Raw genomic sequence first — 56,695 nt, forward strand, 5'->3', positions numbered from 1 at the left:
CAACTGGAATTCCTGTTTCACTTCCTGTAATTAAATAATCCAATATATTTTTTACCAGTTCAACTAATATTCCCGCCACAGGTCCTAAAATAAGTGCTGCAACTAAAGCCGGAATATCGCTAAAATCAACTTTTAAGTAGCTAGGAAATGGTGGAATTGGAAATTTAAGCATCATTAACACATAGGCTAAGCTACTCATCATCCCAATTAAAACATACCTTCTTACATTCATTTTTTTCTTCATTTTCTTCTCTCCTTCTTTTTAGGATCCATCTACCTAAGAAGAAAGATTCAGCAATTTATTAAGAATACTGCAAATAAAAACCCTCAAGCTAAAGATACTTGAGGGAGTAGTTTAAAGGCTGCACACTTAATAAACGTTCTAAAAAGATATTTTGAACGATTGCAGAACCTCCATCTTCTCCCATCCAGACTTTACTGTCGGTTTTGGAATTTCACCAAATCAACCTACCGAAGTAGGGTCACGGACTTTGAGTACAAAACTCATCACCGTCGGTCGGGAATTTCACCCTGCCCCGAAGATAGACCAATATTAATTTGTTGTTTACAATTGTTATTATACATTAAACAAACAATATTTGTGAAGAAGTTTGCTTATAAATTCAAATATTGTTCATAAATTCACATAAGATATACTCCATTTTCATTTAAGTAAGCCTTTATTTTAATTACAAAGGGTCCGGTTGATTCCTCCTTAATAGATAAGGCACACTTTACCTATTCACTGTAACTTCTATGTATATTCCCCACTTCTATCCTCTATAAGGTACTTACTGCTTTTTAGATATATACTCGCTTTCTTATATGGTATCGTTGTATATTCTGAGTCATCTGCTTTCTCCAATTTCAACTCCATTTTCTGCATACTTCTCTTTATGTACTCTTCTTCTAACTTTTTTTCTTCCTCTTGAAGCGAGTTTAATTTAGCAGAGTGAATAGGTTCTGTTACTACATCCTCTATTTCTTCTTGCTCAGCAATTTTTACAGTCTGACCTACTTGTACATTTCCTAATACTAAAATTGGATTTATTGCATTTTCTTTTGTAACGGTCCATTCTTTATTATGTATTTCAAAATGCAAATGCACCCCGGATGAATATCCTGTATTCCCCATTTCACCTATTAATTCACCTTTTTTCACCAACTGTTCTTCCTTGACAAGCCGTTTATTTAAATGAGCATAAACCGTTTCTAAATCATTCTCGTGCTTAACAAAAATAACATTGCCATAGGATTGAGAATAATAAGACTTTGTTACAACCCCTTCATCTACCGCATACACTTTATCCCCTAGTTTTCCTGCAATATCTATTCCTTTATGTGTTCCATTTCTTGTATTGAATGTATCTGTTATTATTCCTTCACTCGGCCAAGTCCACTCTTTTGTACGTTCAGCGATGGAGAACGCTTTTGCTTGTGAATGCTTGCCCCCTAAGAACAGTAAACTAATAAATAATAGCATAATAGCGGCTATAAGTATTCTCCTAATGTAGTCTCCCATTTAGTATCCTCCTTTTCCATTTGTATCAAACTACAGTATTATATTGAATATTTGCTCGAAGAGATCAATGTGAAATTCACCTATCTCAGTTTACATTTAAATAGATTACTCCTCTTCATTTACAGATATACAAAAAATTTGATTCTTACTAAATAAGCTATATGTATGGACCTTTTATGTTTAAATGTATTAGCCATTCTTTCTTTAGACTAACTGTCCCTACTTCCATCTACTCTTTCAACTTATGAGTTCATGTTAATTGTTAGAACTATAGAATATACAGGTGTAAAATGTTTCCGTAATGTAGCTAATAAGATGTTTTTAAAAAAAGAAACAAAAATTATTTTATACGATTATTCTTTTTTTATTCTTTTTTGTTTTTATATTTGAAAAAAGGATTGTAAATGGTTTTCTATAACAGCTACATTTGGTTAATTTCTTAGGGCAGCACCATCTTTTATAAAATTATTTCGAACAAAAAAAAACATAATAAAGAAGCGTCCTATAACGACGCTTCTTCCTTATCATTCTTTTATATCTACTCTATTAGCAGCAACTGGAACAGCTAATTCTTTTGTTAGTTGAAATTCACCAACTGCTTCAACTTTCGTATTCTCAAACTTAACTGTTGAATATTTAAAATCCTTTGCAGTTAAAAGGATAGATTCAATAGCATATAATGTCTTCTGATCTTCTTCCATTTTACTTTCATTTGACAAATGGACAATCAATTGCCCTTTCTTTTCATCCTCTGAAACCTTATCAATATCAATAGTATTAGGGATCGAAGCCGTTAATCCATGAGTTTCAATATCATCTTCCATTGCATCAAAAGCATTTTCAATAGTATCATAGGGTTTTTCCCAAGGTACATATAATGGCCTTTGCATTGACTCATCATCTTCTAAAAGGAAGTAGGCACGCTTTTCCAGCGGTTTAAATTCAATGGTGGTTTCTTTTCGATTCCCTAGTTTTACTCCTAGTTTACCGTCTGTATAAAACACCATTTTCTTTGCACCAATTGTTTGCAATTGCTGCTGAACCAGTGTATTAAAGAAGCCTTCAGAATGTGAACCAAAGTTTGTCAATTCTTGTTTGGTGTCTACTTCGATATTATTATCACTTAAATGATAAGTAAACAGCTCTGGGCTAATCGGGAAATAGTTACTTAACTGTTTATTGACTCCAATCATTTTATTTACATTTTGAACATATAGGTCAAACTTAGATAAATGATTCGGATTTTCAACCAAAATGCTAACAGGAACAATTACTTGGATATTTTCATCAGGGATTGGATAGGTTAATACCTCATAATTACCTACGTCTTCTTGATATATAGCAGTTGGTGCAAGGGATGATGATGCCATTTCTGCTTGCTGATTCGCAAAATCAAAATTTTGTATGTCATTCTTTTCTGCCTCATCGGATATTTTGGCTTTCATTATGGCAGAATTATCAGCAACTTTACTTTCACTATCATATGATTCATTGTTGTCGAAAAAACTTTGACTGATAATAAATAGAAGTATCATTGTGCATACTGTCGCCAATATTGGCATGGATACTCTCGTTCTGCGAACAGATTTCTTTTTCATTTGAATAGTATGATAAATAAATTCCGGGTTTCGCTCATCTTTAATCGATGGCAATTGCTTAAGGGTTTGCTTGATTTTTTCATCATTCCACTTTCTTTTCGGCATATGAATCCTCCTTTCCCCCGTTTTCCTCTAATAAGGTCCGCAGTGCCTTTAAAGCTCGGTGTTGAGTTGTTTTCACTTTACTTTCTGTCCATCCTAATGCTTTCGCTGTTTCTGAAATGGATAGTTCTTGAATATACCGAAATACAATAACCATTCGCTGGTCTACTGTACAATATTGTAATGCACTATATACACTCTTCATTTCTTCTGTTTGTAGTGTAATTTCTTCTGGAAGAAATCCATCTGCTTTTATTTGCTGTTTGGACCAGTCAAACTTATCCATAATGCGTTCTTTCCAATTCTTTTGTTTACGAAAATGGTCGATTGCCACATTTCTAGCAATACTAAATAACCAGGTTTTCTCCGTACTTTTCCCCTCAAAGCGATGATAGGAATTTAGAACGCGAATATAAACTTCTTGCACTAAATCTTCTGCCGTCTCCTTGTGATTAACCATGTAAAATAAAAATTGAAAAACGTCATGATGATACTTAGTATAGATTTCATCAAAAACGGAGTTCATCTTTTCCCCTCCCCCGTTCAATATATTAGTCGTAATATAGCGTAATTAGTTTCAGTTATTTGTAATTAAATCTAGTTTCTTTCACTTATTCTTATAAAGTGAAACTTCCATCAGTGGGTTTTTCCTTCATCTTATATTGATGATTAGTTGAACCATTCAGACCTTTACTGACAGTCGCTCTCCCACCTATCTTTCTCGAATTTCCATAAGCAAGCGTTAAGTCTTACTGAAGTTTAATAATGGGATAAACATAATAAAAAGGGAGTCAAGAAAAGGTTGACCTCACAAGTTATACCTGTATGTAGTAGCTTTCCTACATACAAAATGGAAAAATAGCTTGTAGGGTCAAAATTCTTCCATGACACCCCATACGTTCTATTATGTTAAATTGTTTCTCGTGAATCAAGAAGAATCGGCACTTTCTCTAATTTTCTTCTTTATTTCGAGGTAAAAAGATAAAAAATGTCGTACCTCGACCATATTTACTATATACAGAGATATCGCCACCATGGGCATCAATGATATTTTTTACAATAGCTAATCCTAGGCCTGTCCCAGCATTCCCTCTAGTTCTTGCTTTATCCGCTTTATAAAAACGTTCAAAAACATATGGTAAATCTTCCTCAGGAATACCTGCACCTGTATCCTCAACCTCTATATACACTCCGTAATCATCAGAACGGGCACGTAAAGAAACCGTGCCATCAGTTAGCGTATGTCGTAAACTATTATCCATTATATTGGTTAAAACTTGCTCAATACGATCTGGATCTAGCTCATATTCTCCCATATCTTCTGAAATAGAAACTGTAAACGCTATTTCCTTCTCTTTCGCGATTGTCTTAAACTTTCTTGCAACGCGGTTTATAAATGGATTTAAATCAACTTGTTCTTTTCTTAGCTCTAAATAGCCAGTTTCCATTCGGGCTAAATCTAGAAATTCATTTACTAAACGACCCATTCTTAATGACTCATCGTAGATTATCCGTGCCATTTCTCTCTTTTCTTCCTCTGATTCTGCAATATTATCTACAATAGCCTCACTGTATCCCTGTAACATACTTATCGGAGTTCTAAGTTCATGAGATATATTCGCAATAAAATCAATCCGAAGCTTATCTAATTTCCGTTCCTCTGTCATATCGCGAATAACAACAATTGCTCCTCTGATATCTTTTTTATTATAGAGGGGACTAACAATCATAACCCAGTTTCTTCCTTGTAAAGTGATTTCATCTATCTGTTCATTACCAGTATGAACGGCTAGCTGAAATAATTTCCGCAATTCATTTGGAATTTGAGCTTGCATATCACTCAATTCGCCTTTTTCATAATACCAGTGTTGCAAAAATTTTTCGGCTGGTGGATTAGTAAGGAGCAAGCTCCCATTTCGATTAAGCGTTAGTACCCCATCTGCCATTCCACTTAAAATATTATCGAGCTGTTCTTTTTCTTGGCTTAAGGCGTTCATATTAAAATGTAATCTTCTTGCCATTTCATTGAACGCAATCGAAAGTTCACCGATTTCATCCTGTGCCATTATTGGTACCTTTGTCGCAAAATTACCTTGAGACACTTCAAAGGCAGCTTCTCTCATCATTCTTAAGGGGGCAGTAATCCTTGTTAATAAGAAAAAGGCAAAAATCGTCGTTAAAATAATCGCAATAACAGCAGCTAATACGATAAATTTAGCGGTAGACTCCTTTGATTCATTCATCGATTGTAAAGACTGATAAATAAAAACAGCCCCATCATTCCCATTAACATGAAGAGGAGATCCTACGATTGCTACCTGCTCGGGTATATTCTCCTTATTCTTCCATTTTCTCATCACAACGGTTGGCTTATTGCTTGTTACCACGTTTTGTAATGCTTCATTCTCTTCAATGAAAGAAAAAGTGAGTTCCTGCAGACGACTCTCTGGATAATAATAAACTTGGTCCGGAGAAGAAATAATTATTGCTCCTGTCGAATGATCTAGAAGCTCCCCTACAATTTCTAATCCAGTCTGATTATTATGTTCTTTCATTATTTCTGATATTTTAGTTGCCGTATTGGTTAATTCAGTTTCCGTTTGCTCTGTATAATATTGCTCAAAATACTCCAGTAACATGATTGTAAGAATCGTTAAAACAACGGAAACCAGCAATAAAAAGGTAATCCAAAGCTTAAATACTACGCTTCGCCAAAACTTCATCCATTGTTAACCTCAAACTTATAACCTACTCCCCAAACAGTTACAATCATACTAGCTGCCTCTTCTGAAACTCGATTTAGCTTTTCTCTTAATCGTTTAACATGTGTATCCACTGTTCTTAAATCACCAAAAAATTCGTAATGCCACACTTCTTTTAATAGTAATTCGCGATCAAACACTTTATCTGGCGACTTAGCTAGGAAATACAATAGTTCATATTCCTTTGGAGTTAAACTTACTTCTTTACCGCTAGCCAATACACGATGTGCATCATGATCAATAGTTAATGCTGGAAATATGATAACGTCCTTTGATGAGTTATCGCTTTGTTCAAATGTAGTGGTTGTTGAACGTCTTAAGAGAGCTTTTACTCTTAAAACTACTTCTCTAGGACTAAATGGCTTTACAATATAATCATCTGTGCCAACCTCAAATCCTTGAACTCTATTCACTTCTTCCCCTTTAGCAGTAAGCATGATGACAGGAGTAGTTTTTTTCTCTCTTAATTCCTTGCATACCTCCATACCATCTTTTCCAGGCATCATCAGATCGAGTAAGATAACATCATAATCAGTGTTTAATGCCTTAGAAAGAGCGCTCACTCCATCTTCTGCTTCCTCTACAGTAAACTCTTCTCTTTCTAAGTACATTTTTAAAAGACGTCTAATTCTTTCTTCGTCATCTACCACTAGGATTTTAATTTCCTTCTCCATCGTTCATACCTCCTAACAAAATACACGAAACTATATATAGTACTTTTATGTTTCGCATGTTGCATGTATAAATAAATGCAATTTTGCCTATTTATCTTATGGACTATTATTTATACTGCAGTTTTCCAGTTATATAGCAATTTATTTAGGTGATTTCTCTTATTTGTCACAATTATTATAGCATTATTATCATGTAGATATTGTTATCTTCCGTTGCCAGATGTGACACTTTTATGAACTTTTATAAAGTTTCCATTTTCTCTCAAAATGCGCGAAAATTTATTCCAATATTTAGTGAATGAAGAGAAACAGCAGATGAAAGTCGTTGTCGTTCATAAACTCTCTCCTGCTGAAATCAGAAAATATGGTAAATTACCCCTTCTTCTTCTGTGCTTCTGCTCTCAATAACTTCACTTCATGTGCAGTAAGTTCACGAGCGTCTCCAGGCTGTAAACCATTTAAATTTAAGAAAGAATATCTTTCCCTTTTTAATTTCATGACAGGTGTTCCAATTGCCTCAAACATTCTTCTTACTTGACGGTTTCTTCCCTCATGAATTTTCAATTCAACAATACTTGTACCTTTTTTCTTATCGACAGAAAGGATTTTTGCTCTTGCTGGAGCAGTTTTTCCATCCTCTAGCATAATTCCTCTTTCTAATTGCTTTACTTTTTCTCGAGCTGGTATACCTTTGACTTTAGCAACATAGACTTTTTCAATTTCACCTTTTGGATGCATCATTAAATTAGCAAATTCTCCATCGTTCGTTAATAAAATAATGCCTGATGTATCATAATCAAGACGTCCAATAGGATAAATTCTTGCTTCTATTTCAGAGAAATAATCTGTTACGACTTTTCTGCCTTTATCATCATTAACACTAGAGATTACTCCTCTTGGTTTATAAAGAATAAAATAAACAGGTTCTTCTCTTTCTACAGGGATGCCACTTACCTCAATTTTATCGTTTGAACCTACTTTTACACCTAATTCTTTAACTGTTTTTCCATTAACTTTTACTTTTCCTTCAAGGATTAATTCCTCTGCTTTTCTTCTTGATGCAATTCCTGCATGTGCAATTACTTTTTGTAGTCTTTCCATCTATATCACCTCATCCAATTTCTCAACAGTAAAAAATGATTGATCGTTTTTTATAAAGTATTTCTAAATGTTTATCCTATTTTATTAGTGTCAATTTATTAGAAAATAGACTAATTCAAAACGCTTGATCGTTCTTTTTTTGCCATTCCTATGAATTATGACATAAATTGATGAAATTTCAAAGAAATCTTTGAAATTAGAGGTGTTACTCATTAAATATTGATTAATTTATAAGCCTTTTTTAGAACTCTCTTAGAGAGAATCTGCCAAACTTTAAAATACAAAAAAATGCCTCAAAACAAAGTTCCTATACAACAAACTTCATCTAAGACATTTTATTATTATTTCCCAAACATTAAAGTTACAACTACAATAGCAGCGATAAATCCAACAAGATCTGCTAATAATCCGACTTTTAGGGCGTCACCCATTCTCTTTATCCCTACAGCTCCGAAGTAAACGGTTAATACATAGAGGGTTGTATCGGTGCTTCCTTGTATAACAGAAGCAAGCCTTCCGATAAATGAATCTGGTCCATAGGTAGCAATTAAATCGCTTGTCATTCCTAATGCAGCATTTCCCGATATCGGCCTAATAATTGCAAGTGGTGCTACTTCAGAAGGAACACCGATAAAGTCTAATACCGGCTTAAGAAAGCTCATAAAATACTCTAATGCCCCAGATGCCCGAAAAATAGATATGGAAACGAGCATTCCTACTAAATATGGAATAATGGAGAAAGCAATCTGAATTCCTTCTTTTCCACCTTCAACAAAGCTTTCATATGTTGGTACCTTTTTAAATGTTCCATACAGTAAAATAATCCCGATGAGGGAAGGAATCATCCACAATGAAATTAAAGATATAATCTCCATCACACATCACCCTTTTCTCATTCTCTTATGGTAAAAATAGCGATCAATCAAAATCCCACCTATACAAGAGAAAATGGTTGCGATAATGGTTGGTCCTACTATATCGGTTGGAGACGCAGAATGGTAATTCATTCTAATTGCAATAACCGTTGTCGGAATTAAGGTAATACATGATGTGTTTAGGGCAAGAAAGGTAATCATACTGTTGCTTGCTGTATTCTTGCCCCCATTTAATCTTTTCAATTCTTCCATTGCTTTAATTCCTAGTGGTGTTGCCGCATTCCCTAATCCAAATATATTTGCAATCATATTTGATAATATATACCCCATTGCAGGGTGATTTTTTGGAATCTCGGGAAAAAGCTTTGCTACTATTGGTCTAAATAGGTTTGTAAGTTTTTGGAGTAAGCCTGCCTGCTCCGCTATTTTCATCATCCCAAGCCAGAAAACAAGTACACTTATCAGTCCGATACATATTGTTACTGCTTCTTTTGCTCCGGAAAAAATTGCTTTATTGACTTCATCCATTGTGCCATTGATAGCTGCAAATACAATGCCAATAATAGCAAGAGCTGCCCAAATATAATTAACCATCCTGGCCAACCCCAGTCATTGCCATAAACATATTCTTGAAATAATCTAAAAAGCTTTTGGATTCTTTTTTCTTATCATGTTTAAAATGAATCGAGACACTATCAACGAGCTTATCATCTAAATATATTTTGGCTTCACCAACTATTTCAGGTACATCCTCCTGATTTCTTTGCCAATCTTTCTTAACCTTGGTCATTTTATACTCTACCTTAAATAAATCTTCCTCTTTCTTTGTCACAGGGAAAACAACAGCTGATTTTAGATAAACTTTATTCTTATAAAACTTATTTTTAACTGTTTTTATTGTCCCTTCCTCTAATACCTGTACCATTTTATATTGTTTAAATGCCGATTCAAACATATTGATATGATCGTCCCAGTCATCAGGATCATTTAAAGTGACTGCAATATAAGACACTCCATCCTTTTCAGCCGTACTAACTAACGTTCTTTTTGCTTTCTTCGTATAACCAGTTTTCCCCCCTGTTGAATACTCATAAAGACTAGTTAATAGTTTATTTTTATTTTTCCAGACTCGATCCCATTTATTATTGGAGCTTTCAGAACGATAGCTTTCTGTTCCAGCAATTTTTTTATATGTATCATTCTTCATTGCATAGCGGGTAAGTAAAGCCATATCATATGCCGTTGAATAGTGGTCTTCATGATCATCAAGACCATGAGGGTTGGCAAAATGCGTGTTCTTCATTCCAATTTCTTCTGCCTTTTGGTTCATTAAATAGACAAAGCCATCTAAGCTTCCACCAACTGTTTCTGCAATTGCAACTGCAGCATCATTTCCTGAACGAAGCATTAATCCATATACTAAATCCTCTAATTTAATTTTTTCCCCTTCTTGTAGATAGATAGACGATCCTTCTGCTCTAATGGCCATACTACTGACAGTCACAGTTTCATCTAATTTTCCAGACTCAATTGCAAGAATAGCTGTCATTATTTTTGTAATACTGGCAATTCTTCTTTGTGTATGTGCAGCCTTTTCAAAAATAACTCGTCCAGAATCTTGTTCCATTAAAATAGCACTTTGAGCGCTCACGTACATTTGTGCACTGCTTTTTTGTGGAATAGCAAGGAACAGAATGGAGGTAATGATAGTAAGAATAATAATTTTACGTAATTTCATTTAACACAACCTCGTCTCCTTTTATGGTTTGTACAAGTTTATGAAAAAAAAGACAGGCATATGACTAATAAATTCATGCTTTACTAGCAAATACAAAAATATGCAGCCCAGATAACTAAGCTACATACTGAAGACTGATTTTTATTTTTTCTTTATCATCAATTTTTCCAATACAGCCTGATTTACTAACTTTTCCCGTTAATAAGGTCTCCACTTTAATTCACAGGCTTTTAAAAATCTATTTTCAACATCTTTCCAATTAACGATATTCCACCAATTTTCTACATACTTTCCTCTATTGTTTTTATACTGTAAATAGTAAGCGTGTTCCCAAACATCAAGTACTAATAATGGAACGGTATCCCATTGCGTTAAAAGCATATGACGTTCGGATTGAAGAACTTCTAAATGCCTTGCTCTTGGAGACCATACTAGAAGTGCCCAGCCAACACCCTCTACCGCTTTCGCTGCTTCTGTAAAATGCTGCTTAAATGCTTTGTAACTACCGAAATAATTCTTTATCTCTTCCAATAATGCCCCTTTTGGCTCTCCGCCGCCATTCGGACTCAAATTACTCCAAAAAATCGTATGAAGATAATGCCCCGAACCATGAAAAGCAAGCTCTCTAGACCAATGTTTCACAAGTGTAAAGTCATTATCCTTTCTTGCTGTTTTCAGCTTTTCTTCGGCCTTGTTTAACCCATCAACATAGGATTGATGATGCTTCTGGTGATGTAGCTCCATTATTTCTTTTGAAATATAAGGCTCTAGTGCATCATAAGCATATGGTAATCTTGGCAATTGATGCTTCCCAGCTTCTATGGTTGGCTCTTTCATAAATATTGTTCCAAGCTGCTGTCTTTGTGCAAAGTAGCTTTCCATCTGATCATGAAGCTCCTCTGCCTCGTGCTGTATTCTAATTAATTCTTCTGTTTCAATTGGTCTTCTTTGAACTCCTTCCATTAAATGTGAAAACTTATCAAGCCTATTCCATATACTTTCTTCCTTTTGTACTTCTTCCGCCTCTAATAAGCTTTTTAATTGCTGGTTCCAAATCAACACATTTCGTACATATTCATTGTAACTACTCATCTATGTGTCAACTCCATTCCTTCCAAATTCGTTCTTATAAAAGGTATGACAAAAGGGGTAGCATCATGTCTTTAAATTGCAGTCATCGCATATCTTCTACTACAGTTAAACTTTTGAAAAAACAAAGAAGTATCTAAGCTATTGCCTAGATACTTCTTCTTAATCTTCTATTTGCTGAAAAGATTCAAAAAATAAATCTGCTTCTTCTTGATTGAACTCTTCTTCTTTTTCTGTTAACGGAGGAAGTTCTCCTAAATTCTTTAATCCAAAATGGTCTAAAAATTCTTTTGTTGTTCCATATAGGATTGCTCTGCCTGCCCCATCTGCTCTACCAACTTCTTTAATTAGCGCTTTAGCTGACAGTGTATGGAGTGGTCTTTCTGTTTTAACCCCTCTAATTTCCTCAATTTCAGCTCTTGTAATTGGCTGTTTATAGGCAATGATTGCTAACGTTTCTAAAGCAGCCTGCGATAAAGTGGAAGCATGGGGAGATTCCACTAACTTCTTTAGATAATCCGAATGTTCTTTCTTCGTAGCGAATTGATAAGTACCAGCTATTTCAATAATTGAAATTCCTCTTGTTTTATCTTTACGATAATTTTTAATTAACTCATCTACTAATTGTTCCACCTCTAATTGCTCCAAATCTAGGACGTGCATTAATTGCTTAATCGTTAATCCTTCATCCCCTGCAGCAAATAAAAGACTCTCAACTACCGCTTTCCAGTCATTCACTTTCAACCTTTTATTCAACTTCCTTTCCCATTACAAAAATATCTGCGAAGTTTCCTTCTTGTTCCACAAATATTTGTCTACGCTTTAAAAGTTCTAGTATTGCCAAAAAAGTCACTACAATATGTGATTTTGTCGCAACTGGAAAAAGTTCATCAAAAGATGTTCTCCCTTTTCTATTACGTAAGAAGCCAACAATTTCTTCCATTCGATTTTCAATCGGAATTTCTTGCCTCGTGATTTTCGTAGCAAGGGGCGCCTGCAACTTCTTTCGTTTAAGTAGTTTTTGAAAGGCAGCTAGCATATCATATAAAGAAACATCTAATTCTTGCTTTGCCATTTCTTCGGTCTTAATGCTAAAATCTGATAAATCACTTGGGGGTTTTGTAAATATAAGCCCTCTTTCTAATTCCATCTCTTTTAAATCGTCGGCAGCCTCTTTAAATTTACGATATTCTACTAACCTTTCAATTAGTTCTTCTCGTGAATCCTCTTCCGGCTCATAGATCAAATCGTCATCAAGTAAATCTTCCTCGTGCTTTGGCAGGAGCATTTTACTTTTAATCGCTAAAAGAGTTGCTGCCATTACCAAAAACTCACTTGCTACATCCAATTGTAGCACCTGCATAGCATGAACATAATCTAAATATTGTTCAGTAATTTCTGCTACGTTAATATCATAAATATCAATTTCCAATTTATTGATTAAATGAAGAAGCAAATCTAACGGTCCTTCAAAACTATCAATTTTCACATTATACTGCATCATTCTCACCAAAATCCTAATAGAATACCCTTAACTTAATAATGATAGTATTAGTATAGAGGAAACACAATAGTTATCCAACAGAAAAATCATCCAATTCACTTTTTTATCGCTTATCATTACATTTTTTTCAATTATCGATATAATAATAACCATATAAATGAAGGTTGTTTACAAAGTTTGTTTATAGCTTTACCCGCAGCCTGAATGAAAAAGGAGACGTTTTATGTATCCAAAGGAATATATGCAATTTCTTGTTCATTTTCATGGGGATCAAGATTTTTTTGAATGTCATGAAATATTAGAAGAGTTTTGGAAAAAGGTCGATAGTCGGAATAAGGAATCCATCTGGGTAGGATTGATCCTCATGGCAGTCTCTGCCTATCATCATCGAAGGGAAAATTTCAAGGGAGCACAAAAAACAATCATTAAAAGCAGGAAGCTTTTAGAAAAACACAAAGAAGCCTTAAAGAAATTAGGACTTGATGGAACAGGCTTACTCCATTTATTGTGGAAACAAGAAAAACATATTGAACAAAGCCAAGTATTTTGTCCATATCGCTTACCCATTTCTGATTTGCTCCTAGAAAAACAATGTGAAAAGTTGGCACAATCAATGAAAATAAGATGGAAAAATAAGGAAAAAATCCCCGTGGAAATTATTCATCGCCATTTAATACGTGATAGAAGCTTAGTTATCCAAGAGCGCGAAGAGGCTATTAAGAAGCGTGAAAGGGAATAGCCAGTACTTTTAGGCAAAATAAAAAGAGACTCTTTCATGCAGAAAAACCTTTACTTGGTTTTTCTACACAGAAACAGTCTCCACTACTATTTATCTACTCGAACACCATCGTTACACTTAGATAAAAAATTCACAATTAAATCATTTGATTTCATCGTACGATTAGGGTAAAGTCCTTTAACAGCCTGTACCATGGATTTTCCAACACCTTGATGTCTATGAGATGGATTAACAGATATATGATGAATCGTAATGGAAGATTCGTCTTCAAAAATAACACCGATTAAACCAATAATATCTTCTTCATCTTTCCACAAGAATAATTGCCAGTTTTCATTAGACTCATATTGTTTAATTGTTTGTTGTAATACTTTTAAATCTTTTTCTGCTGGCATAAAAGATAATAAGCCCATTGCAATCTTTTCAAATGCCTTTTTATATCGAATAATCATTAATATCCCTCATTATTTTTAAAACATAGTCATTAACAGTTTTCCCATCCAAAATAAGATTCAATCAATCTTTCCTTATCTTAAATCAAAAAAATATTCATCTGCACCGAAGTTGCCACGAATTTATTATCATCCTCATCCTTTTTTCGTAAGAATCATCCAGAACCGCCCAAAAGTACATTATATATGTTATTGGTTCTATCATACATAAATTAGCGATATTCTTCAATGAAAATCTTATAAGCATTAGGATTCATTACCACATATGCCTAAATACCCAAATTTCTAACATTTAGTCTAATTCTTACACCATTAAATCCAAATTACTTATTACAGAGAATTACTTTCATTTTATTCGTATTAAAGGGCTTTCCAGGATCTTTCGCTCGTCCCTCCCCACTTACATTAGTACAGATGTCATTTCACACAAGGATTCTCGTTTGCTTCATTAAAAAAAAGAATTTAAATGCTAAACCTAAACTTTTACGTTAAAACTCTATTTAATACTATATAAAATATGCATGCATCTTTAAAAAAGCTACAAAAATCTTTATTTTTTCAACCATTATGGAGAATAATAAAGGGAAAGAAAAACAACATGACTATAATAGGAAACTAATTGCTATTTATATACGTCTATTAGATATAGTCACTTTACATTAAGTGAAAATATGCTATTTTAAAGAGATAAGGCATATATACTACTAAAAAATATGTACATCAGAAGGAAAATCAGGAGGTAAATAAATGAAAAAAAACAAACTACTACTATTGGTACTTGCGTTCATACTAGTTTTACCAATACCAGCTTACGCAGATGTCGCAGTTGGCGATATGATTGTTACCCTCGGAGAAAATTTAACAGCAGAGCAAAAGCAGCTTTTATTAACCGAAATGAATGCTCCTGAAGATGCTGAAATTATAACGGTTTCCAATCAAGAAGAACATCAATATTTAGGAAATTATATCTCAAAATCGTTAATTGGTACTAGAGCGATATCCTCTTCTGCCATTACAATTGGGGACAAAGGTACAGGTATTCAAGTAACAACGAAAAATATAAACTGGGTTACTGATGAGATGTATATTAATGCATTGATTACTGCAGGCGTAAAGGATGCGAAAATTTATATTACCGCTCCTATTGAGGTTTCAGGCACTGCTGCCCTAACAGGTATTATTAAAGCATATGAAGTGTCTACTGATACTGTAATACCCGAAGATGTAAAACAGGCAGCAAATGAAGAGATGGTAGAAACAGCTAATTTAGGGGAAGATATCGGACAAGAAGAAGCTACTGCTTTAATGGCAAAAATTAAAGAGCAGATAGCGAAAGAAAAACCAAAGACAGTTGAAGAGGTACAAACAATCATACAGGATTCTGCTAAGGAATTAAATATCAATTTAACAGATGAGCAGTTACAAAGTCTTATTTCTTTCTTTAATAAACTTAAAGAACTTAACATAGACTGGAATCAAGTAGGAAATCAACTAAGTGAAGCGAAAGATAAACTAACTGGCTATTTAGAAAGTGAAGAAGGAAAAAGCTTTTTAGCAAAGATTAAAGAAGTTTTTGCAAGTATTGTGGATGCGATAAAATCTTTCTTTTCCTAACATTTAATACTATCCCACTCTTAACGGACAGAAAGCCCCCCCGGATGGTTAGTTTCTCGTTATCACAGCCATTGTTTAAAGAGGCTGGGACATAAGTATTCCAGTTAGATAAAAAAAGAACGATTATACAAATTCAATGTATGATCGTTCTTTTTTTTAGTCTTAAAAAAGAAAGTTTCAGTGAAGTGAACTGCCCATAGGAGTCTACGTGTAATCAGGCTGCTCCGTTTTCCAATTAATTAATTTTTTCTATTTCGATAATAGTTTTTAGAAAAACAGCCTTTAAAAACGAAGTGGAATGGAGAGGAAGACACTCGACTCCTGCGAGAAATAGAGACGCTTTAGACCCCCAGGCGTGCCGAGGAGGCTAAAGCCTTCCTCTCCGGCGCATCGAGTTGTCTGTAGCACAATGGAACGAATTAGTTTTTACACTTGACTATATTTAAAATCATAAATATTCAGGATGAAAAAGTAGCCTATATTTAAGAACTAAATTAGAGATTGTTCGTCTTTACAGATTGGCTATTTAGTTTTGTCCCAGCCTCTATTTTTTCAAAGAAGCAGCTTCTTTATACGGTAAATCTAATCGTAATAAATCTTCAAATGATTCTCTTTGAACTACTAATCTTGCTTCCCCGTTTTCCACGAATACTACTGGCGGTCTTGGAATACGATTATAATTATTTGCCATGGAATACCCATACGCACCAGTACAGAATACAGCAAGAACATCTCTGTCATCCGCTTTTGGTAAAGGCAGGTCCCAAATAAGCATATCCCCTGATTCACAGCATTTTCCAGCAATTGAAACTGTTTCATCTGGTGCCTGCAGAGGCTTATTCGCAAGAACCGCTTCATACTTCGCTTGATATAAAGCAGGGCGAATGTTATCACTCATTCCTCCATCAATTGCTAAATAATTTCTGACATTTGGGACTTCTTTTCGTGAACCAATTTGATATAGTGTAGTTCCAGCATCACCTACAAGAGATCTTCCTGGCTCAATCCATATTTCCGGCATTTTCATTTTCAGATTGCTTACTTGTTCTTTTACTTCCTTGATGATTACTTCTACATATTCAGCAGGCTTGATTGGTTGGTCTTCCGCTGTATAACGAATACCAAATCCACCACCTAAATTTAAGACTTGTGACTCAAATCTATGCTTCGCTTTCCACTCTGTTAAATGCGCCATTATTTTTTTGGCAGCAAGTACAAAACCTGTTGTATCAAAAATTTGGGAGCCAATATGACAATGAAGCCCTAAAACTTCTAAAAAAGGTGACTCTTTCGCCTTTAACAAAGCAGCTTCCGCTTGTCCATTTTGTAAGTCAAAACCAAATTTTGAATCTTCCTGTCCCGTTAATATATAATCATGCGTATGTGCTTCAATACCAGGTGTTACCCTTAAAAGAATAGACATTTTTGTCTTTTTTTCTTCACATAATTGATGTAGCATTTCAAGTTCATAAAAGTTATCAACGACGATACAGCCAATCTTATAATCGATTGCCATCAATAGCTCATCTTTACTTTTATTATTCCCATGAAAATGTATTCTTTCTACAGGGAAATCAGCAGCAATAGCTGTATATAATTCACCACCAGAAACAACATCCAAAGATAAGCCTTCCTCATTTGCTAGTTGAACCATTGCAATCGTAGAAAAAGCCTTACTTGCATAGGCAACTTGCGCTTTCACGCCTAATTGGTCAAACGTTTGCTTAAACCCTCTAGCTCTTTCTCTAATTAATTCCACATCATAAATGTAGACCGGTGTTCCAAATTTTTCGACTAATAAGAGCGTATCTACTCCACCTATTTCAAGATGACCAGCATCATTTACTTTTGAAGTTCCGTAATAGTGCATTGATTCCCCTCTATTCTTCCATAAATTATTATAAATACTCCTCTATCAAAAACAGACAGTCTAAAGGAAGCACTTGTCTGTTTGTGAAACTTATTTTTATCCCGTAAGAAGGCCGTAACACTCACCATAAAATCACGATTAAAAAAGATTCAAGAGGAATACAGCTCGTAAAAAACGATTCATTCAACTAACATTCCAAGGTAGGTAGAACCCCTCTGTTGATTGAAGTTTCACTTTATTAATAGCTCACTTTAATTATCCAAATGTACCATAATTTCAGGCAATTCTCAATAGCTGATCAACTAATTTTACCAAAGAGAACGGGCAGCTATCCACTCTCTAAAGAGCTGAAATAATCTGCCCGTTCTCCCACTACTATTCAAAAAACAACACTGTTTTTCTTCTTAAGGCTGCTTAAATCGATCTTGTGGATGTAAATGACTTGGTCTAATTCTGTTGCCTGGAACCGTACGGCGTACAAGAATTTGAGCAAAGGCTTTTGGATAAAAAGGGATAAACGGCCATAGATAGGGTACGTTTAATGTTCTTGTGCGGATTAGGAATAAAAGATAAATCGTTATTCCAATAATAAATCCTGGCGTACGGAAAATCGCTACTACAATTAACAAACCTAATCGAACAATTTTGTTGGCAATTCCCAATTCATAACTAGGTGTAGCAAAGTTACCAATTGCTGCGACAGACACATAAAGAATTACCTCTGGAACAAATAAACCTACATCAATCGCAATTTGTCCAATAAGGACTGCAGCAATTAACCCCATTGCGGTTGATAATGGTGTTGGTGTATGAATGGCGGCAATCCGCAAAAATTCTAATCCTATGTCTGCTAAAAAGATCTGAACGACAATCGGAATATTTGTCGTTTCATTCGGACCGATAAAAGCAAGCCTTTCAGGTAACAAAGATGGTTCTAATACTACCAAAAACCAAAGAGGAAGGAAAAAAATCGAAGCAATAACACCAATGAATCTAACCCATCTTATAAAGGTTCCAATCATCGGGGCTTGCCTATATTCTTCTGCATGCTGCAAATGATGGAAAAAGGTTGCGGGTGTAATAATAACACTTGGTGATGTATCTACATAGATAATCACATGTCCTTCTAATAAATGAGTCGCTGCTACGTCCGCTCTTTCGGTATATCTAACAAGAGGATACGGATTATAACCTTGCTTTAATAAAAATTCTTCAATCGTTTTATCAGCCATCGTTAATCCATCTGCTTTTATATTTTGCATTTCTTTTTTGACAATTTCAATTAAATCTGGATCTGCTACTCCATCAATATACCCAACAGCAATATCGGTTTTAGAACGCTCTCCTACTCTCATAATTTCAAAGCGTAATCGCTCATCTCTAATTCTTCTTCTTGTAATAGCTGTATTTACGATAATATTTTCGACAAAACCATCTCGAGAACCACGAACGACCTTTTCCGTGTCTGGTTCTTGCGGCATTCTTCCTGGATAGCTTCTTACATCTACAACTAGCCCGTGATTATAGCCCTCTACGACAATGGCAATTAATCCAGAAAGTACTTGATCCACCAATTCATCCATTTTTTCAATTGGCTGAACACTTTGGTGAACCAGTTGATTTTCAACAATATCAAAAATATTGCTTGCCTGTGATTTTCTATCTGTATCATTTAAGAATAATAGCTGCTCTAACAATTCAGCAATTAAAACACTGTCACATAGTCCATTCACATAGTATAAATGGACTTGTTTTCGCATTACTTTTATTTTGCGGACGCCTAAATCAAAGCTCGTTCCAAGCCCGACCCGATCCTTCATATATTTTTCTACATTATCTAAATCTTCGTATATCTGAACCTTTTTTTCAGTCTTGCTGCTCATAAAAACCACTTCTTTCTAAAATATATTCAACTGCTTTTCTCGTAATCGGCGCTCCTTTTTCGTAAGAGTCTTTTTTTCCCATTTTCCCAATGTCACCAATACCAACAACAAGAGGTAAGTTTAACTCATCCAAGACGTATACGGTATCTCCATTCACTCTTCCCAATTCCATTTCTGGAATTCCATATTTGTCAACACCATAGGGAGTTAATTCTCCATCTTGGTCAATCGAAACATCGATTTTCGTCCATTCTTCTCTTCTTGTTCTGCTGGCCACTGCAATGACTCCCAACACTTCTAAATCAGGATGAGTTGCTATGTATTTTAATGCTCTTTCACCAGTACCTTCTCCAACAAACCCACTATCATCAAACATAACTAAAACAGGATCATTTTTAGCTTGCTTAATAAGACTTAAAATTTCCTTGCCACTATGATGGCTGGGATTACCAAATGAAGTAGATATACATCTCCCACCTACTTCCTTTGCTACCATCTCAACGGCTCTCTTGGCATACTCGTCTCCATCGGTTATAAGTATTACTTTTCTCCTGTTTTCCATTCTTTATACTTCCTTTCTGTTTCTAATATTATGGAATAAAATAGATCCAATGAAACAAGGAGCCAAAGATTTTACCAAAAACAAGAGCCATCATTAAAACTAATAATCGATCGTCAATTCCAATTCTTTTAGCTAAAAGGGGGAATACATCTAACACCTCTGTTAATGCAGCCGCAATCATTCCCACATAAATTCCATCTGCCAATCCCATTAGAATAAGTAGAAAAGCCGGTAAAGAAAAAGTTGGTTCTTGTAAAAATGCAAGTGTTCCTAAAACAGCTCCTAAAACCGCAGCCCATTCATATGCATATATTTTACTGAAGGTTTTCGTCAATTGCGTCAGCCTAGGAATAATGCCAAATACCGTTAAAAAAGCAACATATCCGGCACCAACCGTAATTCCCCAAGCTAAGCCTACAAAAATGACAAATAAGATACTAATGATCATCTAATTTCTTAATACTTTCTTTATTTTCATGCATAATCATATATTGATCTAAAGACTGCTGATAATTAAACACTTCTACTTCTAACGGGCTCGGCTCTTCATTTAGCCGCTTTTTAAAAACATGGTTAAAAAATATCACCATTCCAAGTCCTAATCCGATTGAATACGGTATCTGAAAAATTAACGGTTTTTCTATTTCCTTACCGGTAATCATCTTAAAAATGCGCTGATGTACAGTCTGCATACTTACATCTTCATGGAAATTCATAATGGTCAACCCAGACCCAATAAACAGCAAAAGCCAGACTAGTATAAAAAACGGAAGCGTTACTTTCTTCTTTTCAAAAACTACCTCTATAATTGTTTGAGCAGGTCCAATCAGTTGAATTTCCAAGTCTTTATATCGCTTTTTTATCTCGCGAATAACCTGTGTACTATCTATAATAATGATGTTCTTATCCTGCTCTGTTATATGGTAAAGACATACATTTTTTAGTGACGACAGCAGTTCATCTGTTGCAATGATTTGCGCAAGGTCCTTTAGGAATATCCGTTCATCTGACTTTTTTTGAATTCGATGCTTCATCCGAATATATATCGTCTCTGCCATAATTTCCACGTCCTAACACACATTGTTTTCCTATTGAGTGTAGTATTCGATAATCTTTATAAAAATATGAAAGACTTCTAAATGGTAATTTTTTCTTAAAACTATAAAATGATAGGGATTTGAATCCAAAATGGATTTCATTCTACGTAATCAACTTTCCATCACTTCATCATCACTCATCCCCCAAAAATACCGTTTATTCAAAAAGGGGTGCGGATTACAAAAAAGTCGGCAATCCTCGTATAGAGATTTGCCGACTTTTTCCTATTTAAAGATCCATCTGTTCTTTCATTTGCAGTAATATTTTTTTTTCAAGCCTAGAAACCTGAACTTGGGAAATCCCTAGCCTTGTAGCTACTTCTGACTGGGTCTGATCTTTATAGTATCGTAAATAAACAATCAAACGTTCTCTTTCATCCAATTCGCGGATTGCTTCCTGCAGAGCTATCTTATCAAACCATTTGCCTTCATTGCCATCATCGATTTGATCCAATAAAGTAATAGGATCCCCATCATTTTCATAAACTGTTTCATGAATGGAGGATGGCGTTCTTGCTGCTTCTTGCGCGAGAACGATATCTTCTGGAGGTATATCTAAAAACTCGGAAAGTTCCCCAACTGTTGGTGTTCTGCCATATTGTTTAGATAATTCGTCCTTCGCCTTACGAATTTTATTACTTAATTCTTTTAACGATCTGCTTACCTTTACCGTCCCATCATCACGGATAAATCGTTGAATTTCTCCAATAATCATTGGGACAGCATAGGTTGAAAATTTTACATCATAGCTTAAATCAAATTTATCAACGGATTTTAATAGACCGATACATCCAATTTGAAATAAATCATCTGGATCATAGCCTCTATTTAAAAATCTTTGCACGACTGACCAAACAAGACGCATATTTTTCTGAACGATTGTATCTCTTGCTGATTGATCTCCATCTTGGCTTCGTTTTATTAAGTCTTTGACTTCATGGTCTTTTAGATACGTTTCCTTCTTATCTTTCTTTACCTCCACATCCATAGACGATTCTCCTTAATTGCTTAGCATTTTGCTATTCATCAAATGCTTACGCAGACGAATCTCTGTTCCGCTATCTGGACTTGACTGAATTTCGATTTCATCCATAAAGTTTTCCATGATGGTGAATCCCATACCAGATCGTTCAAGCTCTGGCTTTGTCGTAAATAATGGCTGTCTTGCTTCCTCTACATCGAAAATTCCTTTCCCTTCATCCCTGATGGTTAAATCAATGTATGAATCTTCTAATATGACAGAAATATAAACAATTCCATTTGGATCATTTTCATATCCGTGAATAATACAGTTTGTCACTGCTTCTGATACGACTGTTTTTATTTCTGTCAATTCATCCATTGTAGGATCAAGCTGTGCAATAAAAGCTGCCACGGTCACACGTGCAAACGACTCATTCTGGCTAAGAGCGCTAAATTGGATATGCATTTCGTTTCTCATCTTAAGCTACCCCCAATCGTTGTAGGGCAAATTCTTCATTTGTTTCTAGCTTCATAATTTTAAACATGCCTGACATATCAAATAAGCGCTGTACACTCGGTGAAATAGCACAAATCACCATTTCTCCTCCAAGCTGCTTTATTTGTTTATATCTGCCCAATATAACACCTAACCCAGAACTGTCCATGAAGGATAAGTGTTCAAGATTTAACACGATGTGACGAATATCATAGCTCTCTATGGCAGTAGTTGCTTTTGTACGCAATTCTTCTGCATAGTGATGATCCAATTCCCCAGATAGGCGTATACAAAGTACATTGTTTTTAACTTCCAACTCAATATTAAGACTCACAAGAATAGCCTCCTTATTTGGTTTAAAGAAACTATTCTAGATTCATATTTCATTTCCTTCTCCACAGACAAAACTAGTGCCAATTCGCTAAAAAAAGAAGGAATACTAATCGATTCGACAACACTAAAAATACTATTCTGTTTTCGTAAACATTCCAGCTGAGCGTTTAAATAATGTCCACCATTTTGCTTGCTTTATTTCTTTTTGGGCAACTAACGGACTTGAAACTAATGTTTTGCCATCTTGTTTATACGTAATTTTTCCAATTTCCTGCCCTTTTTCAATTGGAGCTTTCAAATTTTTATTCATGGTGATTACTTTTTCTAATTTATCTATTTGCTCCCCTTTTTTCGTAAGGATGGAAATAGGTTCGCTTGTGACTGCAGTTATTTCTTTTTCTGATCCTTTACTTACCTTCACTTTGCCAATTGCTTCTTCCCGTTTATGCAATGGATGTGTTTCATATTGACTAAATGCATAATCAAGCATTTTTGTTACTTGAGCATTTCTTTCTTTCGATGTTGGCGCACCGAAAACAACAGCAATTACCCGCATTCCATTCTTCATAGCAGTTGCTGTTAAACAATATTTCGCTTCAGCAGTAAAACCAGTTTTTAAACCATCTACTCCTGGGTAAAACTTAACAAGACGGTTTGTATTAACAAGCCAAAACTTTTTATCTGTATCTTCTCTTAAATAATCTTCATACGTGCCGGTGAATTTTGTAATATCTTCATATTTCAATAGCTCTTTAGCTATAAGCGCCATATCTTTTGCAGAACTGTAATGATCCGCTACCGGCAACCCTGTTACATTTTGAAACTGAGTACTTTCTAAACCTAATTCTTTTGCTTTTTTATTCATTAAATTAACGAATTCATCTTCAGAGCCTGCTAATCTTTCAGCAACGGCTACAGCAGCATCATTTCCTGAACCGATAGCAATTCCTTTTAACATTTCCTCTGTCGTCATTTCTTCTCCAGGTTCTAGGAAAATTTGTGAGCCACCCATAGATGCCGCATGCTCACTTGTACGTATTTTTTCATCTAGCTTTAATTTCCCTTGATCAATCGCTTCCATGATTAGTAGCATCGTCATTATTTTGGTCATACTTGCTGGGGGAAGCTTTTCCTCACTGTTTTTTTCATACATAATAGTTCCTGTATCTCGATCAATTAAAATGGCTGATTTTACATTATCGACTAATTCTTGCTTTTTCTCAGCAGCTAATGTGCTTGGTGCCAAAATTGATGTTATAAAACAGGTAATGATTAACATTGATATGATGCGTTTCATCTATTGACCCTCCATTCTATATAGCCTCCATTTTTTCCAAAAAAAACAGGTTTATACAGCTAATGAGGAATATTCATAAAATAATATGAATAGCTCTAATTTAAGATAGAAAGAGTAGTGCATTTTATATGAAAAGTTAGGCTAGTTTGATAATCTAGGTTATAATTAATAGTGGTAAAAGGAGGAAAACAATTGATGCATTTAAAAACACCTGAGCAAATTGAAAAAATGAAAAAAGCAGGAGAAATTCTTGCAGATTGTCATAAAGAAATCAAAAAATTAATCAAACCTGGCATTACTACCGAAGAAATCGATGTATTTGCCGAAAACTTTATATTACAAAGAGGGGCCACTCCTGAACAGAAAGGCTACCATGGTTATCCTTTTGCAACATGTGCATCTATCAATGATGTAATCTGTCACGGTTTCCCTTCCAAAACAACCTTAAATGAGGGAGATATTGTTACTATAGATATGGTAGTAAATTTAGACGGATGGCTTGCTGATTCTGCATGGTCTTACGCAGTAGGGAATGTCTCAGAAGATGCGAAAAACTTATTAAAAACAACAGAAGAAGCCTTATACATAGGAATAGAACAAGCGGTGACAGGAAACCGAGTGGGAGATATCTCCCATGCCATTCAAACGTTCGCTGAAGCTAAAGGGTATGGCGTAGTTCGAGATTTTGTTGGGCATGCAATTGGTAGAGAAATGCATGAGCTACCTCAAATCCCTCACTATGGCCCACCTAATGTAGGAACGCGCCTAAAAGAGGGGATGGTTATTACGATTGAACCTATGTTAAATATCGGTATGTATCACGCCAAGGTTGATTTAGATGGATGGACAGCACGTACAGTTGATGGTAGCCTGTCTGCGCAATATGAGCATACTTTAGCCATTACAGCTAATGGACCGGTTATTTTAACAAAACAATAAACACACACCCAATGGCTTCCATTTCGCCATTGGTTTTTTTTTGACAATACACGCCGCCCCCCTTTTAATTTTTTTTATAAAAAAATGAACTTTTTAAATGTAATAATACTCATATAATTGAGAGGTGAACGCATGAATGTGAAAAAACTCGTACACAAGGCAAAAAAGCAAAATAAAAAAGCTTTACTTCAGTTAGTAATGCAACAAAAAGATGATTACTATCGTTTAGCCTATTCCTATATGAAGAATCCACATGATGCAATGGACGTAATGGAAGAAATGATTATCATCTTGTATGAGAAAATTGAGCAACTAGAAAACATCGAATCCTTCTATAGCTGGAGCAAGACTATTTTAGTAAACATATGTAAGAGAAAATTAAAAAAACAGCAAAAAGAGCTACTTGTCGATGATATCGAGATACACTCTAATACAACTCAAACAACCGACCCCTATAAATATAAAGCAGAGACGATGGATATAGAACAATTGCTAACATCATTAAATCCGAATCAGGCGGAAACAATAAAATTAAAATACCTACACGATCTAGATAATGCAACGATTGCTAAAATCACTAATGTCTCTGTTGGAACGGTAAAGTCAAGAATTCACAATGGATTAAACCTATTAAAATGGAGCTATGGGAGGCAAGATAAATGAACTCAATGGAACAAAAATTAATAGAAGAAAAAAAGAAGTTAACAAACATAACTGCTCCTCCTGAATTAGAACAAAGACTAACGAAAGCACTTTATACTAAGCAAGTTAAATTTTTTCCTTTTAAGAAATGGTTCCTATTATCTGCAGCTATTATTTTATTCATTTTTATTACTTACCAATCAAGTACATTTGCTTATTACGGAAAAAAACTATTAGGATTTGATACGATTATGACCCAATCATTAAAAGATTTAAATGAAGATGGATTCGGTCAAAGTATTGAACAAGCACATATGTTACAAAACGGTACAGAGCTTACAATAAATGGGCTTGTTTCCGATGAAAATAGATTGGTTGTTTATGTTACTTTAACAAATGAAAATGGCTTATCAAATGAATTGAGCAGTATTTTTAACCCTCAAGAAATAACTGGTTTTTTTACGAATGCAAAAATCGGTGGTTCTGTTTTTGAAATAAATGATGCCAATACAAAAATGACTGGAATTTTAAATTTCGATCCAGTTAGCGCTTTTTCTAAAAAACTTAAGCTACAATACTATTACTGGAAAAATGATACCGAAATAATCGAGGGGGCGGTTACTTTTCCCTATAATCACAAAGAAGCATTGCAAACAAAAATGAAGCAATCTATTAATAAAAAAATAAAAGTCGATAAAGGAACGGTTAATTTTAAAACCATTACAGCTACCCCCACTCAAACAGTAATAGAAGGAACATTTAATGTCGAGAATTATGACCGTCTCAGTCATGGATTTGACGGAGTGGAACTAATTGTCAATGGCCAGCCCCTCCCATTAGAAGGCTACAGTAGTTCTTCATCTTTTGGTAAAAATAATGCTTTTTCCATTGAATATGGTGGGTTACCTAAAGATGTAGATTCACTCGAAATCCATATGAAAAACTTTATTGGATATAAAGAAATAAATAAATCGATTTCTCTTACAGGAAAAGAAGAAAATAGAGTGATATCATTTGAGAATGGTGAATTAACAATAAATAACATCCAATTAAATGATGAGTTGAATATACGTATCTCAACGAGTGATTCCATTTTATTGGATAAAGTAAGAATTATTAATGAGGAACAAAAAAAGATTCCGCTAAAAACGACAATTAATCAACAATTAACAAAAACCAATGATGAAACGATTCTAAATATGCGAACTTTAGTATTTAAGACAAAATCTATGCCTCTAGAACTTCATATTGGTGGATTGCATTATATGAAAGAGTATAATAAAAAAATAGATATCCCCTTAGAATAAACGAAAAGACTCACAAAGTATCAGCTATGAAACTTAAAATAGCCTCATACAATTTGTGGGTCTTTTTCTTGTCTAATAATTATTCTGTAATTACTTCATAAATTAAAGTAGGAGCCTTTACTACACTTGATGAAAGCTTAATGTTTTCATACAATTTTTTTGTTACATCGTCGATATCATTTGTATTACTATAGATCGTAACAAGAGATTCGCCTGCCTCGACTTTATCGCCGATTTTCTTGCGTAAAACTAATCCTACTGCAAGGTCAATTGCTGATTCTTTCGTTACTCGACCAGCACCTAATAGCATAGCAGCAGTACCAATGCTGTCAGCAGTTATTTCTGCGACATAGCCAGTTTCTTTTGCTGGAAGCTCGATTATATATTTAGCCTTTGGTAATAAATCTGTATGATCAACAACTGTTGCATCGCCACCTTGGGAACTTAAGAAAAGTTTAAATGTTTCAAGCGCTTTGCCATTATCAATTGCCTCTTGCAGCATTTCTCTCGCTTTATCTGTAGACTCTGCTTTACCAGCTAAGTACACCATATGGCTACCTAAAGTTAAACATAATTCTGTCAAATCTTCTGGCCCATTACCATTTAATGTATCAATTGCTTCTTTTACTTCTAAAGCATTGCCAATTGCATATCCTAAAGGCTGGCTCATATCAGAAATCACAGCCATTGTTTTTCTGCCAACATTATTCCCTATTTTAACCATTGCTTCTGCAAGCTCTCTTGAAGCATCTAATGTTTTCATAAATGCTCCAGCACCTGTTTTAACATCTAAGCAAATGGCATCTGCACCTGCTGCTATTTTCTTACTCATGATACTGCTAGCAATTAAAGGAATACTATTAACAGTAGCTGTTACATCTCTTAAAGCATATAACTTTTTATCCGCAGGAGTGAGGTTACCACTTTGTCCGATTACCGCTAATTTATTTTTATTTACTAAGTCAATAAACGCTTCTTTTTCTATTTCGACGTGAAATCCTTTTACGGATTCTAATTTATCGATTGTTCCACCAGTATGTCCTAGTCCTCTTCCACTCATTTTCGCCACTGGAACACCTACAGCAGCTACAAGTGGTCCTAATACTAATGTTGTTGTATCGCCAACTCCTCCAGTAGAGTGTTTATCTACTTTAATTCCTTCAATGGCGGATAGATCAATGACATCTCCTGAATGTACCATCGCCATCGTCAGCTCTGCACGTTCCGCTTCTGTCATATCTTGAAAAAATACTGCCATAGCAAAAGCACTCATTTGATAATCTGGTATATTGCCCTCTGTATACCCTTTGATGATAAATGCTATTTCTTCTTTTGTTAACTCTAAACCGTCTCTTTTCTTCTCGATTAAGTCGACCATTCTTAATGCCATAATTGAATCTCCTTCATAATGTATTGAAATCTTTTCTCTTTAAATTGCAAAAATTAAAGTCGCGTTACTGTATTACTCTAGGATTTGAATTATGTAAACGGTGTAAAAATTTATAACGCTAAAGAGCTACCACTTAAAACGGTATGTTTAGATGGTAACTCTCTATTTTAAACTAGTTAATTATGCACCGATTTCTTTAATCAATTCCTTTACATATTGAAGAAAGTTTACTTTAACTTTTTCCGTTGTTTCAATTACTTCTTCGTGATTAAGAGGTTGATCCAGAATACCAGCTGCCATATTCGAAATACAGGAAATACCTAACACTTTCAGACCTGCATGACGAGCTACAATTACTTCTGGTACAGTTGACATACCGACTGCATCTCCACCTAATATACGAAGCATTCTTACTTCTGCTGGTGTCTCATAAGATGGTCCCGTATTTCCAACATAGACTCCTTCTTGCACATTAAGACTAATTTTACTTGCGACATTGCGTGCTGTTTCACGAAGATTTTTACAGTATGCTTCTGACATATCAGGGAATCGTACACCTAACTTGCTGTCATTTGGACCGATCAATGGGTTTGTTCCCATATTATTAATATGATCAGAGATTAGCATTAAGTCACCTGGTGCAAAGTTTTCATTCACTCCACCAGCTGCGTTTGTTACAATTAATTTTTCCACACCTAGTTCTTTCATTACTCGAACTGGAAAAGTTACTTTATCAAAGGAATAGCCTTCATAGAAATGGAAACGCCCCTGCATAGCCACTACTTCCATCCCATTAATTGTTCCAAATACAAGCTGACCAGCATGTCCTTCCACTGTAGATACAGGAAATTCCGGTATATCTTCATATGGAATTTTCACTGGATTTTCAATTTCCTCTGCCAGAACACCTAAACCAGAGCCAAGAATCAGGCCAATTTTAGGCGTATTTGCATATTTTTGTTTTAAGAAATCAGCTGACTGTTTAATCATTGTAAAATTCATTTTTATTCCCCTTATATTAAGTCATTTAAGAAACTTGTTCCATGTTTAGGCAATTTAACGTCAAAGTTTTCTGCAACCGTAGCGCCAATATCAGCAAATGTTTGGCGAAGTGATAATTCCTTCGGTTCCTTCAGTGCTTTACAATAAACTAACAATGGCACATATTCTCTTGTATGATCAGTTCCATGATGAATCGGATCATTTCCATGGTCTGCCGTAATAATTAATAAATCATCATCCTTCAGTAATTCAAATACTTCCGGAAGTCTAGCATCATATTCTTCTAAAGCTTTTCCATAACCGATTGGATCTCTTCTATGTCCAAATAAAGCATCAAAATCTACTAAGTTCAAGAAGCTTAGACCAGTAAAATCCATTTTTAAGGTGTCTACAAGTTTGTCCATTCCATCCATATTTGAAACGGTTCGTAAGGACTTTGTAACCCCTTCTCCATCATAAATATCAGAGATTTTCCCAATTGCAATACTTTCGATACTATTATCTTTTAATTCATTCATTACTGTACGATCGAATGGTTTTAATGCATAATCATGACGATTAGCAGTCCGTTTAAAGTTTCCTGGCTCTCCAACAAATGGTCTAGCAATAATACGTCCAACCATATATTTCTCGTCCAGTGTCAATTCTCTTGCTAATTCACAAATGCGATATAACTCATCTAATGGCACAACCTCTTCATGAGCAGCAATTTGAAGCACAGAATCTGCTGAGGTATAAACGATTAAAGCACCTGTTTTCATATGCTCTTCGCCTAATTCATCCAAAATTTCTGTTCCACTTGCTGGTTTATTGCCGATTATTTTTCGTCCTGATTTTGCTTCGATTTCATTTAGTAACTCGTCTGGAAATCCGTCTGGAAATACACGGAATGGTGTTTCAATATTAAGACCCATTATTTCCCAATGACCTGTCATTGTATCTTTTCCATTCGATGCTTCCTGCATTTTTGTATAATATGCAAGCGGTTTTTCAGCTGGCTCTACACCAGCTATTTTTTCAATATTACTCAGACCTAGTTTTGCCATGTTCGGCATATGTAGTCCGTTCATTTTTTCAGCAATATGACCTAATGTATGTGCACCTAAGTCATTGAATTTTTCTGCATCAGGCGCTTCGCCAATTCCAACTGAATCCATTACAACGAGGAAAACGCGATTATATTTATATGTAGACATTTTCATCCTCCTTTTACCATTTCAATCATCCTATTTTGCCCTACTGTATGTATCTTTATTAACCATAAAAATTATAGCATAATCGTCAGAAGTCTGACATCTTTTTCAGCAATGTTTTCATTAATTTTAGGGATTATTAAATCGTTTTCCTACTCTCCTCCTTATTATACTTTTTTTAAAAAAATTAGGCTCTGTAATTATTCATTGTTGATTTTCTAGTAGTATGAGAACTCAATAGCCGAAAATTTCCGGCTATTGTACATAAAGTTAGCTTAAGAAGCGGATATAAACGGAGATATTCCGATTAACTGTTAAAAATAAGACAAAATCCAAAGATTAGGATACGATAAACGGAAAAACCTCCTTTACTTTTAAGGAAATGTGTTTATTTCTCAATTTAAACGGAAGTATTTCGTTTTATTTTTCAAACACAATAAAATCAACATTCAGTTATAACAGAGCCAAAAATAAAAAGAACACTGTATTTAATGCTAACAGTGCTCTATGCTCTTGGATGAAATTGACTATATACATCCTTCAATCTAGTTTTTGTTACATGTGTATAAATTTGAGTTGTCGAAATATCAGCATGACCAAGCATTTCCTGAACGGCCCTTAAATCTGCACCATTTTCCAATAAGTGTGTGGCAAAGGAATGTCTTAATGTGTGTGGCGTTATTTCTTTTTCGATATGTGCTTCCTTGCCTAAGCGTTTTAGGATTTTCCAAAATCCTTGTCTCGTTAATCTATTACCATGATGGTTTAAAAACAAGGAATTTTCCGTCGCCTTTTTATGCTGTGAAAACGCAGGTCTTGCTTCATTTAGATATGTCTCTAATGCTCTTGTTGCCGCTCCGCCAATTGGTATAATTCTTTCTTTGTTCCCTTTTCCGATACAACGGATAAACCCCATTGTGAGATGAACATCATCAATATTTAAATTAATTAATTCACTCACACGAATTCCTGTTGCATAGAGAAGTTCTAGCATTGCCTTATCCCTAAGTCCATAATGATCCTTTTTATGTTGGAAATCGAGCAGTGCTTCTACTTCCTCCATTGACAAAACTTTTGGTAATGTTCTTTCTGCCTGTGGTGTTTCAATATGTACGGTCGGATCTTCATCAAGCACTCGGTCGCGAAATAGGAATTGATGAAACGCGCGAATGGATGCAATATGGCGAGCAATTGTTTTAGATGATTTTCCTTGATCCTTTAAAAATCCTAAAAAACGAATAATATGAGAACGCTGTACTTCTTTTAAATCACATTTCTCCACATTTTTCATATACTTCATATAACTTTTTAAATCTCTCTCATACGATACAAGCGTATTACTCGCCAAACCCTTTTCTACTAATAAATAATGCATAAAATCCTTTAATTGATCTTCCATAGAATTACTCCCCATTTAAATAAAACAGGAATATTCGATCCCTCCATGAATATTTTTCTGTTTCTAGACTATTATCTGCATTCACCTTAATGGCAGAACCAGATGGCTCGTCATAACGATGAAGCTGTTGATATTCTTGATTAAACCAAACGATTGCATAATAAAAAAGTATTGTACATCCTGTGAACAAGAGAAACACTTTTAATGTATTCATCATTGCTTTTGTCCATCTTCTCATCCGAAATCCCTCCATAGCTTCTCTAATACAAGCTATGCCAGGTTGGACAATTAATATACCTAATGAACCTATTATTCTTATTATAATGGATAGAAATATAATTTAAAGTGTTAATCGCCGAAATAATTTCTTGATGTTTTCAACTGGAGTTCAACGTGATTAAACAATAAGGCTGTTTTCATGAATAATCTTATTTTTAGGAATAAATATGCTGTGCTATAATTAATATATATAAATTTTGCTCAGAAATAACACAAATATGGAGGGGCTTACTTATGAAAAATGCTATATGTCCGAAATGCACTAGTGAGGAAATAAAAAAAGGTGTAATGGCAGCCACTGTTGGACAAGTTCATATGTATCCTGAAAAAAAACTTGGTAAGAAATCTTCACCAATATCAGCAGAATATTGTGGGAACTGCGGCTACATCATGTCCTTTTATGTGGATAAGCCTGAAAATTTAGGATAATAACCGCTATCCTTTTTTTACTTGGTATTTAAAACAAAATAAAAAACCTTCTCATTTGAAAAGGTTTATTCTGCGGATGATGAAACATCCTCACTTTTTTCCGTGCAACGATGGCAAATACCATGAAATGTTAGACGGTGATCTTTAATTTTAAAATTCCAGTCACGCTCTACTAATTTCTCTACATCTCCTAGTAAATCTTCTTGAATTTCATCTACTGCTCCACATTCAATACATACTAAATGGTGATGAAAGTGAGCTGCGCCTTCTTGTCTCAAGTCATATCTAGAAACGCCGTCACCAAAATTTATTTTATCAACAATTTTCAATTCCGTTAGTAGTTCTAGTGTACGATATACGGTTGCCAATCCAATTTCAGGAGATTTCTCTTTAACGAGTAAGTATACATCTTCTGCACTAAGATGGTCTTCTTCATTTTCTAATAATACTCTAACTGTCGCTTCCCTTTGGGGAGTTAATTTATAGCTCGAAGAATGCAACAGCTTTTTTATTCTATCTATTCTACTTTCCATTCCGAAAGTCCCTCCCTAGCTACTGTCCATCTCATTATAACAGAAGTAGGAATAGAATCCTAATAAAAATTATTATAAATAACAATTAATAATAATTCTTATATTATAATGAGTATTACTGGATTTTTTTAACCATTCGAAAGGAAAAATGAAAGATTCTCTCTTTATATAAATGGCAACATGATAATAATAGATTGTACCATATTAATGACTGCTTTCATTAATATTGGCGAAATATATGCCTCAACTGCTGCCGCAATCCCGATTATGACAAAGGCTATCATTAGCAGAAAAGTATATCTAGCAAACAGTGGCAGCATTGGTTCCCCCTTTTTCTTCATAAATTGCTGGCGAATCATTTTAAAAGAGAATGCTACTGATAGTGTAGCAGATATTATAAAAATTGGAATAACAATTAGATTTTGTGGCAAAACCGACACAAATGATAGTAAAAAGCCATGCCAGCCCATTTGGTTAACTAAGAATCCAACTGTAAAGCCAACTACCATTCCTTTAATAAATAGCAAAATTAAAATAATGGGCAATCCTATGATAGAGATTCCTAGCAGCCAAATAAAGCCGATATATTTACTATTATGCGAGAAGCTTTGAAAAAATAAATCTTTGCTTTCCGCTACTTGTCCATTCGATACCTGTCCGAAAAATTGTGTTAAATAGTAGTAGAGATCTTCCTTTTGGGAGAGAGACAAACTATTTACTACTATCGCTCCAAAAATGACCCCCATTAAAAATAATACAATGATAAATAAATAAATTGAGGAATGATCACGTATATGAGTCGCTAGGATATTCTGATATTTTTTCTTTTTCATTGCCTTTCCTCCCGCCAAGTCTGTTAATTTATGTTTATGCACGAAAGATAGGCATATGACTAGAAATCTATTATTAATTAAAAAGAGAAAATCATCCAATAATTATGCATTATACAAAAAGATATGGTAGATTAAATTTGAGGTGAGAGAATTGAAACCGATTTTAATAGATTTACCAGAAACAATCGAAACAGAGAGATTAGTATTGCGTCCATGTATGCCTGGAGATGGCAAGGACGTATATGAAAGCATTCAGCGGTCAAAGGATGCCTTTAAGCCTTGGATGGTATTTGCAAATAAAGAGCAAACACTAGAAGAGGTGGAAGCAGGTGTACGAGAGTCATATGCTAAATATATTTTAAGAGAAGATTTACGATTACATATTTATTTAAAAGATACGAAAGAGTTTATAGGTTCAACCGGTCTACATTCCATCGATTGGAAAGTCCGCGTGTTTGAAATTGGGTATTGGTGCGATTCTGCCCATACTGGAAATGGCTATATTACGGAAAGCACCAGAGCTTTAATAAAGCTTGCAAAAGAGCTTCATGCTAACCGTATAGAGATACGTGTCGATTCCACAAACATGAAAAGTCGTGCTATTCCAGAAAAACTCGGCTTTTCATTAGATGGTCTCTTGAAAAATGAAACACTTAGTGCTGATACCGAAGAATTAAGAGATATCTGCCTTTATTCTTTGACATAATGTTAAAAATCCCACAAATGTTAATGTGGGATTTTTTGTACTATTACTTATCTACCCTGACCTTTCCGTATTTACCGCCACCGCCAACTTGCAAATTTAACATTCCTGTTCTCGCTGCAACTACATAATCCGCCACTTTCTTTGGAATGATTTCCACTAACTTATCGTAGGGGGCTTCATGGATTATTTGCATTTCCGTTGAAAAGTAATCAAGTAATTTTTGCAATGTTTTTTTCCCTAAGCCAGGAATGTATTCTAACGGTATTTGGTGAACATAGGGTGGTCTAGTAGGTCTAATAGCTGCATCCTTTAAATCTGTAATCCTTGCTGCTACCCCTTTTACCCATTTATGACTTCCACATTCCCTGCATATTCCATTCGTTTCTGAAAAGGGAGCATAGCATTTCATACAAACCGTTTCATGATATTTCCCTAATTTTGGGTCTAACCCATAATTAGCAATGATTCTTCTTCCTTCTACCTGATGAAGAACTTTTGCAAATTCCGCAAAAGAGGCTTCCTCCATCGCCATTACTTGATATTCTCGAGCCATTTTTTCCAAAGAATGGGCATCTGAATTTGTTATAAAAGGAAAGGCATGCAATTCTGAAATTTGATCAGCCATTTTCGTATCAGAGCTCAATCCCAGTTCCATACCATCAATCATCTTTTCATCAAAAACTTCCTTATAGGAACGATTAACACCGCTACCATATAAACTTTTAAAAGGTGTAAAAATATGTGCTGGTATGAAAAGTCCATGTAATTCCTTTACTTTATGCTGCAATTCTTTTCCGGTTATATAAAGCCGCTGAGAGCTTAAAGTCACATTTTTCATATGATTAGAGATCCAATTGGAAAATTCCTTCATTTTAGTTAAGGTTGGCAGATAGGATAATACATGGATCGGACCCTTACAGAAAGAATCATATATTTCGAGCTCTGAGCCGAGAATAATCGTTATCCCTTCCATTCTCACCCCACCGCTAGGCAATTCTATCATCTTCCCCTGCTCTATTAACTCTTCCATTTCCATTATAACTTCAGGGGAATGACAATCTATGATTCCAATCATATCAAGCCCTTTTTGCTTGCTAGCATATTCGATGATAGCAGTTAAGGTAAGATTTCTTGACGCTGTGATTTTCACCGGCTTTCCACTTTTGGTTCTCCCAATATGGATATGTAAATCCGTGTAAAAAGACTTCATTTTTACTCCTTTAGGTTAGCAATTTGTAAATATTGTACCCCAAAAATTGTTTTCGCATCAAAAATGCGTTGCTTCTTAATAAATTCCAAAGCCTCATCTAGTGTAATTTCTAATACATTCACAAACTCATCTTCATCAAGTCCTGCAGCATCTTCTTTTTTCGTTAATCCTTTCGCTACATATACATGGATGATTTCATCTGCAAATCCTGGTGAAGTATAGAATGAACTGACCAATTCTAGAGATTTACAATCATATCCCGTTTCTTCTTCTAATTCTCTTCTTGCACAAAGAGCTGGATCTTCACCCTTTTCTAATTTTCCGGCAGGGATTTCTACAATTACTTTTTCAAGAGGCTTTCGATATTGTTCTACCATTACTAGTTTGTTATCGTCCGTTATTGCAATCACCGCTACTGCACCTGGATGCTTTACTAATTCTCGAGTAGAGGTTTTCCCATTCGGCAGCTCTACCTCATCGACTTGAACTTGAATGATTCTCCCGCTAAAAATATGCTCTGTTTTTAATGTTTTTTCTTCTAAATTACTCATTTGACACACTCCTGTTCTATTAAGCAAAGATTCTAACATATAGATTATTATACTTCATTTCGGTTTTTAGGAAAGGATTGTGGGGCTTGAAGATATACATCCAAGAAAAAGGGGTCATATTAACAGGAAAAGCTTGGGAAATCCGCTATATGCTTAAGAAGTACCAAAAAGAATATACCTATGTAAGAGATTGGGTAAATGCAAATTCGAATCCGCCAAAAAAATAAGCCAATATCTTTGTGAATAAATACCATTTTTCGTACAATAAGAGATATCTTAGATAAAGAGGTGTTCGATTTTGCAAAAGTCGCAATTAGGTAGTTCTGACTTATATGTATCTAAACTAGGTCTTGGATGCATGAGTCTTGGAACCGAAGAAAAGACTGCTTTTCCGATTTTAGAAGCAGCATTAGAAGAAGGTATAAATTATTTTGATACAGCTGATTTATATGACCAAGGGAAAAATGAGCAATTACTAGGACGTTTTTTCAAAAACAACCGAGAAGATGTCATTATTGCAACAAAGGTTGGAAATAAGTGGGAAGATAAAAAAGATGGCTGGTCTTGGGATGCCAGTAAATCCTATATTAAAGAACAAGTTAAAACTAGCCTAAAACGACTAGGCACAGATTATATTGATTTATATCAGTTACACGGCGGCATGATGGAAGATCCGATTGAGGAAACGATTGAGGCATTTGAAGAATTAAAGGAAGAAGGCGTGATTCTTTATTACGGCATTTCGTCGATTCGCCCCAATGTCATTCGCGAATATGTGAAGCGTTCCTCTATCGTTTCTGTCATGATGCAATATAGTATTTTAGACAGACGTCCAGAAGAAGTTGCACTACCATTGCTCGCTGAAAACAATATTAGTGTGGTTACCCGAGGACCTGTTGCGAAAGGCCTTTTAAGCCCTAAGTACCGTGATAAGGTAACAGAAAAAGGCTATTTAGATTATTCTGGTGAAGAACTGAAAGAAGTATTGCAAACGCTAGAACAGAAATTTGCAGATAAACGCACATTAACGGAAGCTGCTATTCAATATAACTTAGCTCAAACCCCTGTAGCTAGTATTATTGCAGGTGCAAGCTCTGTGGAACAGCTTCGAGCAAATGCAAATGCCGTGAATAGTGCGCCTTTAACAGCAGAGGAATTAACATTTATAAAGGAAATTTCCAAGGCATCCGTTTATGAGGCACATCGTTAATAGAATGTATTTTTATAAATAAGCTCTGGTGCTGGATTGGTTCTATTTTCTTGTAAAAGTGGTTTTCGTTTTGTTAATGAAAGCCACTTTTTCTTTCGTTTTTTTTAGTGGTTTTTGTTTTTTGTGAACACTGCACTTGCTTGCTTCTGCTTGAAATGTGGTTTTCACCTAACTTATAAGCGACGATTTTCACCTATTCTTTTAGATAAACACTATTCATTTCCAAATAAATCCTTTATTAGAAACGAGGAAGCTCTTTGAAATACATAGAATTTGGTATTGGCAACAAATGGCTTATTCGTACAGAAACAGAATTACAAGATGGGACAGAGTTTGAAGAAAAAGGAATAAAGAGACCTATTAAATTTCACTCTCTTTATACTAGAGTCTGGATTAGGAAAACGGTAATTATTATCGACTCAAAAGAAGGGGTTAAAAAACGAAAAAAAGATCGAAATGCTTATAAATTCATACTAGGTATAAAAAGCTTATAGTATTCAACTATTACTCCTTTACTCTTCCATCTCTAGCCTTCTAAAAAGAGGAAAATCAATTAATCATAACGAATACTTATCTAGTAATTAAATTACCTACATTACTTTTATAAAGGAGTCTTTCAATGTATCAAGCTTTATTAATTATTGATGTTCAGCAAGAACTGGTAGATGGGAATGCGGAAACAAACGAGATTTATAATAAAACAGGTTTATTAGATACTATTAATCTCGTTATCGAGAAGGCTATCCAATTAAATGTTGAAGTTATGTTTGTAAGAGATAAAGATGTTGCAGGAGGAGAAGGACCAGGATTTCAAATTCATTCCGATTTGAAAATTCCTGTTGAAACAAAAATCTTTGATAAATATGCTACAAATGCATTCTATGGAACAGGATTATTAGAGTATTTACAGTCAAAAGACATTCGACATCTTGTCATTATGGGTTGCGAAACACCCTATTGTATTGATACAGCGGTACGGACAGCAACTGTAAATAATATGGATGTAACACTAGTTGGAGATGGGCATTCAACAACCGATTCAACCGTTCTTTCTGCTGAAAAAATTATTCAACATCACAATAAAATATTACACGGTCACTATAATGTCGATCATTTTTCGATAGTGCGCGAAGCAGAGGAAGATTTATTTTCACCCATGCATGATAGTTACCGATAAGTTTTATGTAAAGAGCAAGCGGAAAAAGTCACAATGACAAAAGCGATTCGAGCAGCGGCATTTGTCATTGTGACTTTTCTTTATTATTAATTTCACTCTAACTCCCAAGCTTCTTTTAACAGTTCCACCCCTGTTTCTATCTCTGTTTCCGTCAATCCACCATATCCAAGAATCACTTTTGGATTCCCAGAATATTCATTTTGAAAATAGTAAGTAGAAACAGGGTATACTTTTACTCCAAATTCCATTGCCTTTTCGACTAATCGCTTTTCACTTAAATCAAGTTTCACTTCTAAAACAATGTGAAGTCCATCATTTTCTCCAATCACTTCTACATTACTGTCTAAATGTCGGTGGATGGCTTGGAGTAGTACTTGCCGTTTTTTCCGGTACAGTGTTCTCATTTTATTTAAGTGACTGTTCCAATGTCCTCCTTTTATAAAGTGGTACAATGTATCTTGATGCATCCGTGATACGGTCTGCTTATAGACAGTGAACTGTTTCACATATGTATTGTATAATTGCGTTGGGAGAACCGCATAGCTTATTCGAAGGGAGGGAATTAATGATTTCGAGAAGGTGCCCAAATATATAATTTGACTATTTTTTGCTAACCCTTGAAGTGCAGGAATTGGTTTTCCTTTATAGCGATATTCGCCGTCATAATCATCTTCTATTATAAAACCATTATTTTCTTCTGCCCAGTTAATCAATTCCAATCTTCGTGCAATTGGCATAATCATCCCGTATGGAAATTGATGAGATGGGGTTACATATGCGACATTTGCTTTACTCTTACTCAGCTGAGAAACATCCATGCCATTTTCATCAACTGGAATAGGTAGTGTTTCTATCCCCATATCTTGTAACACCACTCTAATTCGGTAATAGCCCGGATTTTCAAGCCCGTATACTTTTTCCCTTCCTAGTAATAAACCAATTAATCCCATTAACACTTGCGTTCCTGCACCAATTATTATTTGATCAGGATGACAATTTACCCCTCTTGTAGCATATAAATGCTTGGCAATCTGTTCTCTTAAGTTAAACTCACCTTGTGGATTTCCATTCGAAAACCAGAAATTTTGATCTTCATATATCGATTGCATGGAGATCTTCCTCCATATGTTATAGGGAAAATATTTACTATCAACTTGCCCTGAGTTAAAGTCGATTTTCACCTCTTCTTGTTTATTCGTTATCTTTACGATATGAATAGCTTTTGTTTGTTGCTGATTCTTAAATTCTTCATCAATTGTTAGCACATATAATCCTTTTCTAGGAATACTTTCCACGTATCCTTCTGCACAAAGTTGATCATAGGCTGCTTGGACGGTATTTAAACTAATTTGCAAATGTGTCGCTAACTTTCTTTTGGAAGGTAATTTTTCATTAGGTAAAATATGATTCTTCCTAATCTCTTGCTTAATAAAGTCCGCTAATTGAATATAGAGCGGCGTACTACTATCCTTATGCAAAACCGGTGTTAACTCTAGCACAAAACACTCCCCCTCCATTAAAACTGACACCATTAAAAAGAGCAAATCTGATACTTTAGATTATACCAGAATCCCATTACATTATAGATAAGATTGGAGGAATGAACATGATAAACAATCAATTAACCATTAAAATGTTAAAGACAGAAGAGGAATGGAAAACAGCATTTCCTGTAATGAAACAATTACGAACGAAATTAGATATGAATGCATATCTTGAATTAGTTTCAGAATCTGTCCACAAAGAAGGGTATCGCTTGATTGCACTTTATAATCAGAAAGAAATCGTAGCACTTTGTGGATTTATGCCTATGATCACTTTATACAATGGCAGATTTATATGGGTATGTGAATTAATAACAGACAGCAACCATCGTTCCAAAGGTTATGGCAAAGCATTATTGGACTATGTCCATCAGTGGGCCATTGAAAATGACTATCCTCTTGTGTCTTTATCTTCGGGCTTACAGCGTATCGATGCCCATCGCTTTTATGAAGAGAAAATGGAATATGATAAAGTAAGCTATGTTTATTTGAAAAAAATTTAACAAAAAGTAAAAGAGACATTCCCTCGTTTTAAAGGAAACGTCTCTTTTACCATTACTTTTTAAAATACGCGTAAAGAACTACTCTTTTTTTCATAAATATCTTCTATTCTTTGTAGATTAATAGGATGGATATCTAGTGAAATTTTCTATTCCATAATTTTATTTTTCTAAAGGAATTCCCTTCATTTTTAAAGAAATATACATATCTAGGATTCTATAAACGAGTATGGTAAATATATATGAAAACAGGAGGTGTTTATTCATGTCAAAAGATTCTATACAAAGTTTAATTGCGGAGTTAGATAAGCTAATTTCTGCTTGTGAAGAAAATGCTAAAAATAGTGATTCAGCTGAAAAACAGCGCTTTTATGAAGGAATGGCGATCGCCTATACAACAGAGCGAATGAGAATAAATGGAGAAGTAGATAGCATAGAGTTAAAAGTAATCGATGAATTATATAGTGCTCTCCCCACTACCACCACTTCAATCAAGGGATCAAGCATAGAATACACTGAAACTTGTTCCTTTTGCAGAAATTCAAAAAAGAAAGTTGGTTCTTTAGCAGTTGGTCCAAATGTGTCTATTTGCAGCTCATGCTTAGAATTTGGTGCAAAAGTGATTAAAAGTCATTCATAGGGACGATTAAAAACAATCGTCCCTTTTTTTGGAGTTATTAATATCTTCTTAAGCTTCTATTACTTTTACATATGCTCCTTTCTTCGCTTTTTGAAAAGCTTTCTTATTCATCTCTTGTATTTTTTCAGAAAGGCTTGAAGCACTTATTAATTTATTTTGGAAGAAAATAGATGGGTCAATAAGTCGAACCTTATTCTTTAGATGGATATCAAAATCCTCTTCATCCACTACTGCTTTCACAGACGAATGGAGCTTACTCCATAGCTTTTGGATTTCAACATTATTTGATGTAATTATTTTATTAATTAGCTCCTTATCCTCCCCTAGAAAATCAGAAAATTTTATAATGTTACTGGCTATTGCTACTTTTAAAATTTTCGTTAACTGATCATATCCATAAATATTTAATGGATGCATAAAAAAATCGATGACCTCTTTATAGTAGGTTTCAACAAACCATTCTGCCGAATCAATGTTTTGTAAACACATTTTCCCTTCCACCATTACAACATTTTCTAAAAATTCATGTACTGCCTTTAAAGGAATTTTATTATAGGTATACATATCTCGTAATGTATAATCAACGCGATCTGCACATAATTCTGGTGCAGGCTGTTCTAAAATAGTCCATTTGGTATCATCCATTAGCAATTCCTCATAATCATACTGATAATTTTCTAAGATTGAAGGAATTTCGGAATCCTTAATAACAGAATGAAAAATTGCTTCATGATAATTCTCATGCTGTTTATCTAAAACAAAGTCAACAACATGGGAAAATGCTGTATGGGAAATATCATGCAACAGTCCTGCAATTTGCTCTTCAATGGAACCTCCAAGCTTTCGGATTAATAGCATAACGCCAATCGAGTGCTCATATCGAGTAACGTTCCAGTCTGTATTAACTAAATAACTTGCTCCTCCTTGATGGATGCCCTTTAGTCGTTGAATTGGCTTGCTTTTTATTAATTCTTCTAAAACTTTGTCTATCTTGAAATCTCCGTACAGTTTATCGGATAATAGCATATTATACTCCCTTCCTGAATCTCCACCTCTTTAATTAGCAAATGTTATAAATAGCATTAGGCTTAAAAAAAGGAAAAACATTTCCAAATTAAAAAAATATGTATTCGCATGTATCTTTTTTAAAAATATATTTGGTTTTATTAGGCTAGCTTTCAGCAACAGCAGAAAAAAATAAATAAAAAGAAGGCTAAATATTCCAAACACAGTTGCCATAATGACATATTCCTGTTCCCAAAATGCTACAGCAAGAAATAATACCCAAATACTCTTTACAATATTGGCCATTAATTCAAATGGTCCTGATAATATCTCCATAAAATGATTGCTTATTGCTTGTGACTGACTTTCTTTTGCACTATGGACAATATGCCCCGTTTGTAAACTCATTGTAATAATCATCATCGATAAGTATACTAACCCAAAAATCATTCCTACTTTTAGGCTAGTAGTATGTAGTATCTCATATAATGTAATCGGAATAGGCAACCACATGGTATACATAAATGCCATTAGAATATGTATAAATCCAAATTCGTTATTTTTAGCCAGCTTTGGAAACGTTACGGCAAGGATGACAAATAAGAGGATTCCTATCCAGCCTAATACTAGTGTTGATATGATAATTGGTATCAATCCTTTCGAGCGATTTATTTAATTATTTTAACTTCTTCTCCAGCTCCTTTTTCTGTTGTTCGGCTAATGCTAATAAGCGGAATTGATCCTGCTTTAATTGTTCTAAAATATCACTAGCTTCTTTCCATGCTAAGTCATACTGTTCTTTCGAAATAGCTCTTTCCCTAAGTGCTTCCTCCAGTTCGTCTTCGTCCAGTAAAAATACCTCCTTAGATGGCAGTACTATAATATCTAAAAACAAATCATCCATCCAAGGAGCATTATTATCTATTCCATTTTCTAGACAAATATCAATATACCATTGGACAATATCTCCATCTGCATTAAACATAGTAGTGATGGAATGATTTTTATGAAGAGGATACTGGTGAAGCCACATATAGCCATCATCAAGAATACAAACCGCTTGCTGGTTATACTTTTTTGTTACTGACTCCACTACTTTAATAGAATGAAATAATGAAAGATTTCCTGTAAACTCCTCTGTTTTTATAAACGCTTGCGCATATTGCTATTCTAGTATCCGTTTCCAACCTATATGGTTACCGAATTTCCTTTTTACCTGCATACACACCCATCCTATTTCAACAATTTATCTGAAACCACTCTGTCTCTTTCGGAAAGTCATCTCTACTTAATTGGCTACCCGATATTAATTGGCGATAGGAAGTAATTGTGCCGTCATGTGACACAATATAGATTTTCTCTTTTTTTAATCGTCTACAATTTGCTAAAAAATCTTTGGCGTGTTTTGAAAATTCACCTTCTGTAGCTGTGTTAAATCCTTCATTCCATAAAGCTACAGGTGGATTGTCATCTAGTTCAAAGGAAGGAAATGTATGTAATATATTCTCCACTTCCATCATTACATCGCAAGGCAATGTATGCTTATTCGCTAAGAGCGGAAACATTCTTGGAGATACATAGGGGGTTACTATTTTTCTGCAATCCATGCCATCAGTCCACAGCATAGCTGTTTGCATAGTTCTTACTAAAGGACTAATGAACACAATATCTTGAGTGCTTAAAGGTAAACTGTCTTTAAGTTTTTTTGCTTGGTCCATTCCCTTTTTTGTGAGAGAAGGGTTCCTTTTATGTAGACTAGCTGGTAGATTATGCGTTTGTTCTCCCTCTCCATGCCGTATAAAGATTAAGTCCATTTCATCCCTCTTTCTTATTTTTGATTTCCTTTAACCAAGCGATTAGTTTCTGAACCATCTTCGGTGTAAATTCATGATTTACTTTTTCGAAGATTTCCATTTCCACATTGGTTCGTTTTTCCTCTTTGGTAATATACTTATAATAGTTTTTTTGCCCCTCGATTGGAATAATCGTATCACTATCCCCATGCATGAGAAGAACAGGAGATAGACTAATCATTTTGTCGATTGAATCATATTTCTTTAATCGACTTTCTTCTGCTTGAGAAATCTCATCTCTACCATCCCGTATTCGAAATATTTTTTCTGTAAGCACAAATGAACCCGATCCATTTATATTTGCTAATCCACTTATTTCAGGCTCTTTCGCAAAAATGCCATTTGCTATAAATCCCCCCATAGAATTGCCTACTAATATGGTACTGTTTTTCTTTACGCCTATTACTCTTAAAAACTCATTATATTCATTAATAGTATGGAAAACGGTATTCCAAAAGTAATTTCGGGTAACGTTGGAATCAAAGTGATTTTCCAAAGGGAATCTTTCATCATGATAAAGGATGTCAGGGATTAATACGACAAACCCTTCTTGGGCAATTTCTTCAGCTAACTCTAAGTACCCTTTCGCTGTTCCACCCCAACCATGATATAGGATCACAATTTTGTCTTTATTTTGGATATTATTAGTAGACTGATAAAACTTATATTCACCGATTACTATTCTCTCCACTGTCGTACCTTCCTTTACCACCCACACTTAAATAAATCTCTTCACTTTCCCATATTGGATCAGCGAATGATAAGGGTCACCTTTTAGCCCTAGTACCTTACAGAAAGCTGGTTCTGTTTTATAGCCCTGTTTCTTTAAAGAAAGGATTTCCTCATTTATAGTTGGGTTTATCCTTAAAATTTCGTGTTCAATAATCATATGGAGATAAGCAAATTGCTGTTTAACTGGGATTGTTTGACCGAACAATTCGAATTCGAAGCCATCAAAATTGAAATTTGCTTTCATTACATCCACTTCTCTAATCATTAATCTTTTCAGGCGAAAATGCTCCATTTCACCAAAATGCTCGGTTACACTCTGTTTAAAATGTTCAAATTCGTAGACTTCCATTATGATATCTAAATCAGACCCATCTATATCCACTCCAATTGGAATGGTTCCACAAAGAATTGGTTTATAAGGATGTAAAATTTCGTCTATTTTTAATTTCTTTAATGCTAAATATGCTTGTTGCTGCTTAGCATTTCCTTCTCGTAAATAATCTAGTTTATCAAACATTGAAAATTTCATATTTCATACATCTCATTTAAAGTTTTGCTCACGACTGACTGCATAGAAGATAACTTAGGATTACTTATCATATTTACCAACAAACTTTTCAGGAAATTCTTACAGTTTGCCACCAAAAACCAATAACTTTCTTCCTCTATTTGATTTCTATACTGGTGTAAATCATTTTTCATATTTATTATTAAGCCTTCTAACACTTCCTGCCCCAAACCGTTATCTATCATTTGTATAATAGGAACAATCATTCGTTCATCTTCATCATGAATATATACACTTTCCGTTTGATAGATTTTTTGCCAAATCGCCTGCATTATTGCCGGGTATGTACTTTGATTTATTTTTTCACTTTTGACAAGTTCATCGAAAGCATCCGCTACATGCGCCATACTATGAGCCCAGCCTTTATCTTTCACATATCCTCTTACATCTTTTTCAAGGTTTACATAGCTGATCAATTTATCTTTAATTTCATTAACCTTGGCTTCTGTTAAAAAATCATTGCGATTATCTTGATAAAGAATAAGTGCAATTAGTAATGATGTGAAAGAACGAGTGAAAACAGAATCCGTATCCTTTTCACCAATTCCTTTAAACAAGAATTGATCACTTACACAAAGCTCTAATATTTCCCCTAATAGTTGGTCGTCTATTTTAGTTTCCAATATTACCTGACAAAAGGTTTGATAAATCATGTTATCTCTAAGCTGGCTGTCTGGTGAACCAATATGTACAAGCATGGATATTACGATATGTTTTTTTTCAGCCCATTCTATCTCTTCAGAATTTCTATTTTCTAAGAAGTACTTCAACTCTTTTTCTTTCATAGGAATTATGTTTTCTAGTAGATTCATTTCTCACTCCTCTATTTCTTCCCTAGTTTTATAAATTCTTCTCTCTTTAACTGGAAGAGAACAATATCTGGATTACTATCATTAATAAAATTGAATCCATAATTTATTAATAGTTTTTGTCCGACAGTATTTTTGATTGCCACTCGATCAGCCATCACTTCTCCTCCAAAATCATAAAAGAAATAACCTAGAAGTAAATGAATTGCCTCTTTTGCATAACCTTTTTTACGATATTTATAAGCTATTTTTATATTTAACTCCGCTAGGCGATTTTCTTTGTCAAATCGATGAAAACTTACTTCCCCAACTGGTAGATCTTCATAGGTATAAATCAAACAGTAAAAGTTAGTTCCATCTGTCGGTTGAACCATTCGTTGGTACCACCCAACTCTACGACTTTCGTTAAATTTTACTGTCCCACCAACATCCTTCATAGTATCTTTGTCAGCCCAAAGCCATTCCACAAATCCAAGTTCCTTCCACTCAGGCTGTTTAATATAAACCTTCTCTCCTAAACTTTTAAATAACATAGCTGAATTTCCCTCCTCAGTACCTTCACAAATTATAACATTAATTATTAGGAAGAAATTCACTTTTCAGAAAAATCCAGATGCACAACAAAGTTAAAAATGACCTTCTATAACAAAGGCCATTTTTTCTAGAAAGAGATTTTTCTATCAAAAAATTCTTTCACTTTTTCAGCTACTACTAGTGGTTTTACATCGATAGCCGATAAATCATTTATATCTACCCACATTGGCAAATATGTTCCGCGATCTAGAGTTCTTTCCGTAAATTCTTCTCCTTGACCTGTACCAATCGTGCCGCTAATAATATCCGCTAAGAAAAAATACTGGATTCCGTTATATTCTATTTCTGCAAGGCATTCGTTTATTTTGACGGTTACCCCTAATTCTTCAAATGCTTCACGTTTAGCTGCTTCCATAGGTGTTTCTTCTCGCTCGATACCTCCACCAGGAAATACATAATAGACAGAATTATTTCTAATTCTTTTAATAAGACATAGCTTATTATCTTCAATAATAACTACTGAGCCTCTATTTCTCATTAAATTTCGTCCCCACTTTTTAATTATATACATAAAATGGAATTTTAAAAAAACTATAAAAACTAAATTCTCATCTATTTTTCTAGTGCACTTACACAAACTCAGTAAAATTCTATCATTTCTGCAATGCTTATTAAATCGTGCTCATCTTTGACACCTGTAATCGTATATTGATAGTTATTTGTTGTTATCATTAATTTTAGATCATTTTTCTCATGGATAAGTACTGCTAAATGATTATTAATGGTCATTTCCTGTTCTTTTTTTACAATGCTATTTCTACCATTACCTTGTATACCTTTTTGTTTTTTTTCCGTATATATGGATAGATAGCTTCCGTCTGATAATGGATAATCTGCATTTACTAGAATGGAATCCTTTACCTTCGTCGCACTTATTTTCGGTTCACCAGTTATCTTTAATGAAGATAATTTAAGTGTATATAGAGAATAAGGAATTCCTGCTTCCTCTGAAAGAAATACGGTGTTTTTATTTTCGACTCTCTTTTGTTCTTCCGCTGTAATAATTATCAATTCTTCTAGATCAGCTGGTTTTTCATCCATTGCGTTTATATCCTGAAATTTATGTAATAATGGAGATTCCATACGAATTAATAAAAAGAGAATAGTCGATGCTATTATAAATGCTACGAAAGGAAACGGTTGAAATATGTTTTGTTTTTCCTTATGAACATGCATCCTCTCTTCTAGCTTTAAGCGTGTAGCTTCTTTTCGTTTCTTATCCCAAATGATATCTGTTTCTAAAATTTTTAAATCAAAATCAAGCTGTTCTTTAGATGACTTTCCCATTTAACGTACCCTCCTTTTTTAATTCTTTCTCCAATGCACGAATTGCCCGAAATAAAGTAGATTTCACCTTGCCTTCTGACCATCCCAAAATTTCTGCCGTTTCTTCTATAGAAAACTCCTTCAGTTTCCTTAGTATAATGACCTCTCGATAGGATTTTTTTAATGAACTTAATGCATGATAAAGATCCAGCGATTGTTCCTTCATTTGTAAAATTTCATCGGGCAATGGACAATCATCTTTTTTAAGTAAAAAGGCTTCTTTTAAAAGTAGTAACGGCTTCTTTTTTCTAATCATATCAACGGTGAGATTATGAGCAATCCGATAAAGCCATGTTTTTTCACTTGATTGTCCTTTAAAAGTATCCAAATGAAGAAATGCTTTAAAAAAAGTCTCGTTTGTTAAATCTTCTGCCTGCTGATAATCTTGAATCATAATTAAGATATATTTAAAAATAGCATCCCCGAACTTTTCATACCATTCTAAGATGATTTTGTCTTTTTCATTCTCCACTTTTTCCCCTCCTTTTTAAAAAGTTCTATGTATAGACGGATGAAGTCATTAAAAGTTTTACTTTTTTATAATATTTTCACAAAATAAAAAGTGGATACCATCTAATAGGTCCACTTTCAGTAATTCTCGGATTAAATCAATTCATACTAATTCCCTCATTCGTTTCATCGCAGAATGAACCGTAAGCCGATGATAAGATATCAACTGATTCCTATAAACCACTCCATAAACGCCATATGGAGTAGGAGATAGCTTTAATAATTCTTCTCGTGTTTGTAGATATTGGATATCTGCCTTTATATTTAATTTTGTTGCTGCTTCTATTACATTATCGATTGCTATATCTATATAAGGGCATTGTGCTGTTTGAAGAATGGTTAATTGGTTGTTATAACGAGTTAGCCTTTCTTCCCAATCATTAGGAAAATACGGATTTGGTGCATCTTCCATTTTGTAGACTAGTAACTCAAATCCATAGGGAGCATGCTCTACTTCTACAAAATCATTTTTAATAAAAACTTCTTTACTTGGCGTCCAAGAAGTTGTTGGATTTGTTACAACAATAACGCCATTCTTATTATGGTCTTTAGCATCTTGAATAACCTTATCAATTAGTTGAGTTGCATAGCCTTTACCAGTTATATTAGCCCATAGGCAATGTATGACGTAGTAATTTTCCCCATATACTACTCTTGAGGAATGTTCAATTGGTGTATATTCAATAAAACCTGCCAGCTTTTCATTCTCCAACATTTGAATATATGTTAATCCTTGTCTAAACTGATCTATTAACCAACCTTTTTTCCCTTGATAGCCTGTTGACTTCGGTTTGCTTCTTAAACAATAACAGCCCTTTTCCTCTATATTTTCTGTCGATAATTCGCTAAACTCTATTTTATCCAACAGTTTTCCCCTTCCTATTATTAATATTTCCCTTCTAATTTCAGTAAACAAAAAAACCGTTCTACACCTGGATATTTTTCTCCCAAACTGGTAATAGTAAATCCATTATTTTTGTAGAAGTTGACAGCGTCCGTATCCGTTTCAGCACATAGTTGACTTAATGCATGCTTTTTCATTACATACATAATTAAATTTGTGCCAATCCCTTTCCCCCTTTGTGTTGGGGAAACAGCAATATGTTTTATTTCACCTTTATATGAATTCATAAGATTAATTCCGATACAACCCTCTATTACACCATCCTCCACAAAAGCATATAACTTACGATTTGGTGATTGAAGATATGTATCGTATGCATGGTCTACTCTCTTTAAGGAGGTTGCATATGCTAGGAGCTTTATGATATTTTCGTGCTTATCTCCTGCTTTTATTTCGATTATCGATTTCCCCACTGTTTTATTTCTCCCTATTATATAATGATAGGAACCTCTTTTTTAGATAATAAATCCTCGAAAATCATTCGATGGTCTTTAAATAATGGTTCAGGTAAATGGTCAACTTCAAAAAATTTAATAGCTAGTGATTCTCCGTTCTTCGCTACTAACTCACCTGTAAAATCCTTGCTGGTAAAAACTACTTGTACCATAGAGACCTGATCTCCATTAGGAAAAGTCTTATCATATTGAGGTCCTGAATAAAGAGCGAATAACTCCAAGCTACCTAGTTTTAACCCAGTTTCTTCAAATACCTCTCTTCTTGCAGTATCTTGAATTGTTTCTCCAAGCTCCATAAAACCGCCAGCAATCCCCCACTCTCCATTATCAGAACGCTTTTGTAAAAGAATTCTATTTTCGTTATCAAAAACAATCGAACCTGCAACCACCATAATTATTTTCTCTTGACCAATCATTGATCTTATATGCTGAATATAATCCATACAATGCCTCCATCAATTTATTATGTATTTGGTATAAAACCTTGATTTTCACTCATAGAGAAAAGGAAAATGTGAATCAAAGAATTCCCTTTTCTGTACACTCCTATCAATTATTTATCCTGCCTATGCGTTAAATCGCCTTCTAATACAATCTGAGCTGTATCATTAACCATTTCTACAACTGTGAGACTGGTATCGTAGATAAAAGGAGGTTCCCAAATTTTCTCGATTGGCAAGTCTTTAAAAATAGCCAATAGTACTTTTATCATTACTGAATGAGTAACAAGGAGGATATTACCGGATGAATACTTGTCTTGGATTTTTTTCAAAGCTTTAGATATTCTGTTTTTCACTTCAAAAAAATCTTCTCCATCAATGGATTTATACTGATGAGGAGCATTCCAAAAGAAGTCGAATTGTTCTGGATAATTATCTTTTAAATCAGCTAATGTTTCTCCTTCCCATATCCCCATATGGATTTCTTTTAAATGATCAACTAAAACAAGCAGAATCTTTCTATCCCCTTTAATTAGATTCGCTGTTTTGACGGTTCTTTGACTTGGGCTCGTATGAATAGCATCAAACTCAATCTCTTTCAATCTATTGCCCAATAATATCGCATTCTTTACTCCATTTTCCGTTAACGATGAATCACTCCATCCTTGCATCCTTTTTTCTGTATTCCATTTTGTTTCTCCATGTCTTGTTATGTAGAGGGTAAGCATTTTTAGATTCTCCTAACTCTAATAGAAATCATATAAGTTACTTTTTACAATAAATTTGTATTATTATCATATATTCGGTATGATATTACCATAAAATTCCATTTAAAAGGGATGGGGAAATGTATTGGGTAAGTCTACCTACTTGGTTTTGGGTCGTTTATCATGCATTTTTATTAGTCATTACAATTTCAACAATATTCAGTATTTTCAAAGGTAAACAAAGGCTCTTCTCCTCATTAAGCCTTATTTTAACTTTAATTATTCCGATATTCGTCATTATTAATAGTATCGAAAGAGATATTAATCAGAATGAGTGGGAACATTTAATTCTCCAATTACAACAGGGAGAACTTTGGACCATTTTTGCTATTTTTGGTCATTTATTTATCCTAGTGTGGTTCATTTGGTTCCTGAAAATGATGACCAGTAGGCATCCAAAGACTATTGCAAATTATCTACACTTTTTACGTTTATGTTAATTACCTTAGAGGTCTGCCATGAACAATATGCCAATGAAGATGTTTTGAGTCTTGATACGCCCCAATATTGGTAATGACTCTACATACACCGTGCTCCCTTGTTACTTTAGCTGCTACTTGTTTTATCACTCCCAAAAGCTCCAATAGTAAATGATTATCGCCTTCTTCTAACGTAATAAGAGAAGCGATATGTTTTTTGGGAATTGCTACTATGTGATCGGGATAAAAGGGTTTCGTATGATCATAAGCTAACACATTTTCTGTTTCCATCACTTTTCTACCCTTTATTTTTCCGCTAAGAACCTCATCACAATAGAAATCTGCTGTCATCCTTCTTCCTCCTTCACCTTTTTGACACTTTCTATGTTCTTTTCTCTCATGGTTCTATTACGCCTACTATTTTTCTCTTACAATTATGTTTTATTGCTTCGATTACCCCAGCTGAAATCTCTTTATGTGTTAGCCATCTGGAATAGTTCTTTTCCAAAATAAAACCTAGTTGAATCTGATGATAGCTGCAATTTTGAGGAATAGTTAATTCCTTCTTTATTTTTGACAAATACGAGCTACTTCCAGTAATATGGAACAAACGCCATTCATGGCCGCCTTTGGAAACATCGTCCTTCCCTATATTCAAAGTGTTTTTTCCTATCGAATGAACCCATGCTAAACCAAATCAATTGGTCCATTTTGTTGAATGCCCCAATCTAACTTCTCCCTAAACGCAGTGGAGTTTGTATAATCAACCAATAATGGAGTTATTTTCGTTTTAACATTAAGATTATCTATTAATCTATTTATTGGTTCAGCTTTTCTTCCAACCATTGATACTCTGTAACCTTCGTGTTCAGCAAGCCATCTAGACACCTCAAGAAACATTCCTGTACCTCCAATAATTAAGGTATCATTGCTCCTCCTTATAACTCAGCTTTTAACCAATCATTTATCATTTCTTCGTTACCAAGCTCATATTTTTCTATTTTTCCTCCAATTAAAGTATCTTCTACTTCTATTTCTGTACTATTTACTGTTTTTCCAATTTTATTTTCTAAAGAATCTACTAGATAATATAATTTTTTTCCATCCTTCCCCCATTTCACTCCATATATATTTTCGTATATTTGTGAAGCAGTATAATCCTGTTTCCCTTCATCCATTTCCATATGATACATATACACTCTGGCACCTTCTGGATAGCCACCTATCATAGTGATTATATTCTCTTTAGGAGACCATGCAAGCCCCATTGATGGATCATATCCCATATAATGATCTTTATTTCCAATTTTTTCAAGAAGATGAAGTGTTTCACCTGAATGAAGATTAACTACATATACACTTAATCTGTTTTCATCCCATATATCCATTACTAAATATTTTTGATCATAGGATAAATGAACACTCTTTATTTCAGACTCCTTTGATGGTAATTTTATTTGTTGATTATTATATGCACCCTTAAGTGTTAACTCTGATTGTTCTCGCTTTAATTGGATAGATGAAATTTCAACTTGCCAATTAGATGCACTATTAATGGTTATTCTATCCGGATTATTAGCATATTCTATCTTCCTCAATTCACATCCGTTTAATAAATTAATGATGAATACTATCAATACAATTTGTCGAATAACTCGCATATTAACTCCTTTTACTAGATGGAAAAATAACTAGCCAAAAATACTATTAAACTTCCTAATAATTCCTCTTTTCTATTACTTTAACAAACTTAACCCGTTTATTTAAAGAAGAATCAGTGATATTCTATAAATAAGTTAAAAACATTGAGGTGAAAGACTTGAAGATTTTAAACTTTGGTTCTTTAAATATTGATAAAGTATATTCTGTTCCTCATTTTGTATCTGCTGGCGAAACTTTATCTTCCACGAATTTTGAAGAATTTCCAGGTGGGAAGGGTTTAAATCAATCGATTGCACTTGCTAAAGCTGGAGCACAAGTTTACCATGGAGGTAATATTGGAAAAGACGGCTTATTTCTAAAAGAGGTTTTAGCAGAAGCAAATGTTAATGTTGATTGGATTGAGGAGAATGGGAACACAACTGGCCATGCCATTATTCAAGTCTCTTCCAGCGGGGAAAATTGTATTCTATTATTTGGAGGAGCAAATAAAGAAATAACGATTGATCAAATTAACCATGTTTTAGCAAATTTTTCGCAGGACGATTTACTGTTATTGCAAAATGAAATAAACGATTTAGAATACATAGTGGAAACAGCACACAAAAAAGGATTAAAAATCGTCCTTAATCCTTCTCCAATCGATGAAACAATTACCAACCTAGATTTTTCAAAAATAGATTACTTAATATTAAATGAAATAGAAGCAAAAGCGATTACGAACGAACAGACAAATGACAAGATCTTTCAAACACTCTTGTCATTAAACAAACAGCTAAAAATCGTATTAACATTGGGCAAAGCAGGCGTGATTTATAAAGATAGTGTCGAAGAACATAGACAAGCCTCCTATAAAGTAGATGCAGTTGATACGACAGCTGCTGGCGATACATTCTTAGGGTATTTTTTAACCCAAATTTCCCAGCAAGCTGATATAAAAAAGACTTTGCAAATTGCAACAAAAGCAGCGGCAATTGCTGTAACTCGAAAAGGGGCAGCGTCTTCTATTCCAAGTTTGCAAGAAGTAATGGAGACAAACTAAAAATATAGAGAATTAAAAAGAGAGAATGGTATAAACTGGCACCCATGTCAAGGACACAGTAAAAAAAGAGATTAAGCAGTGAGAAGATGATTCCTATATTGAATAGGGGTCATCTTTTTTAAGTTCCACTGATATCGATAATTGTTATAGTAAACCATGTAATGATTTATTTTTGCCTTTAGTTCTTTTAAGGTTTTACAAGATTGATAGTCCACATCATCTTTTAAATGACCAAAGAATGACTCTTGAGGGGCATTGTCCCAACAGTTTCCTCTTCTAGACATCGATTGGTCTAGACCATATTTTTTTAATAACCTTTGAAATTTTGGGCTCGTATAATGACTTCCTTGATCTGAATGAATAAAGGCATCTTTATGTATAATTACTTTCTTGTTGTTCATCAATTTCTGGATTGTCTTCGTTGCGATATCTAAGGTAATACGGTCAGAAACATGATAAGCTAGGAGTTCGTTTGTGGAAGCATCTTTTACGGTCGACAAATAAGCCATACTATTTCCGTTATATGGCAAATAAGTGATATCCGTTAATAAAACCTTTCCTGGTATACCCTGCTTAAACTCTCTGTTTAGCTTGTTTGGTACGACTTGATGTTCCTTTGTTGCTTTAGCGATTTTTTTATAAGGATTTACTTTTCTATGAGGACAGACTATACTATATTTCTTCATGATTCTTTGTATCTTTTTACGACTAAATATAATGTTATATTCATTCTCCAAGATCATTTTTATGGACCTGGAACCTTTCTTATATCCCCGTCGATTAAAGGCTTCTAGTATGATTTCTTTCGCTTCCAAGTCCAATTGTTCTCTCGCTTCTCGGATAGTATATGCTTGAAGGAAACTATAGTATCCAGAACGGGAAACCTCTAAAAGTTTGCAAAAATACTTAGTCATACGCTTAAAACCATTTTGTTCAATGGTCTCAGAAATTAATTGATATACTCTACTTGGTTCTAGTTATTTTGTTTCGTTTAGCAGCCTCCTTTCTGTCACTTCTAGCTTTTTTAATAACTCTACCTGACCCTCCAATAGCTTAATTCTAGCTTCTTGCCTTTCAATCACTTCAGACGGCGTAAGTTCTCGCTTTAATGGTCTACCAGAACCGGCTTTTCTTGAGTCTGTGAGTCCGATTAACCCATCCTTTTCATAGGCTTTCTTCCACCTGTATGCGGATTGTTCAATTCGTTTAATTCCTATTACGTCCACATCAAAGTCGTTATCCATGAAGATTTGTCGAGGAAGTTTTCCACCTAGATACTCATCCATAAATCTATTTTTAAATGAATCCGTATAGGTAATAGCTCGCTCGCTGACACTTTGTACATTTGGATTCCTTTTAAGCATTTTTATCTCTTTAGTTGAAAATGTTATCTTACTCATGTTGTCCCCTAATCCCTTTTTAGTAATTTAAGTATATAAAAAAATACCTGTAGATAAAACACTCTTTTTTCAAATGTCCTAACTACAGGTACCATTTTAGTAAGTGATTCTCTCTTTTTAATGGAAGAAAATAGCTTGAATGGAATATATATATTGCATTATGTAATATATATTAGATATAATGTAATATATATATTCCATCAAATGGAGGATTGCCTTGAAGAATCATATTAAAATCGCGCGGATTCAAGCAGATTTAACCCAGCAACAATTAGCTGATAAGATTGGCGTAACTCGTCAAACTATCAGTCTTATTGAAAAAGGAAAATACAATCCTACTTTAAAACTTTGTCTTGATCTCTGTTATTCCCTAAACAGAACATTAGATGAATTGTTTTGGGTAGACAAGGAGGAAGAAAAATGAAAAAAATTAAAGATGAACGTTTAATAATGAAAA

General features: G+C 34.4%; 69 protein-coding genes, 1 pseudogene and 1 riboswitch (2 of these 71 cut by a window edge). Of the genes and pseudogenes, 17 read left to right on the plus strand and 53 right to left on the minus strand.

The features are described from left to right. The 13 genes from AB3U99_RS14665 to AB3U99_RS14725 form a co-directional block, all read right to left on the minus strand. A protein-coding gene (locus AB3U99_RS14665; RefSeq protein WP_400242065.1) for an ECF transporter S component crosses the window boundary here: on the minus strand, positions 1-244 show its beginning. 338 nt of this gene lie to the left of the window's left edge; only the first 244 of its 582 coding nucleotides appear in the window; it begins with the start codon at positions 242-244; the stop codon falls past the left edge of the window. A 168-nt stretch (positions 245-412) separates the two neighbouring features. Beyond that, positions 413-548: riboswitch (FMN riboswitch) on the minus strand. Positions 549-754: 206 nt separating this feature from the next. Beyond that, the gene (locus AB3U99_RS14670) at positions 755-1,522 is read right to left on the minus strand and encodes a M23 family metallopeptidase (protein WP_400242067.1); all 768 of its coding nucleotides are present in this window, start codon (positions 1,520-1,522) and stop codon (positions 755-757) included. Positions 1,523-2,046: 524 nt separating this feature from the next. Next, positions 2,047-3,225 carry a hypothetical protein gene (locus AB3U99_RS14675; RefSeq protein ID WP_400242069.1) on the minus strand — a complete coding sequence of 393 codons (1,179 nt, stop codon included), beginning with the start codon at positions 3,223-3,225 and terminating at the stop codon, positions 2,047-2,049. Next, complete coding sequence (gene sigX / locus AB3U99_RS14680) at positions 3,203-3,769, minus strand: RNA polymerase sigma factor SigX (RefSeq protein WP_400242070.1); 567 nt, start codon at positions 3,767-3,769, stop codon at positions 3,203-3,205. Before sigX ends, AB3U99_RS14675 begins: the two co-directional genes overlap by 23 nt. 403 nt (positions 3,770-4,172) lie before the next feature. Further along, positions 4,173-5,945 (minus strand): ATP-binding protein, encoded by a 1,773-nt coding sequence (locus tag AB3U99_RS14685; RefSeq protein ID WP_400242072.1) that lies wholly within the window; start codon positions 5,943-5,945, stop codon positions 4,173-4,175. Beyond that, positions 5,942-6,658: a response regulator transcription factor gene (locus AB3U99_RS14690; protein ID WP_400242074.1), complete on the minus strand. Its 717-nt coding sequence runs from the start codon at positions 6,656-6,658 to the stop codon at positions 5,942-5,944. Before AB3U99_RS14690 ends, AB3U99_RS14685 begins: the two co-directional genes overlap by 4 nt. A 372-nt stretch (positions 6,659-7,030) precedes the next feature. Then, entirely contained in the window at positions 7,031-7,759 is a 729-nt protein-coding gene (gene rluB / locus AB3U99_RS14695) for a 23S rRNA pseudouridine(2605) synthase RluB (protein ID WP_400242076.1), read from the minus strand. A gap of 341 nt (positions 7,760-8,100) precedes the next feature. Further along, a complete protein-coding gene (locus AB3U99_RS14700; protein ID WP_400242078.1) occupies positions 8,101-8,634 on the minus strand; it encodes a spore maturation protein in 534 nt (177 codons plus the stop codon). Positions 8,635-8,640: 6 nt separating this feature from the next. After that, the gene (locus AB3U99_RS14705) at positions 8,641-9,228 is read right to left on the minus strand and encodes a nucleoside recognition domain-containing protein (RefSeq protein WP_400242080.1); all 588 of its coding nucleotides are present in this window, start codon (positions 9,226-9,228) and stop codon (positions 8,641-8,643) included. Further along, positions 9,221-10,372 carry a D-alanyl-D-alanine carboxypeptidase family protein gene (locus AB3U99_RS14710; protein ID WP_400242081.1) on the minus strand — a complete coding sequence of 384 codons (1,152 nt, stop codon included), beginning with the start codon at positions 10,370-10,372 and terminating at the stop codon, positions 9,221-9,223. Before AB3U99_RS14710 ends, AB3U99_RS14705 begins: the two co-directional genes overlap by 8 nt. Positions 10,373-10,570: 198 nt before the next feature. Then, positions 10,571-11,464, minus strand: a complete 894-nt coding sequence (locus AB3U99_RS14715; RefSeq protein WP_400242083.1) for a superoxide dismutase — start codon at positions 11,462-11,464, stop codon at positions 10,571-10,573. 159 nt (positions 11,465-11,623) lie between these two features. Then, positions 11,624-12,205 carry an SMC-Scp complex subunit ScpB gene (gene scpB / locus AB3U99_RS14720; protein WP_400248087.1) on the minus strand — a complete coding sequence of 194 codons (582 nt, stop codon included), beginning with the start codon at positions 12,203-12,205 and terminating at the stop codon, positions 11,624-11,626. A gap of 4 nt (positions 12,206-12,209) precedes the next feature. Continuing rightward, on the minus strand, positions 12,210-12,962 hold the full coding sequence (locus AB3U99_RS14725; RefSeq protein WP_400248089.1) for a segregation/condensation protein A: 753 nt from the start codon (positions 12,960-12,962) through the stop codon (positions 12,210-12,212). A 226-nt stretch (positions 12,963-13,188) separates the two neighbouring features. Between AB3U99_RS14725 and AB3U99_RS14730 the strand changes: the two genes are divergently transcribed. Continuing rightward, positions 13,189-13,704, plus strand: a complete 516-nt coding sequence (locus AB3U99_RS14730; RefSeq protein ID WP_400242084.1) for a DUF309 domain-containing protein — start codon at positions 13,189-13,191, stop codon at positions 13,702-13,704. 86 nt (positions 13,705-13,790) lie between these two features. On the opposite strand, the gene AB3U99_RS14735 is transcribed toward AB3U99_RS14730, so the two are convergent. After that, on the minus strand, positions 13,791-14,156 hold the full coding sequence (locus AB3U99_RS14735; RefSeq protein WP_400242086.1) for a GNAT family N-acetyltransferase: 366 nt from the start codon (positions 14,154-14,156) through the stop codon (positions 13,791-13,793). A gap of 747 nt (positions 14,157-14,903) precedes the next feature. Between AB3U99_RS14735 and AB3U99_RS14740 the strand changes: the two genes are divergently transcribed. Next, positions 14,904-15,770, plus strand: coding sequence for a DUF1002 domain-containing protein (locus AB3U99_RS14740; RefSeq protein WP_400242088.1), 867 nt, complete (start codon positions 14,904-14,906; stop codon positions 15,768-15,770). A 544-nt stretch (positions 15,771-16,314) separates the two neighbouring features. Here the strand turns inward: AB3U99_RS14740 and lysA are convergent. From lysA to AB3U99_RS14785, 9 genes are all read right to left on the minus strand, one after another. Beyond that, on the minus strand, positions 16,315-17,640 hold the full coding sequence (gene lysA / locus AB3U99_RS14745) for a diaminopimelate decarboxylase (protein WP_400242090.1): 1,326 nt from the start codon (positions 17,638-17,640) through the stop codon (positions 16,315-16,317). A 404-nt stretch (positions 17,641-18,044) separates the two neighbouring features. Then, positions 18,045-19,523 (minus strand): spore germination protein, encoded by a 1,479-nt coding sequence (locus AB3U99_RS14750; RefSeq protein ID WP_400242092.1) that lies wholly within the window; start codon positions 19,521-19,523, stop codon positions 18,045-18,047. Further along, complete coding sequence (locus tag AB3U99_RS14755; protein WP_400242094.1) at positions 19,507-20,085, minus strand: stage V sporulation protein AE; 579 nt, start codon at positions 20,083-20,085, stop codon at positions 19,507-19,509. Before AB3U99_RS14755 ends, AB3U99_RS14750 begins: the two co-directional genes overlap by 17 nt. Positions 20,086-20,113: 28 nt before the next feature. Next, a complete protein-coding gene (locus tag AB3U99_RS14760; RefSeq protein ID WP_400242096.1) occupies positions 20,114-20,533 on the minus strand; it encodes a stage V sporulation protein AB in 420 nt (139 codons plus the stop codon). Then, entirely contained in the window at positions 20,523-21,143 is a 621-nt protein-coding gene (locus AB3U99_RS14765; RefSeq protein WP_400242098.1) for a stage V sporulation protein AA, read from the minus strand. The genes AB3U99_RS14760 and AB3U99_RS14765 overlap by 11 nt, the downstream gene beginning before the upstream one ends. 268 nt (positions 21,144-21,411) lie before the next feature. After that, positions 21,412-22,170, minus strand: a complete 759-nt coding sequence (gene sigF, locus AB3U99_RS14770) for an RNA polymerase sporulation sigma factor SigF (protein WP_312092434.1) — start codon at positions 22,168-22,170, stop codon at positions 21,412-21,414. Positions 22,171-22,182: 12 nt separating this feature from the next. Further along, positions 22,183-22,623, minus strand: a complete 441-nt coding sequence (gene spoIIAB / locus AB3U99_RS14775) for an anti-sigma F factor (protein ID WP_312092432.1) — start codon at positions 22,621-22,623, stop codon at positions 22,183-22,185. A gap of 1 nt (position 22,624) precedes the next feature. Beyond that, positions 22,625-22,975 (minus strand): anti-sigma F factor antagonist, encoded by a 351-nt coding sequence (gene spoIIAA / locus AB3U99_RS14780; protein WP_400242101.1) that lies wholly within the window; start codon positions 22,973-22,975, stop codon positions 22,625-22,627. 132 nt (positions 22,976-23,107) lie between these two features. Continuing rightward, positions 23,108-24,271: a D-alanyl-D-alanine carboxypeptidase family protein gene (locus AB3U99_RS14785; RefSeq protein ID WP_400242103.1), complete on the minus strand. Its 1,164-nt coding sequence runs from the start codon at positions 24,269-24,271 to the stop codon at positions 23,108-23,110. Between the two features lie 192 nt (positions 24,272-24,463). Between AB3U99_RS14785 and map the strand changes: the two genes are divergently transcribed. From map to AB3U99_RS14800, 3 genes are all read left to right on the plus strand, one after another. Next, on the plus strand, positions 24,464-25,210 hold the full coding sequence (gene map, locus AB3U99_RS14790; protein WP_400242105.1) for a type I methionyl aminopeptidase: 747 nt from the start codon (positions 24,464-24,466) through the stop codon (positions 25,208-25,210). Positions 25,211-25,342: 132 nt separating this feature from the next. Beyond that, a complete protein-coding gene (locus AB3U99_RS14795; protein WP_400242107.1) occupies positions 25,343-25,873 on the plus strand; it encodes an RNA polymerase sigma factor in 531 nt (176 codons plus the stop codon). Beyond that, positions 25,870-27,159, plus strand: coding sequence for a DUF4179 domain-containing protein (locus tag AB3U99_RS14800; protein ID WP_400242108.1), 1,290 nt, complete (start codon positions 25,870-25,872; stop codon positions 27,157-27,159). The genes AB3U99_RS14795 and AB3U99_RS14800 overlap by 4 nt, the downstream gene beginning before the upstream one ends. A 79-nt stretch (positions 27,160-27,238) precedes the next feature. Here AB3U99_RS14800 and AB3U99_RS14805 read toward each other — a convergent pair whose 3' ends face one another. The 5 genes from AB3U99_RS14805 to AB3U99_RS14825 all read right to left on the minus strand — a co-directional run bounded on the left by AB3U99_RS14805 (position 27,239) and on the right by AB3U99_RS14825 (position 32,381). Then, positions 27,239-28,549: a pyrimidine-nucleoside phosphorylase gene (locus AB3U99_RS14805; protein ID WP_400242110.1), complete on the minus strand. Its 1,311-nt coding sequence runs from the start codon at positions 28,547-28,549 to the stop codon at positions 27,239-27,241. Positions 28,550-28,729: 180 nt separating this feature from the next. Next, positions 28,730-29,551, minus strand: a complete 822-nt coding sequence (locus AB3U99_RS14810; RefSeq protein ID WP_400242112.1) for a purine-nucleoside phosphorylase — start codon at positions 29,549-29,551, stop codon at positions 28,730-28,732. 11 nt (positions 29,552-29,562) lie between these two features. After that, positions 29,563-30,747, minus strand: a complete 1,185-nt coding sequence (gene deoB / locus AB3U99_RS14815) for a phosphopentomutase (protein WP_400242114.1) — start codon at positions 30,745-30,747, stop codon at positions 29,563-29,565. 502 nt (positions 30,748-31,249) lie between these two features. Beyond that, positions 31,250-32,143 (minus strand): site-specific tyrosine recombinase XerD, encoded by an 894-nt coding sequence (xerD, locus tag AB3U99_RS14820; RefSeq protein ID WP_400242116.1) that lies wholly within the window; start codon positions 32,141-32,143, stop codon positions 31,250-31,252. A gap of 4 nt (positions 32,144-32,147) precedes the next feature. Beyond that, positions 32,148-32,381, minus strand: a complete 234-nt coding sequence (locus tag AB3U99_RS14825) for a YqzK family protein (RefSeq protein ID WP_400242118.1) — start codon at positions 32,379-32,381, stop codon at positions 32,148-32,150. A 275-nt stretch (positions 32,382-32,656) separates the two neighbouring features. Here AB3U99_RS14825 and AB3U99_RS14830 point away from each other — a divergent pair, with 275 nt between their 5' ends. Beyond that, a complete protein-coding gene (locus AB3U99_RS14830) occupies positions 32,657-32,851 on the plus strand; it encodes an acetyltransferase (RefSeq protein ID WP_400242119.1) in 195 nt (64 codons plus the stop codon). 65 nt (positions 32,852-32,916) lie between these two features. Here AB3U99_RS14830 and AB3U99_RS14835 read toward each other — a convergent pair whose 3' ends face one another. After that, the gene (locus AB3U99_RS14835; RefSeq protein WP_400242121.1) at positions 32,917-33,384 is read right to left on the minus strand and encodes a Fur family transcriptional regulator; all 468 of its coding nucleotides are present in this window, start codon (positions 33,382-33,384) and stop codon (positions 32,917-32,919) included. A 164-nt stretch (positions 33,385-33,548) separates the two neighbouring features. Next, the gene (gene spoIIM, locus AB3U99_RS14840) at positions 33,549-34,217 is read right to left on the minus strand and encodes a stage II sporulation protein M (protein WP_400242123.1); all 669 of its coding nucleotides are present in this window, start codon (positions 34,215-34,217) and stop codon (positions 33,549-33,551) included. Between the two features lie 151 nt (positions 34,218-34,368). Here spoIIM and AB3U99_RS14845 point away from each other — a divergent pair, with 151 nt between their 5' ends. Beyond that, positions 34,369-34,923 (plus strand): GNAT family N-acetyltransferase, encoded by a 555-nt coding sequence (locus AB3U99_RS14845; protein ID WP_400242125.1) that lies wholly within the window; start codon positions 34,369-34,371, stop codon positions 34,921-34,923. Positions 34,924-34,966: 43 nt separating this feature from the next. On the opposite strand, the gene AB3U99_RS14850 is transcribed toward AB3U99_RS14845, so the two are convergent. Both AB3U99_RS14850 and AB3U99_RS14855 read right to left on the minus strand, forming a co-directional pair. Further along, positions 34,967-36,133 (minus strand): endonuclease Q family protein, encoded by a 1,167-nt coding sequence (locus AB3U99_RS14850; protein ID WP_400242127.1) that lies wholly within the window; start codon positions 36,131-36,133, stop codon positions 34,967-34,969. A gap of 2 nt (positions 36,134-36,135) precedes the next feature. Continuing rightward, complete coding sequence (locus AB3U99_RS14855; protein WP_400242129.1) at positions 36,136-36,684, minus strand: NUDIX domain-containing protein; 549 nt, start codon at positions 36,682-36,684, stop codon at positions 36,136-36,138. Positions 36,685-36,770: 86 nt separating this feature from the next. Between AB3U99_RS14855 and mciZ the strand changes: the two genes are divergently transcribed. The 4 genes from mciZ (at position 36,771) to AB3U99_RS14875 (ending at position 39,071) form a co-directional block, all read left to right on the plus strand. After that, entirely contained in the window at positions 36,771-36,911 is a 141-nt protein-coding gene (gene mciZ, locus AB3U99_RS14860; protein ID WP_400242131.1) for a Z-ring formation inhibitor MciZ, read from the plus strand. Between the two features lie 71 nt (positions 36,912-36,982). Then, on the plus strand, positions 36,983-37,894 hold the full coding sequence (locus AB3U99_RS14865) for an aldo/keto reductase (protein WP_400242133.1): 912 nt from the start codon (positions 36,983-36,985) through the stop codon (positions 37,892-37,894). 257 nt (positions 37,895-38,151) lie between these two features. Further along, the gene (locus AB3U99_RS14870; protein ID WP_400242135.1) at positions 38,152-38,388 is read left to right on the plus strand and encodes a DUF3977 family protein; all 237 of its coding nucleotides are present in this window, start codon (positions 38,152-38,154) and stop codon (positions 38,386-38,388) included. Positions 38,389-38,513: 125 nt separating this feature from the next. Beyond that, entirely contained in the window at positions 38,514-39,071 is a 558-nt protein-coding gene (locus AB3U99_RS14875; RefSeq protein ID WP_400242137.1) for a cysteine hydrolase family protein, read from the plus strand. Positions 39,072-39,163: 92 nt separating this feature from the next. Here AB3U99_RS14875 and AB3U99_RS14880 read toward each other — a convergent pair whose 3' ends face one another. Next, complete coding sequence (locus AB3U99_RS14880) at positions 39,164-40,570, minus strand: PLP-dependent aminotransferase family protein (RefSeq protein ID WP_400242139.1); 1,407 nt, start codon at positions 40,568-40,570, stop codon at positions 39,164-39,166. Between the two features lie 107 nt (positions 40,571-40,677). Here AB3U99_RS14880 and AB3U99_RS14885 point away from each other — a divergent pair, with 107 nt between their 5' ends. Both AB3U99_RS14885 and AB3U99_RS14890 read left to right on the plus strand, forming a co-directional pair. Beyond that, positions 40,678-41,118 carry a GNAT family N-acetyltransferase gene (locus AB3U99_RS14885; RefSeq protein WP_400242141.1) on the plus strand — a complete coding sequence of 147 codons (441 nt, stop codon included), beginning with the start codon at positions 40,678-40,680 and terminating at the stop codon, positions 41,116-41,118. Between the two features lie 262 nt (positions 41,119-41,380). Beyond that, positions 41,381-41,755 carry a ClpX C4-type zinc finger protein gene (locus AB3U99_RS14890; RefSeq protein WP_400242142.1) on the plus strand — a complete coding sequence of 125 codons (375 nt, stop codon included), beginning with the start codon at positions 41,381-41,383 and terminating at the stop codon, positions 41,753-41,755. A gap of 48 nt (positions 41,756-41,803) precedes the next feature. Here the strand turns inward: AB3U99_RS14890 and AB3U99_RS14895 are convergent, their stop codons facing one another. The 15 genes from AB3U99_RS14895 to AB3U99_RS14965 all read right to left on the minus strand — a co-directional run bounded on the left by AB3U99_RS14895 (position 41,804) and on the right by AB3U99_RS14965 (position 51,679). Further along, positions 41,804-42,781 (minus strand): HD domain-containing protein, encoded by a 978-nt coding sequence (locus AB3U99_RS14895; protein WP_400242144.1) that lies wholly within the window; start codon positions 42,779-42,781, stop codon positions 41,804-41,806. A gap of 30 nt (positions 42,782-42,811) precedes the next feature. Next, positions 42,812-43,414: a hypothetical protein gene (locus AB3U99_RS14900; protein WP_400242146.1), complete on the minus strand. Its 603-nt coding sequence runs from the start codon at positions 43,412-43,414 to the stop codon at positions 42,812-42,814. Positions 43,415-43,436: 22 nt separating this feature from the next. Further along, positions 43,437-43,853, minus strand: a complete 417-nt coding sequence (locus AB3U99_RS14905) for a DUF402 domain-containing protein (protein WP_400242147.1) — start codon at positions 43,851-43,853, stop codon at positions 43,437-43,439. 145 nt (positions 43,854-43,998) lie between these two features. Next, positions 43,999-44,574 (minus strand): histidine phosphatase family protein, encoded by a 576-nt coding sequence (locus tag AB3U99_RS14910; RefSeq protein ID WP_400242149.1) that lies wholly within the window; start codon positions 44,572-44,574, stop codon positions 43,999-44,001. Position 44,575: 1 nt separating this feature from the next. Further along, the gene (locus tag AB3U99_RS14915) at positions 44,576-45,304 is read right to left on the minus strand and encodes an alpha/beta hydrolase family protein (RefSeq protein ID WP_400242150.1); all 729 of its coding nucleotides are present in this window, start codon (positions 45,302-45,304) and stop codon (positions 44,576-44,578) included. A gap of 27 nt (positions 45,305-45,331) precedes the next feature. Next, on the minus strand, positions 45,332-45,862 hold the full coding sequence (locus tag AB3U99_RS14920; RefSeq protein ID WP_400248090.1) for a DUF4269 domain-containing protein: 531 nt from the start codon (positions 45,860-45,862) through the stop codon (positions 45,332-45,334). An 8-nt stretch (positions 45,863-45,870) separates the two neighbouring features. Beyond that, positions 45,871-46,725: a DUF2785 domain-containing protein gene (locus AB3U99_RS14925; protein WP_400242151.1), complete on the minus strand. Its 855-nt coding sequence runs from the start codon at positions 46,723-46,725 to the stop codon at positions 45,871-45,873. A gap of 11 nt (positions 46,726-46,736) precedes the next feature. Further along, entirely contained in the window at positions 46,737-47,255 is a 519-nt protein-coding gene (locus AB3U99_RS14930; RefSeq protein ID WP_400242153.1) for a GNAT family N-acetyltransferase, read from the minus strand. A gap of 128 nt (positions 47,256-47,383) precedes the next feature. After that, positions 47,384-47,794: an NUDIX domain-containing protein gene (locus tag AB3U99_RS14935; RefSeq protein ID WP_400242155.1), complete on the minus strand. Its 411-nt coding sequence runs from the start codon at positions 47,792-47,794 to the stop codon at positions 47,384-47,386. Between the two features lie 101 nt (positions 47,795-47,895). Beyond that, on the minus strand, positions 47,896-48,603 hold the full coding sequence (locus AB3U99_RS14940) for a DUF4367 domain-containing protein (RefSeq protein ID WP_400242157.1): 708 nt from the start codon (positions 48,601-48,603) through the stop codon (positions 47,896-47,898). Next, entirely contained in the window at positions 48,587-49,114 is a 528-nt protein-coding gene (locus AB3U99_RS14945) for an RNA polymerase sigma factor (protein ID WP_400242159.1), read from the minus strand. Before AB3U99_RS14945 ends, AB3U99_RS14940 begins: the two co-directional genes overlap by 17 nt. Before the next feature lie 141 nt (positions 49,115-49,255). Next, positions 49,256-50,017, minus strand: a complete 762-nt coding sequence (locus AB3U99_RS14950) for a GNAT family N-acetyltransferase (RefSeq protein WP_400242161.1) — start codon at positions 50,015-50,017, stop codon at positions 49,256-49,258. Between the two features lie 20 nt (positions 50,018-50,037). Next, complete coding sequence (locus AB3U99_RS14955) at positions 50,038-50,469, minus strand: GNAT family N-acetyltransferase (RefSeq protein WP_400242163.1); 432 nt, start codon at positions 50,467-50,469, stop codon at positions 50,038-50,040. Positions 50,470-50,486: 17 nt separating this feature from the next. Next, complete coding sequence (locus tag AB3U99_RS14960) at positions 50,487-50,954, minus strand: NUDIX hydrolase (protein WP_400242165.1); 468 nt, start codon at positions 50,952-50,954, stop codon at positions 50,487-50,489. A 110-nt stretch (positions 50,955-51,064) separates the two neighbouring features. Further along, positions 51,065-51,679: a histidine phosphatase family protein gene (locus AB3U99_RS14965; RefSeq protein ID WP_400242167.1), complete on the minus strand. Its 615-nt coding sequence runs from the start codon at positions 51,677-51,679 to the stop codon at positions 51,065-51,067. A 119-nt stretch (positions 51,680-51,798) separates the two neighbouring features. On the opposite strand from AB3U99_RS14965, the gene AB3U99_RS14970 reads away from it, so the two are divergent. After that, entirely contained in the window at positions 51,799-52,158 is a 360-nt protein-coding gene (locus AB3U99_RS14970; RefSeq protein ID WP_400242169.1) for a hypothetical protein, read from the plus strand. Here AB3U99_RS14970 and AB3U99_RS14975 read toward each other — a convergent pair whose 3' ends face one another. The 4 genes from AB3U99_RS14975 to AB3U99_RS14990 are packed head-to-tail and all read right to left on the minus strand — an operon-like array spanning position 52,159 to position 53,798. Beyond that, positions 52,159-52,488, minus strand: coding sequence for an HIT family protein (locus tag AB3U99_RS14975; protein WP_400242171.1), 330 nt, complete (start codon positions 52,486-52,488; stop codon positions 52,159-52,161). It abuts the gene before it with no gap. 46 nt (positions 52,489-52,534) lie between these two features. After that, positions 52,535-52,795, minus strand: coding sequence for a hypothetical protein (locus AB3U99_RS14980; protein ID WP_400242173.1), 261 nt, complete (start codon positions 52,793-52,795; stop codon positions 52,535-52,537). 29 nt (positions 52,796-52,824) lie between these two features. Next, positions 52,825-53,037, minus strand: coding sequence for a hypothetical protein (locus AB3U99_RS14985; protein ID WP_400242175.1), 213 nt, complete (start codon positions 53,035-53,037; stop codon positions 52,825-52,827). A 38-nt stretch (positions 53,038-53,075) separates the two neighbouring features. Beyond that, a complete protein-coding gene (locus tag AB3U99_RS14990; RefSeq protein WP_400242177.1) occupies positions 53,076-53,798 on the minus strand; it encodes a hypothetical protein in 723 nt (240 codons plus the stop codon). Positions 53,799-53,956: 158 nt separating this feature from the next. On the opposite strand from AB3U99_RS14990, the gene AB3U99_RS14995 reads away from it, so the two are divergent. After that, entirely contained in the window at positions 53,957-54,838 is an 882-nt protein-coding gene (locus AB3U99_RS14995) for a ribokinase (protein WP_400242178.1), read from the plus strand. A 71-nt stretch (positions 54,839-54,909) separates the two neighbouring features. Here the strand turns inward: AB3U99_RS14995 and AB3U99_RS15000 are convergent. Then, positions 54,910-56,238 (minus strand): annotated as a pseudogene (locus tag AB3U99_RS15000) (IS3 family transposase). A gap of 217 nt (positions 56,239-56,455) precedes the next feature. Between AB3U99_RS15000 and AB3U99_RS15005 the strand changes: the two are divergent. Beyond that, complete coding sequence (locus AB3U99_RS15005; RefSeq protein ID WP_400242180.1) at positions 56,456-56,662, plus strand: helix-turn-helix transcriptional regulator; 207 nt, start codon at positions 56,456-56,458, stop codon at positions 56,660-56,662. Continuing rightward, on the plus strand, positions 56,659-56,695 hold the beginning of the coding sequence (locus AB3U99_RS15010; protein WP_400242182.1) for a hypothetical protein. 404 nt of this gene lie beyond the right edge of the window; the window shows 37 of its 441 coding nt (coding positions 1-37); the start codon lies at positions 56,659-56,661; the stop codon falls past the right edge of the window. Before AB3U99_RS15005 ends, AB3U99_RS15010 begins: the two co-directional genes overlap by 4 nt.

Source organism: Niallia tiangongensis (assembly GCF_044704065.1).
Taxonomy (GTDB): Bacteria; Bacillota; Bacilli; order Bacillales; family Cytobacillaceae; genus Niallia; species Niallia tiangongensis.

What these genes read in the sequence shown, in the direction of transcription:
- AB3U99_RS14670 (WP_400242067.1), bottom strand. Translation starts at nt 1,522, where the DNA reads ATGGGAGACTACATTAGGAGAATACTTATAGCCGCTATTATGCTATTA.
- AB3U99_RS14920 (WP_400248090.1), bottom strand. Translation starts at nt 45,862, where the DNA reads ATGTTTGATAAACTAGATTATTTACGAGAAGGAAATGCTAAGCAGCAA.
- AB3U99_RS14735 (WP_400242086.1), bottom strand. Translation starts at nt 14,156, where the DNA reads ATGATTATTCGATATAAAAAGGCATTTGAAAAGATTGCAATGGGCTTA.
- AB3U99_RS14755 (WP_400242094.1), bottom strand. Translation starts at nt 20,085, where the DNA reads ATGGAAAACAGGAGAAAAGTAATACTTATAACCGATGGAGACGAGTAT.
- AB3U99_RS14685 (WP_400242072.1), bottom strand. Translation starts at nt 5,945, where the DNA reads ATGAAGTTTTGGCGAAGCGTAGTATTTAAGCTTTGGATTACCTTTTTA.
- spoIIM (WP_400242123.1), bottom strand. Translation starts at nt 34,217, where the DNA reads ATGAAAAAGAAAAAATATCAGAATATCCTAGCGACTCATATACGTGAT.
- AB3U99_RS14935 (WP_400242155.1), bottom strand. Translation starts at nt 47,794, where the DNA reads ATGAGAAATAGAGGCTCAGTAGTTATTATTGAAGATAATAAGCTATGT.
- AB3U99_RS14725 (WP_400248089.1), bottom strand. Translation starts at nt 12,962, where the DNA reads ATGCAGTATAATGTGAAAATTGATAGTTTTGAAGGACCGTTAGATTTG.
- AB3U99_RS14760 (WP_400242096.1), bottom strand. Translation starts at nt 20,533, where the DNA reads ATGATCATTAGTATCTTATTTGTCATTTTTGTAGGCTTAGCTTGGGGA.
- AB3U99_RS14740 (WP_400242088.1), top strand. Translation starts at nt 14,904, where the DNA reads ATGAAAAAAAACAAACTACTACTATTGGTACTTGCGTTCATACTAGTT.
- AB3U99_RS14960 (WP_400242165.1), bottom strand. Translation starts at nt 50,954, where the DNA reads ATGGATTATATTCAGCATATAAGATCAATGATTGGTCAAGAGAAAATA.
- AB3U99_RS14925 (WP_400242151.1), bottom strand. Translation starts at nt 46,725, where the DNA reads ATGAATCTACTAGAAAACATAATTCCTATGAAAGAAAAAGAGTTGAAG.
- sigF (WP_312092434.1), bottom strand. Translation starts at nt 22,170, where the DNA reads ATGGATGTGGAGGTAAAGAAAGATAAGAAGGAAACGTATCTAAAAGAC.
- AB3U99_RS14795 (WP_400242107.1), top strand. Translation starts at nt 25,343, where the DNA reads ATGAATGTGAAAAAACTCGTACACAAGGCAAAAAAGCAAAATAAAAAA.
- deoB (WP_400242114.1), bottom strand. Translation starts at nt 30,747, where the DNA reads ATGTCTACATATAAATATAATCGCGTTTTCCTCGTTGTAATGGATTCA.
- AB3U99_RS14970 (WP_400242169.1), top strand. Translation starts at nt 51,799, where the DNA reads ATGTATTGGGTAAGTCTACCTACTTGGTTTTGGGTCGTTTATCATGCA.
- AB3U99_RS14750 (WP_400242092.1), bottom strand. Translation starts at nt 19,523, where the DNA reads ATGAGCAGCAAGACTGAAAAAAAGGTTCAGATATACGAAGATTTAGAT.
- AB3U99_RS14885 (WP_400242141.1), top strand. Translation starts at nt 40,678, where the DNA reads ATGATAAACAATCAATTAACCATTAAAATGTTAAAGACAGAAGAGGAA.
- AB3U99_RS14690 (WP_400242074.1), bottom strand. Translation starts at nt 6,658, where the DNA reads ATGGAGAAGGAAATTAAAATCCTAGTGGTAGATGACGAAGAAAGAATT.
- AB3U99_RS14875 (WP_400242137.1), top strand. Translation starts at nt 38,514, where the DNA reads ATGTATCAAGCTTTATTAATTATTGATGTTCAGCAAGAACTGGTAGAT.
- spoIIAB (WP_312092432.1), bottom strand. Translation starts at nt 22,623, where the DNA reads ATGAGAAACGAAATGCATATCCAATTTAGCGCTCTTAGCCAGAATGAG.
- AB3U99_RS14850 (WP_400242127.1), bottom strand. Translation starts at nt 36,133, where the DNA reads ATGAAGTCTTTTTACACGGATTTACATATCCATATTGGGAGAACCAAA.
- AB3U99_RS14700 (WP_400242078.1), bottom strand. Translation starts at nt 8,634, where the DNA reads ATGGAGATTATATCTTTAATTTCATTGTGGATGATTCCTTCCCTCATC.
- AB3U99_RS14990 (WP_400242177.1), bottom strand. Translation starts at nt 53,798, where the DNA reads ATGCGAGTTATTCGACAAATTGTATTGATAGTATTCATCATTAATTTA.
- AB3U99_RS14805 (WP_400242110.1), bottom strand. Translation starts at nt 28,549, where the DNA reads ATGGCATTAAGAATGGTCGACTTAATCGAGAAGAAAAGAGACGGTTTA.
- AB3U99_RS14910 (WP_400242149.1), bottom strand. Translation starts at nt 44,574, where the DNA reads ATGGACTTAATCTTTATACGGCATGGAGAGGGAGAACAAACGCATAAT.
- rluB (WP_400242076.1), bottom strand. Translation starts at nt 7,759, where the DNA reads ATGGAAAGACTACAAAAAGTAATTGCACATGCAGGAATTGCATCAAGA.
- AB3U99_RS14985 (WP_400242175.1), bottom strand. Translation starts at nt 53,037, where the DNA reads ATGTTTCTTGAGGTGTCTAGATGGCTTGCTGAACACGAAGGTTACAGA.
- AB3U99_RS14785 (WP_400242103.1), bottom strand. Translation starts at nt 24,271, where the DNA reads ATGAAACGCATCATATCAATGTTAATCATTACCTGTTTTATAACATCA.
- AB3U99_RS14975 (WP_400242171.1), bottom strand. Translation starts at nt 52,488, where the DNA reads ATGACAGCAGATTTCTATTGTGATGAGGTTCTTAGCGGAAAAATAAAG.
- AB3U99_RS14825 (WP_400242118.1), bottom strand. Translation starts at nt 32,381, where the DNA reads ATGAGAAGATGGACAAAAGCAATGATGAATACATTAAAAGTGTTTCTC.
- AB3U99_RS14835 (WP_400242121.1), bottom strand. Translation starts at nt 33,384, where the DNA reads ATGGAAAGTAGAATAGATAGAATAAAAAAGCTGTTGCATTCTTCGAGC.
- AB3U99_RS14965 (WP_400242167.1), bottom strand. Translation starts at nt 51,679, where the DNA reads ATGCTTACCCTCTACATAACAAGACATGGAGAAACAAAATGGAATACA.
- lysA (WP_400242090.1), bottom strand. Translation starts at nt 17,640, where the DNA reads ATGCACTATTACGGAACTTCAAAAGTAAATGATGCTGGTCATCTTGAA.
- AB3U99_RS14800 (WP_400242108.1), top strand. Translation starts at nt 25,870, where the DNA reads ATGAACTCAATGGAACAAAAATTAATAGAAGAAAAAAAGAAGTTAACA.
- AB3U99_RS14705 (WP_400242080.1), bottom strand. Translation starts at nt 9,228, where the DNA reads ATGGTTAATTATATTTGGGCAGCTCTTGCTATTATTGGCATTGTATTT.
- AB3U99_RS14930 (WP_400242153.1), bottom strand. Translation starts at nt 47,255, where the DNA reads ATGTTATTTAAAAGTTTAGGAGAGAAGGTTTATATTAAACAGCCTGAG.
- xerD (WP_400242116.1), bottom strand. Translation starts at nt 32,143, where the DNA reads ATGGAAGATCAATTAAAGGATTTTATGCATTATTTATTAGTAGAAAAG.
- AB3U99_RS14940 (WP_400242157.1), bottom strand. Translation starts at nt 48,603, where the DNA reads ATGGGAAAGTCATCTAAAGAACAGCTTGATTTTGATTTAAAAATTTTA.
- AB3U99_RS14895 (WP_400242144.1), bottom strand. Translation starts at nt 42,781, where the DNA reads ATGCTATTATCCGATAAACTGTACGGAGATTTCAAGATAGACAAAGTT.
- AB3U99_RS14890 (WP_400242142.1), top strand. Translation starts at nt 41,381, where the DNA reads ATGTCAAAAGATTCTATACAAAGTTTAATTGCGGAGTTAGATAAGCTA.
- AB3U99_RS14675 (WP_400242069.1), bottom strand. Translation starts at nt 3,225, where the DNA reads ATGCCGAAAAGAAAGTGGAATGATGAAAAAATCAAGCAAACCCTTAAG.
- AB3U99_RS14855 (WP_400242129.1), bottom strand. Translation starts at nt 36,684, where the DNA reads ATGAGTAATTTAGAAGAAAAAACATTAAAAACAGAGCATATTTTTAGC.
- AB3U99_RS14730 (WP_400242084.1), top strand. Translation starts at nt 13,189, where the DNA reads ATGTATCCAAAGGAATATATGCAATTTCTTGTTCATTTTCATGGGGAT.
- AB3U99_RS14710 (WP_400242081.1), bottom strand. Translation starts at nt 10,372, where the DNA reads ATGAAATTACGTAAAATTATTATTCTTACTATCATTACCTCCATTCTG.
- AB3U99_RS14715 (WP_400242083.1), bottom strand. Translation starts at nt 11,464, where the DNA reads ATGAGTAGTTACAATGAATATGTACGAAATGTGTTGATTTGGAACCAG.
- AB3U99_RS14830 (WP_400242119.1), top strand. Translation starts at nt 32,657, where the DNA reads ATGAAAAATGCTATATGTCCGAAATGCACTAGTGAGGAAATAAAAAAA.
- AB3U99_RS14810 (WP_400242112.1), bottom strand. Translation starts at nt 29,551, where the DNA reads ATGAATTTTACAATGATTAAACAGTCAGCTGATTTCTTAAAACAAAAA.
- AB3U99_RS14765 (WP_400242098.1), bottom strand. Translation starts at nt 21,143, where the DNA reads ATGGCAGAGACGATATATATTCGGATGAAGCATCGAATTCAAAAAAAG.